We start from the raw sequence: 57671 nt of genomic DNA on the forward strand, positions 1-57671 counted from the left end.
TTATTCGACAAAAAAAAGAAAAGTCCTTTTTGCTTAAGGACTTTTCCCAAATATTTTTTCACTTTTTCAGTGGCCTCGCATTTGCCTGATTTTTTTAGTGGCGATGATTTTTATTTTTTCCCCAGAGATTCCCTTAAGGCACCTCTGATTGTTTCATAAAGCTCTGGGGGACAGAAAAGATAAATCTTATCTGCAGAAGAAGCCTTTACAACTATTAGATTTCTGCTGTTATTGTATTGGATATCCTTGACTTTATCCCAAGGAATATTTTTGCTATCATTGAAGGTTGATAAGAGTCCAGCTCCCGACACCGTGGGACTCTTTGAAAATATCCCTGTAAGGAATGTAAGAATTCCGACAGTATTCGCCTTCTTCTTATGTTTATCATCTGATTCCATCCTGATGCCATTTTCATCGATAACATAGTTTACAGAGTACTTGCCCCCATAGACTACGTATACGAAGATATAACCAAGAATAAGGGTCGCAGCCACTAGAAGGACTCCGTACCATGCCTTTATAATAATGAGGAAGACAAGCAATAGACCAAAGGGGATTCCAATGGAAATTCCCAGCTGCTTTAGTATGGTCTTGTCATTGAATATTGAGATTTCTGAATTCCAGCTTATAGGTAACATATTATGCACCTCCATCTTAATTTTCTCACAACTTATGGTTTTATGCAATACTATGGAAAATTGTGTTGTTTTAGACTACAGCTTTGTTAATGCCAACAATTGTAATTTAATTGTAATCAAATAAATTGAATTTTCGGTATAATGGAGTTAGAAAAGGATAAACCGATATTTTTAAATTAGCAATCTATGTTTGAGATAGTTAGCTATAAAGTCATAATTTCATGATGGAGAGGATAATGAAAAATAATTATAAGAGAATACTAATTTTGATAGCTTCATTATTTATTATTTCTTTTGTACTTATAGAAGGTATCATTCTTTTAGAAGGAAGAGAAGCAGATGCACCCCAGGTTGACTATGTAATAGTTCTTGGAGCAAGGCTCTATGGAGATGTACCATCACCAGCGCTAGCAGAAAGGCTTAAGGCGGCTGAGGATTATCTTATTGAAAATGAGAGCACAAAAGTTGTTGTTACAGGTGGGCAGGGAACGGATGAGACAATACCTGAAGCCCAAGCAATGAGAAAGTACCTTGTTGAAAATGGAATTGATGAAAATAGAATCATAGTTGAAGACAGAGCTACATCTACATATGAGAACATGAAATACTCGAAGGAATTAATTGAGGAAGAAACAGATGAACCAGTCACAGTTCTGGTTATAACCAATGAACATCATATATTCAGGGCAAAATTCTTGGCTAAAAGGCAGGGGATGGAGGCCTATGGGTTACCTGCAAAAATTCCGCCTTCAATTTTATTGCAATCATATATACGGGAGTACTTTGCTGTTGTTAAATCACTAATATTTGATCACTAAGGAGTGAATTGAAATGAAAAGGAAGTTGTTATTGATATTTACAGTCATACTGGGAATTGTTGGTTCGGGATGCAGCCAAGAAGTTAAAGAGGAGTTTGTTGGAACCATAACTGAGATAAATGGCTTGACAGCAATTGTACTCGCTGATGAAGGCGAGGATATCAGAAGATCCGGGGATCTGGTGGAAGTAAGCCTATCAGTTAGTGATAATTTTGAATTTATGGTTGGAGACCGGGTAAGAGTTACTCATAAGGGACCAGTGGCGGAGAAGTATCCCCTTGGTATAGAGACAATATCCGTAGATCTGCTTGAACGAGATGAAAATCCTCAAGAAGAGCAAGAAGAGCAAGAAGAAGAGGAAGAGGAAGATAATTCAGCATATAATATGATAAGGGAGTATTTGAAAGAGGAAAGCATAAAAACTTTTTCACCTTACTATGAACTGCTGGAATTTAGAATTTCAGACTACCACGAAGAAATGGTTGATGGAAATGTAGAAGCTGAGTTTCTTTACACAATTGTAAGCAAGAACTATGATAGGGATCCTGACACAGCTGGCTACATAAAAGAAGCCAAGGAAAGCGGAAACGAGAATTATCAGCTGATGTATGATGAATACCTTCAGCCAAGTGATATGAATTTTGATTTCAAGGTAGTCATTGATGAACAGGACAACATGACTCTATATTCAAATATCTCTCCCAATAGCGTGGAATGGGAAGAGGCTAAGATGGATGACTATATTCTGAGAGAGGAAAGTTCTGGCATTGTTGGAGTCGGGTATGATCTTGATTACAAGGACAAAATATTTCCAGGAATGTCAGATGATGAAGTCAGTAAGGTTATTGGAAAGATAGTCAAGGCTGCAAGAGAAGAAGCAAGTAATGGCAAAAAATACGAGATTACAGAGGAATCACTCAATGAGCTTGGAATTAAAGGCCTTGATCCGAATTACCTGCATATGATTCAGATTTCCGCAGAGCAGATTTAGAACTACAAGTTGACAAGAATTAATAGCTATGTATGGTGGAGGTTAATGATGAAATTGATCGTGAAGCGATTTGAAGAATTATCAATTGATGAATTATACGAAATACTGCAAGTTAGATTTGCAGTATTTATTGTCGAACAGAATTGCATTTATCCTGAGGTGGATGGTAGAGATCAAGAATCTTACCATGTGTATCTGAAGGATGATACAGGGATCAAGGCCTACCTAAGAGTGGTTGACAAAGGTGTATCCCATGAAGAGGTATCAATTGGGCGTGTCTTGACCACGGAGAGAGGAATTGGACTAGGAAAGAGGATCCTTTCGGAGGGCATTAAGGTTGCAAAAGAGAGGATGAATGCGGACAAGATTGTTATAGAGGCTCAATCCTATGCAAAAGAATACTATGAAAAAGCCGGATTTATGCAGGTGTCAGAAGAGTTTATGGAAGACGGAATTCCTCATATCAAAATGGTCCTGGAAGTATGAAGGCGTATATAGCAGTTAAATACCATAAAGACCGTAGAAACAAGGATATTGTTGATAGTTTGGAAGCGATTATTGAGAGAAAGGGCTTTGAAACGGTTAGTATTGTAGGAAATGACTACAGAGGAACGAACGAATTTGCTAATTCATATGATTTAATGAAGGTGACATTTGGGAAAATTGATGAATGTGATCTGTTGATAATCGACCTGTCTGAAAAGGGCGTTGGACTTGGAATTGAAGCGGGATATGCCTATGCAAAGGATATACCTGTAATTACAATAGCCAAGCAAGGCTCGGATATATCCGAAACAATGGAGGGTATATCAAGAAAGACCATTTTCTATAACAGAATAGAAGATTTAGAGTATAAATTACAAGATATTTTAAAGGTGGGAAGACCATGAGAATTATTTCCGTAAGGGAAAACCCGGATTACACAAGGAAGGCAATTGAGTACTTTCAGAAGATATGGGCATCATCATCCAGTAGCATGAAAGTATACGAAGACAGTATTGAACACTGTATTGATGCGACCAATCCACTACCCCAGTGGTACCTTTTGATGGAGGATGATACAATAATTGGTTGTGCCGGCCTTATTACAAATGATTTCATAAGTCGAATGGACTTATATCCTTGGATATGTGCAATATACATTGAGGGAGAATATAGGGGAAATCACTACGGTTCTCTACTTATGGATAAAGCTAAAGAAGATGCAAAGGAAGGTGGATTTTCTAATCTATATCTGTGCACAGATCATGTTGGGTATTATGAAAAATATGGATTTGAACATATTGGCACAGGTTATCATCCATGGGGAGATAGTTCACGGATATATTCAATTAAGCTATAACGAGATGCTTAATTGATATGAATAGAAATTTGGAGGTTGTCAGGGAGGTTTTATGAAAAAAAGATCAGTTTTAGCATTTTTAATAACACTTATAGCAGCAATTACAGTTTTTTATCCAAGAAATCTAATTGCAATTATTGGTGAAGAACCAGTTGTGGATGAAAATGTAAATCTCAGTATAATCTTTAGAAATACATTCGAAGAAAGTGGCGAGAGAATGGAATCTCAGAATCAGCACCACTCAGAAGAGATTATGGAATTCCTCAATTCTTACAAATATAGGAGATCAAATAAAAGCTATGACAAGCTTGATGATTTAAAAAGTTATAGCATAACTATTAAGGACACTAAAGATGAACAACTGTTAAGAGCTACAATTAGAGGGGATGAGTACATATCTATTATGGATAAGAGGGATAACTATTCATTATATAAGGTTTGGGGTAGTGAATTCGATGAAGAATTCCTGGCAAATTTTTATAATTCTTTAAATGATATGTAATCAGAATCAGCAAGGAGGTGTGAAATGGAAAAGCTAATTTTGGGAAGCAGACAAGATTAGATAGATACATAGATTTAACTAGTTTCATAGTTCACAGGTGATTGTTACAGTTAGGAAATTATGGGGGGAAATATGTACAGTTATAAGTTATCAGTAATGAATGAAGAAAATGCCAAAGAGATATGCACTTGGGAGTACGAAGGAGAGTACGCTGTATACAATCTATCTGATTGGGATAGAGTAGTAGAGAATAATTGGGAGTTAGCTGTAAAGGAAGAAAGAGAAGCTAGTTTTCTATCAGTTACTCAGGACAATCAATTAGTGGCTTATGGGGTAATAACAATTAAAAATGGAATTGTACTTCTAGGAATTGGATTAAAACCTTCATTGTGTGGAAAAGGACTAGGGGCAGATATAATGAAGTTATTGATAGAGGAGAGCGAAAATAGGTTCCCAGGCAGATCCATAGCATTGGAAGTAAGGAGTTTTAACAGAAGAGCAATTAGGTGTTATGAAAATATTGGCTTTGAAATCAAAGATAAATATCTCAGGGATACACTTACTACAAAGAATGCAGAGTTTTATTATATGGAATATGAAGATAGTTCTAAAGATAATCATTAAACGTATTTTGTCGATGCGAGGATTGGCGAAAGAAAGCGTAAATTCAATTGAAAAGTGCCCATGGGGATCGACCCCCTGGGCACTTTTGCATCTAGACTCAGCTTTGCTTATTCTTCGATCAGCATTTCTATTTCGCTGTCTTCCATGAGTTTATTCACGTATTCCATCTGCTTTTCCTGAGTTTTTTGCTGCATCAATTGATTATAAATATCTTCCTGGACTTCTTCGAAAAAGGGAGGTGCCATCATTGCGATCTGTTCCTGAGTCAACTCCTGGCCATCAGCTCTAAGAGCATCCAATTGCTGCTGAGCCTCTTGAACGATCTCCAGGTAATAATCCTCTACTTCTTCTTCAGTGACTGAAACATCTGCTACAACCTCGTCAAAAAGTGTCTTAACGCTGATATCCTCAAAGATAATCTTTCTGAATTCTTCCTCTGTAAAAAGATTCTCAGAAAGAGCATTATTATATTCTTCATCTGAGCCGTACTGTCCCTTGAAAGAGTCTAGCTCAGCCTGAACTTCCGAGTCGGTTGGAGTAAATCCAAGGTTTTGGGCTTCTTGGGTCAATACTTCAATCTGAATCATCTGGTCAAGGATTTGTTTATGGACTCGTTCCTTAACTGTTTCTCCATTTTCACCATCCAGTGTTATCCCTTGCTGTTGATAGCCTAGGAGTATTCTTTCCACAGCTCTTTCATAGGGCCCTTCGTGCAGTGTGACACCGTTTACTGAGGCAATTGGATCACCCAGTTCAAATTCAGAATTTCCACCCTCATTTCCACCTGAACAGGCGGCAAGTATAAGCACAAAAGACAAGATTATTATCAACTTACTAAATTTTTTAGTCATAATCAGACTCCTTTCATTATTGTTGCACTTAGTGATAATCCTATCATAGAGAAGAGCCTAAAACAATAATTGATTAGTATATAACAAGGCGAGAGATGTGATATCTCTCGCCTTGCTATATACTTTCTCTGAAGTTTAGTATGGTCTTTCTCTATAGATTCTAATTTCTTCTGTAAGGAGTGGAAGTATTTCCAGAGCATCTCCCACAAGTCCGATATTTGCAACACTGAAAATTGCTGCACCTGGATCCTTGTTTATGGCGATGATGAAGTCGGATTTCTCCATTCCTGCAAGGTGTTGAACTGCTCCTGATATCCCACAGGCTATATATACCTTTGGCCTAACGGTTTTGCCAGTTTGACCTACCTGATGGTCCTTGCCGATAAATCCTTTGTCTACAGCTCCCCTTGAAGCACCAACCTCAGCTCCAATCATCTTTGCACATTCTTCAAGTACGTGGAAGTTATCACCGACTCCTCTACCACCTGAAAGGATAATATCAGCCTTGGTGATATCTACAGCCATATTGTCCTTTTTAAGGACTTCGATCAGCTTAACCTTATCTTCTATTTTATCGATATCCACTTCTCTTTTGTCCATTTCGAACTTTCTGGAAGTATCCTTGTGTATTGGTTCCATTACCCCTGGTCTGATTGTGGTCATCTGGGGTCTTTTGGTTTCATTGATTATTGTTCCAAAAAGGTTTCCTCCAAATGCAGGTCTTGTAACATATAGAAGTGGAGATTCTTCGTTTTCAGGATCAAAATCTAGTTTTGTAGCATCCGCAGTTAGTCCTGTGTCACACCTTGCTGCAATCCTTGGTGCAAGGTCCCTTCCCAGTACTGTTGCAGGTATAAGGATTATATCCGGTTTGTCATTTCTTATTATATCCATGAAAAGTTCAGTATATATTTCTGTGCTGTAGTGTTTTAATTTTTCGTTATGCAGAAAGATTATCTTGTCTGCACCGTAGTATCCAGCGATCTCAGCCAGCTCATCTGAATGATTTCCGATTACTACACCAACCACTTTGTAATTAAGTGAAGGCCTGTCATTTACAAGTCTTACTGCCTCTCCGAGAAGTTCGAGGGATGAATCGTGTATCTTGTTTTCCCGCTCTTCACAGAAGACATATATATCTTTGTATTCAGCTATATTCATATTCAATCCCTCCTTATTTCCCAATAAAGTTCATATCCATAAGTATTTCAGCGACCTTTCTTGCAGAAGCCTTGCCATCCAGAGTTAATATGTCCGAATTAGAGTGAACTTCCCTTGTAAAGGTCTTTTTAACCTTTGTGGGCGAACCCTTAAGCCCTATTATTGCTGGATCAATATCCAGATCATCAAATCCCTTTACAGGTACGTCCTTTTCAAAAGCATGGGAGATTCCTCTTACATGCATATATCTCGGCTTTGCAATTGTACTTAACGTAGTTATTACACAAGGTAATGAGCACTCAAGTACCTCATAGTTGTTTTCAAGTGCTTTCTTGACAACGATTTTATCCTTGGAAAACTCCATTACTTCATCAACATATGATATCTGTGGTAGACCAAGCTTTTCAGCAGTCTGTGGACCAACCTGAGCTGTATCTCCGTCAATTGCCTGTCTTCCTGCAATTATCAGGTCATAATCCACTGTCTTGATGTATGCAGCAAGAGTATTTGATGTAGCCCATGTATCTGCACCAGAAAATTTTCTGTCGCTTAAGAGAACAGCTTCATCAGCCCCCATTGCATAGAGCTCCCTAAGCATGTTCTCAGCCTGTGGTGGTCCCATAGTAATTGCAGTTACATTTGCTCCGTATTTGTCCTTCAGCTGAAGCGCAACTTCCATACCCGCAAGGTCATCGGGATTTGTTATTGTAGGAACGCCTTCTCTAATAAGGGTACCCTTTTCCTTGTCTATTTTCATTTCCGTAGTGTCCGGAACTTGTTTTAACAATACCAGTATATTCATAACACACCTCCATTATCTTAAGATTTTGCTTGCAATAACCATTTTTTGAACTTCAGATGTACCCTCGTAGATTTCGGTAATCTTGGCATCTCTGAACATTCTCTCAACAGGGTAATCCCTTGTATATCCATAGCCACCGTGAAGCTGGATTGATTTTGTAGTTACTTCCATGGCAACCTCTGATGCAAATAACTTGGCCATTGCAGCCTCGGAGCTGTAGTTTCTGTTCATATCCTTAGTATATGCAGCCCTGTATACAAGAAGTCTTGCTGCATCTATTTTTGTTTGAAGATCGGCTATGGTAAATTGGGTGTTCTGGAATGCGGAGATTGGTTTTCCAAACTGCTTTCTCTCTTTTGTATATTTTACTGCCTGGTCCAGGGATCCCTGTGCTATTCCAAGAGCTTGTGCAGCTATACCAATTCTTCCACCATCGAGGGTTGACATTGCAATCATAAATCCCTTGCCCTTGGGTCCAAGAAGATTTTCCTTTGGAACCATTACATCCTTAAAAATCAATTCAGTTGTTGAGCTTCCCTTGATTCCAAGCTTGTGCTCAGTTTTTCCGATTGAAAATCCTTCCATGTCCGTATCCATGATAAAAGCTGAAATGCCTTTATTTCCCTTGGATTTGTCGGTCATTGCCAAAACTACATAGGTGTGTGCGTAACCACCGTTTGTAATAAATATCTTTGTACCGTTGACTCTGTAGAAATCTCCTTCTTCCACAGCTACAGTCTGCTGCATGGCTGCGTCCGTACCTGCATTAGGCTCAGTAAGACCGAATGCCCCAAGTCTTTTTCCACTGGCCAGAGGGATAAGATACTTTTGTTTTTGCTCTTCCGTGCCATATGTATATATGGGATTACATGCCAAAGAGGTATGAGCTGAAAGGATAACTCCAGTTGTACCACAAACCTTTGACAACTCCTCCACAGCAAGTATGTATGATAGATTATCTCCATCAGAGCCACCGTACTTGCTTTCAAAAGGTATTCCCATCATTCCGATTTCGCTCATCTTTCTTACGGTTTCTTCTGGGAATCGTTCCTCCTCGTCAATATCAGCTGCTATTGGTTCAACCTCTTTTTCTGCAAATTCTCTGAAAAGTTTTTGCATCATCGCCTGCTTTGGGCTAAGATCAAAATTCATTCCTTTGTTCAAATAAATCCACTCCCTTCTTATTGCGTTAAATAATTAACATAAATCTTCAAAAAAATATCGCCACTAATTTGCTACCTACAGATTCTATTATAGACCAACGTAAATATAAATCAAGGTTTTCGATAAAAATTGATAAAAATTTCTCAAATAGTTTATTTTTGAGTATTATTCTGAAAAGGTTATAAGTTTGACTTTCCTTCGGATTAGGGTGCGAGGACTAGATTCACCTGTGGGATTAACATTTTGGATAGAGGGTAAAAATTGGCTAAACAAAATACTATACAAGAATAAAAAACGAGGTGTGAGTAATGAGAAAGCCACAGAGTATAGGATTAGTGATATTTGTAGTATTGGCTATTGGGATAATGCTGCCCGGGTGCACTGCTGTAGAGGAAAAACCCGAGCCTAGTGAGATACCTGTTGAGACTGTTGAGGAGCCAGATGAGGCTCCATCTGAATTTGTTGAGGAGGCATCGGAGGAAGCCAAGGAGCTATGCAATATTGATAACAGCGAAAAGGCACTAATGAAGCAGCTGGCGTTTATACATGAGGGTAATACAATAACCCTTGGTGATATAGTAGATGAGGATAAAATGGAGCTTCTATTTGGAGTAGCAACTGATACTAAAACCCATACCTATTCCAAGGATGATGGAAGAAATATGGATCAGCTTATTGGACTTACAGAAAAAGAATACTCATATGAGGGTCTTGTTATAAAGACTATCGAGGCAAAGGACAGTGTAGAGCCTTTTATTTTCAGTGTGGAAATAACCGATTCAAGATATCAGGCATTAAGAAAGGTCAAGGTTGGAGACAGCTATGAGGTCCTCAGGGAATCATATCCTGAGGGAGTACTTCTAGGAGGAGAGCTTACTGATCAGGAGGATGACTACAGATACGAGCCCTTTGATTATGTTAATGTTATGACCTTCCACATTAAGAATAGGATGGTTGAAAGCATCACAATGAATAGACTCTTGGATTAAGAGACAACAGGTGCCTTTGTTTGATGAATTGTAAATTGACAAGCTTCCATATTAATGATATAGTTTTCTCGAACTTAATATTAAATCTTCAGGGCAGGGCGAAATTCCCTACCGGCGGTAAAGCCCGCGAGCCGTAAGGCTGATTCGGTTAAATTCCGAAGCCGACAGTAAAGTCTGGATGAAAGAAGATAGTTAATTATTCAAAGTATATTGTGGATACTACAAGCCCTGATTTTTTAATCAGGGCATTTTTGTGTTCAAGGAGGTCTTATGGACGAGAAATATATGGAATATGCATTGGAACTGGCAGAAAAGGGATCAGGTTTTACAAATCCAAACCCTCTTGTGGGAGCGGTTATTGTAAAAGATGGAAGGATAGTTGGAGAAGGGTACCATCAATACTACGGTGGACCCCATGCAGAAGTAAATGCATTCCACAATGCAAGAGAAGATGTTAAAGGGGCAACAATGTATGTTACCTTGGAACCATGCTCCCATTATGGAAAGACTCCTCCATGTGTGGATGCAATAATAAAAAGAGGCATCAAGAAAGTAGTAATCGGTATGGAAGACCCAAACCCATTAGTATCAGGCAGGGGAGTTAAGATCCTTCAGAAAAATGGAATTGAGGTCATCACCGGACTGCTCGAGGATAAATGTAGAGTACAAAATGAAATCTTCATAAAATATATAACCACAAAAAAGCCATTTTGCATATTCAAGTCTGCAATGACCTTGGATGGCAAAATTTCAACCCGAACGGGAGATTCCAGATGGGTGAGCGGTGAAGAGTCAAGGAAGCATGTACACAGGTTAAGGCAAAGGGTAGCTGGAATTTTAGTAGGAGTAGGTACTGCAATTGCAGATGACCCCATGCTAACCACTAGACTTGAGGGGCAGGAGACTAAAAATCCCATCCGAATTATAGTTGACTCAAAGGGAAAATTGCCCATAAACTCAAAAATTGTGGAGACATCTGGAGAGGTCAGGACAATACTTGTCACTACGGACCTTTCACCTAAGGATAAGCTTGAAGCACTTGCTGACAAGGGATTGGAAATAATGAAGTCTCCAGTCAAGGAAGGAAGGGTCGATATACCTCTCACATTGTCAAGATTAGGTGAAATGGGAATAGACAGCATATTGGTGGAAGGTGGAAGCACAATTGGATATTCATTCCTGGAGGAAGGGATGATAGATAAGGTTCTTTTCTTTATCGCTCCCAAGCTCATAGGGGGAGATGAGTCTAAAACCCCTCTTGGAGGCAAGGGCATAAACCTGATGAAGGATGCAATAAACCTTGAGAATATTGAAATACGAATGTTTGGTGAAGATATACTGGTAACAGGTTATCCCGTAGGGAGGTGATTGAAATTGTTCACAGGAATAATTGAGGAAATAGGTACGATAAAGGCCATAACAAAAAGTGAAAAGGCAGCAAGAATCAGCATTGATGCGACAAAGGTACTGGAAGATGTAAAGCTTGGAGACAGTATCTCAACAAATGGTGTATGTCTAACGGTTACGGATTTTTCAAAGAGTAATTTTACTGTGGATGTGATGGCGGAAACCATAAGAAGAAGTAATCTTGGACACTTGTCACCTGGAATGGAGGTAAATCTGGAAAGGGCTCTAAAGGCAAGCGACAGGCTGGGAGGTCACATTGTAAGCGGACATATTGACGGGACCGGAAGAATTGTTGACCTGAAGAAGGAGGACAATGCAGTCTGGATAACTGTCTCAGCGGAAAGAGAGCTGCTTAAGTATATCATCTCCAAGGGTTCCATAGCCATTGACGGTATAAGTCTAACAGTGGCTTATGTGGATGAAAGTGTGTTCAAGGTATCCATCATTCCTCACACCAAGGAGTACACAACACTTCTCTACAAGAAGGTTGGTGATGTGGTCAATCTTGAGTGTGATCTTGTAGGAAAATATATTGAGAAGCTTATGTCTTATGGAAGGACAGAAGACACTGGCAGTAAAATAGACATGGCTTTTCTGCAGAAAAATGGATTTGTGTAAAGGAGAAGATAATATGGCAAATTTCAATACAATAGAAGAAGCAATAGAGGATATAAGAGAAGGGAAAATGATAGTAGTTGTAGATGACGAAGATAGAGAAAATGAGGGAGACCTTCTGATGGGGGCAGAAAAGGTTACTCCAGAGGCAATAAACTTCATGACCAAGTACGGTCGCGGACTGATCTGCATGCCCGTCACAGGAGAAAGACTCGAAGAGCTAAGCATAGCATATATGGTAGACAGAAATACAGATTCACATCAGACTGCTTTTACAGTATCAATAGACGCTTTGGAAACTACAACTGGAATATCTGCGTATGAAAGAGCATTGACAATAAAGAAGGTTCTGGAGAAAAATTCAACAGCCATTGACTTCAAGCGACCTGGTCATATTTTCCCATTGAGGTATCAGGAAGGCGGGGTACTAAGAAGGGCAGGACACACTGAAGCAGCGGTTGACTTTGCAAAACTTGCTGGTTTGTACCCTGCAGGAGTTATTTGCGAAATAATGAGTGATGACGGAACAATGGCCAGAGTCCCTGAATTGATGGAGTATGCCAAGGAACACGACTTGAAGATTGTCACAATAGCAGATCTTATCTCTTACAGAAGACACAAGGAAGTTCTCATCAAAAGAGCGGCAGAGGCGGAACTTCCCACCAAATACGGTGAGTTTAGATTGATAGGGTACGAGAATGTCTTAAATGGAGAGCATCATGTTGCCCTTGTAAAAGGAGATGTGACAGATGGGGAACCGGTCCTTGTAAGGGTTCATTCAGAGTGCCTCACAGGAGACGCATTTGGTTCCTTAAGATGTGACTGTGGAGAACAATATGCAGATGCAATGAAGAAAATTGAAAAAGAGGGAAGGGGAGTTCTTCTATATATGCGTCAGGAAGGAAGAGGAATCGGTCTGATTAATAAAATCAAGGCATACTCTCTTCAGGATCAGGGAATGGATACAGTTGAAGCCAATCTAGCCCTAGGATTCAGCGAGGACCTTAGGGAATACGGAATTGGAGCACAGATACTTGCAGACCTTGGTATAAAAAAAGTTAAGCTTCTGACTAATAATCCAAAAAAAATACGGGGACTTTCAGGTTATGGCATTGAGATAGTGGACAGGGTGGAAATTGAGATGAATCACAATGAAAGAAACAAGTACTATCTTAAAACAAAGAAAGACAAGATGGGTCACATATTAAAATTCAAGGAGGACAAGTAAATGAAAATCTATGAGGGAAATCTTATTGGAGAAGGCTTGAAATTTGGAATAGTTGTTGGAAGGTTCAATGAATTTATTGGATCAAAACTCCTGGGAGGAGCAATCGATGCATTGAAAAGACACGGTGTTGAGGAAGAAGACATTGAGGTTGCATGGGTTCCGGGGGCGTTTGAGATTCCTTTGGCGGCAAAGAAAATGGGCAATTCAGAGAAATATGATGGGGTAATTACCCTTGGAGCGGTCATAAGAGGTTCCACTCCACACTTTGACTATGTATCCAGTGAGGTTACCAAAGGGGTTGCTCATGTTTCACTTGAATCAAATGTACCGGTCATTTTTGGCGTTCTAACCACCGATACAATTGAACAGGCCATAGAAAGAGCAGGAACAAAGGCTGGAAACAAAGGTTATGATGCCGCAATGACGGCAATTGAAATGGCAAATCTGTTGAAGCAGATCTAGAGGAGGATACTATGCCTTTGAGAATGGAGAATGTTAGGACCATATTTCTCGACTATGACGGAACTTTGCATAATAGCATGACAATATATGCACCTGCCTTTAAGAGGGCCTACGAGAATCTTGTTGACAAAGGCCATGCTGAACCAAAATCTTGGTCAGATGAAGAAATATCAAAATGGATAGGTTTCAATCCCAAAGAGATGTGGGAAAAGTTTATGCCTGATCTAAGCAAGGAATCAAGGGATTTTAGCAGTGACCTGATTGGCAGAGAGATGAATGAGTTGATCAGGAGAGGATACCCTGAATTGTACGAAAATGCCATTGATACCCTGGAGTACCTTAAGAACAAGGGATACATCCTTGTATTTTTAAGCAACTGCAGGAAAGAATACATGGAGAACCACAGGGAGCTTTTCAGTCTGGAGAGATATTTTGACAATATGATCTGCTCGGAAGAATATGGCTTCATGCAGAAGGAGGACATATTGAAAAAAGTAGTAGATAATTACCCCTGGGACATGGTAATGGTCGGTGACAGGAAAAAAGACCTGGATGCAGGCAAGGCCAGTGGAATTTTTACAATCGGTTGCAAATACGGATTTGGAACAGAAGAGGAGCTTACCGGTGCGGATACATTGATAGATGACATCTCAGAACTGAAGAATATATTCTAGCATAGGTTAAAGACATTAATATGGATTAGGAGGGTTCCTTTTGTAACAAGTGTTACGGAACTATATCTGATTAGGTGCTATGATATAACCATACAATATTAACTTTTGGAGGTATAGAGATGATAGAGCAGGTATTCAATTATTCAACGACGGATGATTTTGCAGTGGAAAAGCTTATATTCGACGACAACATCAACTACATTCATATGGTGTTTAACAAGGATGAAGGACTACCAGAGCATTTTTCAAACTCAAACGTATACATGACAGTACTAAGGGGAACACTTTCGATAGCACTCGGTGACCAGGAGGTACACAGGTATCCAAAGGGAAGCATATTGAAGATTCCAGTGGATATTAAGATGAATGTAAAGAACAGAGATGAAGAGACACTGGAGCTTATTGTTGTGAAGGCACCGGCACCAGTCAAGTAAGTCATAATACCACTTCGAAGAAATTACGGAGTGGTATTGCTTTGTCCAAAAGTTAACTATAGACTTTTCTTAACAATTGTTGCATTAAGGACAGTTTAAAAATAAAATAGACAAATATGTCTAAAAGTAAAAATACTTATACACAGGGAGATGATCATGGGAAAGATACAGGATTACGTAGGAAAGTATATGATAAAGTGGCTATTTGTAGCCACACTGGTTGGAATAGGAGGAGGAATTTTTGCATCCATCCTTAAGAAATCAATAGGATTTGTATCAGAATACGGAGATATTTTCCCCGTCTATCTGGCACCAGCAATTGGAGGGATGATCCTTATATTTATATACAAATGGGATAAGATGGCTGCAGGATTTGGAACAGACCACTACATATGTGAGGTAAACCAAAAGGAAGACTACATGAAATGCAAGAACCTATTCAGTAAGCTTTTGGCAACATCAGTTACCCTTGGCTTCAAGGGAAGTGGTGGGGTTGAGGGACCGATGCTTGTGATGGGTGGAGGAATTGCTGAAATAATTTCAAAAATTCCTTTTCTATCAAAGTTCTTTGATGCTCATGATAAGAGAATCCTTACAATATGCGGTGCTGCGGGAGCAATCGGTGCCATTTTCAGGTCACCTCTTGGGGGTGGAATTTTTGTTGTGGAGATACTTTACCATTCATCCCTGCACTACGGAGACCTTTTTCCAGCGATGCTGTCTTCAACGATGGGCTTTATTGTCTACAGCATGATTTCAAAATCAACGCCCTTGTTTGAGATGCCCGATTATATACCGGATGTTTACAATATTCCATGGTTCATAATAACTGCGATTCTAGCAGGAATAGTATCTATTGTCTTTATGAAGATATTTACAAAAATCAAGAACACTTTTGATGTAATGCCACTTAAGACTTTTCACCCAGTAATAGGCGGTGCCCTGACTGGTGTGGTAATTATTTTCTTTCCGGAAGTATCAGGTCTTGGTAATGAAATGATTCAGAGTCTAATTGATATAAACTTTCCAATAACATATCTTATATTGCTGCTTTTGGCAAAGATACTTGCAGCGTCATTTACAATAGGCTCTGGAGGAAGTGCAGGTCTTGTTATTCCAGCATTGTTCATTGGAGCCATTTCAGGAAATCTAGTGACAAGTGTAATTTCAGGTGGAGGAGATTTGGCTTTGGGCTCCTCTCTTGTAATTACTGGGATGGCAGCCAGCCTTGCCAGTATTGCCAATGTTCCGGTGGCAGCTGCAGTAATGCTTATGGAGATGGTCGGACTTAGACTTGGAGTACCTGCCACAATTGGAAGCATAATAGGCTATGCAATTGGTCATTCTCAGGTAATCTACGGAATCACCTGTCCCAATGAATGGCAGTATTCTGAGCTTTCGAAGCTTAAAAGGTTTGACGCAAATACAGAGAGTCATTAATATATGGGAATCTGATGGGAATCAGGTTCCTTTTTTAGTGTATGCATGTTATTATTATGTCATGGAGGGGTGAAAACATGACCAACAAGATATCAAAAAAAATATTCAGTTTTATCCTAGTGGTAATACTAATTATATTGGGAAGCTACCTTATGGGGTTTAGGTTATCAGAAGAACCAACGGACTCAAACGTGGCATCACATTTTATATTTGACTACTATACGGGTAGCATAGGAGGAAGGGTTGATGGTTCTGACAAGCTGGATAAGCTAAGCAGCCTAATGGATAAAGATACTTTTAAAGATGCAGCTGATGAGGGTCTAATATCAAAGGAAGGAATTGCAGGAAATGGATTTCTGGAGGAAATAGATACAAACCAAGTTATGTTATCACCTGTATCTGATGAGGATATGGAAAAGACATTCAAGTACCAGGCAAATACAAGGTTGAAACTTGGGGAGGATTCCATCCATACAGTTAGATTCAACGGTGAGATCACTGTCGGAGACCAGAGTGGAAGTTGGTTTGTAACAGGCTTTAATCCTGACTTTGAGAATATAGAGGTAATGACAACCTACGGAAGGTCCTATATAAGAATTGCTAATAGAAGCCATGAATCCATGGAAGAGGCTAAGGTTACATTTAATGGGATTGATCAGACCTTGCACCTGATGGGAGATGAAAGGGTCATTCAAATACAAATGCCATCAAACAGAGAGCAAATTTTTTCTGTTGAAGTGGTCCTTGAGGATGGGCTTACAGTCACAAACCAGTTTGATGGGGATTTTTCTGATGGGAAGAATGTTGACCTTGTAGTTCAAGAGAATGAAAAAGATCAGCTGGAAATAACTCATGCCTCTGTTCTTACTGGTATTACAGATGAGCTTAGGGAGATGGATTACTTACCTGACAGGCAGCTTGTGGAATATGAAGTCAGCAAGCTTTTGGGAGGGCGACCAATCCTAAAGACGGAAGCGGATGACAATGATAGCAGAAGCGCAATAATCAGAGCGCTGGCTGATCATTCTTTAAGATACAAAACTGTGGAAGAAGTCGATTTGAATGAGCTGGAAGAATATTATCGCATAGATGAGTACAGTACACTTAGTGGAGAGCCTAGATATTACGGTATTTTCATGGAGAATGACAAATATATACTCCAACGTGGTGATGGAGCTGCTTCGGAGATATCAGGTGAATCATACAAGGGGATAGTGGAGTTGTTAAATTGATTCCATGTTTATCGCTAGGTACAGATAGGAGAGGTCCAGATGAAATTTAGATTGAACAAGATATTATTATTATTCTTGCTTGTATTTGGGATAATGACATTGACCGGTTGCAGCACTGAGCTAGAGGGACCAATGGAAAAGGCGGAAGCATTCCTAAATCAATATTACACCGTCCAGGAATCGGAATTGGCTAACTTCTTCTATGAGGAGGTTGCCTTACCCTACGATCCTAAAATGGAAGCTATGGAATCCTTTGAGGAGTATGGGAAAATGGTGGAGGAAAAGTATAGCCCCTGGATGACGGAAAGAGGGTACCAGGATGCCTTGGCAAATAGATTCATTCCTGGTGTTGAAATGTTTGTGAAGAGGACCTACAATAAGATGGCGGCACAATCTGTTACCCTTTCCGGTGAACAGGACTATCAGGATGGCAGGATGTACTACTCCTATGCTGTGGATGTTCAAATCCAGCTGGAGGATGGGGAAACTGAAAACATACCCGTTGCAGGAGAACTTGTGATGGAGAAGGTTCAAGAGGAATGGAAGGTTGATGTGTTCATACCGAAGGCAGAGGGCTTGCAGGAACTTATGACCTACGGAGTATCCAACCTTAGGATAACCAACTGGGATGTTGAGGACAAGATCGGTTACGTGGAGGTCTCCTGGGAGGGTGGTTCAGGTGGAGCTATCAACGCAGATGAAACCGCAATGGGTCTTGGGGAAACATTTTCCTTCAGAATGCCCAGTGAGAAATATCTCCTCTTTAATGTAAAACTGTTTGATACTGAGGATAGGGCATTGGTTGAGTATGGATTTGAAACAAACTTCTCCTCCGGGAGAAATTTTCAACTATATATAATGTGGGATGAAACAAGGGAGAATGTTGTGTTGTCCGAGTCCTATGACAGTGCAATAATTGGCGGTGCTGAGGGTCCCACAGAGATTGTTGTTGTTGAGGAGGAAGGGGAATTTCAAAGGTCCGTAAAAATGACCCTGCAAAAGGTTGTAGATGGTCAGGTGGAAAGAACGGTTGAGATTGCTGACAGTTGCTCGGAGGATATGGTAACTGAAGTTGTTATGGACCATATGCTAAGATCAGCTGCCTGGGAGGGCATTGATGTAAGGGAACTAGATGAATACTACATACTGATGGATCATCTGTTTGAAGAGGGAGAAACCAAGGAAAACTACATCTATATTGACCAGGGTGAAATATTCTACCAGGCAGGTCTTGATGGAAGGAGATCAAATATAACCCAGGAAAGTTATGAGAAGGTAAAAAGCTTTTTTAAATATTAAAATAACGCAGAAAGAACCGGAACCGATGCAATAAAATTAAAAGGCATCGGTTCTATTATTTTTTTGTGTCATACAACATATAGTTGTTTTTTACAATAATTTTACTCAAATATACAATTTATTGATTTAAAACTTATGACAAATATAGTATAATAGAAATAGGAAGTTTAATACGGTAACTAAATAAAACGGAGGTCGGCCCATGAAAAAAACCTATGTGCTTGACACAAATGTTATCATCCAAACACCTGCTGCATTGTATTCCTTTGAAGACAACAGAGTTATTCTGCCGGTTGCTGTACTTGAGGAGCTGGACAAGCACAAGAATGACGATGCTGAAAGAGGAGCTAACTGCAGACAGGCCATAAGGTTTCTTGAAAGTTTAAGGACAAAGGGCAGTCTATATGAAGGAGTTATGCTGGATACAGGAGGGATGCTTAAGATAGAGACAAACTACACATCGGTGGATATCCCGGAAGGGTTCCACGGAGACACCTGTGACAACAGGATTCTTAAGGTTTGCAAGGGTCTGATGGAAAAGGGAGATAATGTAATCCTTGTAACAAAGGATATTATCGTAAGACTGAAAGCTCAGATGATGGGTGTCCCTGCTGAGGACTTCACAACTGAACAATCACCTAATTTTGAAGCACAATACACTGGAAGAATGGATGCATATATAAGCGACAAAGCCATGGGCGAATTTAAGAAGAAGGGATTAAGTCCTGAGAATGCATTTGTAATGGATGGTCTGGATAGAGTCAATGTTGACCCGGTTCCAAACCAGTTCTTTATTCTTCATTCGGAAACAAATGAAAAAAGCACACTTCTTGGAAGATTTGACGGAAACAAGATAGTTCCATTATGGAGTATAAACGAAGAACCATTTGGAGTGAAGCCAAGAAATGTAGGGCAGAGATTTCTTCAGGAGGCACTGATGCAGGATCCGGAAACGGCTCCGCTTGTAATAGTAAAGGGAACAGCAGGTACTGCAAAGACATTCTATTCGCTTGCAGTTGGATTGCAGCATACATATGAACCTGCAAGCAGAAGATACAGAAAGATTCTTATCACAAGACCAAATGTCCAGTTCGACGAGGATATTGGTTTTCTTCCTGGAACAGAACAGGAAAAGATTGCACCTTACTTAAGACCAATAATTGATAATCTGGAAATACTTGTAGACAGAAATGAAAATGAAAGATATAAAAATGAAAAACAACTAAAGGATAAGATAGACGAACTTTTCTACAGGGGAGTAATTGTGGCAGAGGCGATGAACTTCATTAGAGGTAGATCAATAACAAATACTTTCCTGATAATTGATGAAGCACAGAACCTTACTCCTAAACAGGTAAAGGGAATAGTCACAAGGGTAGGAAGAGGAACAAAAGTCGTACTTCTTGGAGATCCCCAACAGATTGACCATCCACTTCTTGATGAAAGGACAAATGGTCTAAGCTACGCATCCGAGAAGATGAAGGGAAGTCATCTTTGCTTCCAGATAACAATGAGGACTGATGAATGCTTGAGATCCATCTTGGCTCAGGATGCATCAACCAGAATGTAGATAGTAGATTGACTCAATATTGACCGGTACCGATGAAATAAGTTTCATCAGTGCCGGTTTTTGGTATATATTTGGAATAGAGTATTTATTAACCGGTGCAGGCAGATTGGAGATGACAACCATGACAACTGAAATATATATGATATTTGGATTGATTATTCTGATGCTCATTTTCTTCATCTGGGGAAAATGGAGGTATGATATTGTATCCCTGGTAACTCTGCTTGTGGCAAGTCTTACAGGTCTAGTTCCCATGGATGCGGTGTTTGAGGGATTTGGTCATCCTGCTGTCATTACCGTTGCAGCGGTACTAGTTGTAAGCAAGGGACTTATGAATGCAGGAGTGGTAGACTTTATGGCCAGGCATCTACTAAGGCTTGGAGATAATATCATGGTCCAGATGACATCTCTTGTTCTTGCAGTTACAGTAAGCTCAGCATTTATGAACAATATTGGTGCATTGGCTCTAATGATGCCTGTTGCGATAAAGATGGCCAGAAAGAACAATAAATCTCCATCAATTTTCCTGATGCCCCTTGCTTTCGGATCGCTTTTAGGAGGAATGACAACTCTTGTGGGAACACCTCCAAACATTATAATTTCAACTTTTAGGGCAGATTACACTGGAGAAGCTTTTAAAATGTTCGACTTCCTTCCTGTTGGAGGAGCAGTGGCGCTGGCGGGAGTTTTATTTATGCTTCTTATTGGCTGGAGACTTATTCCAAAGAGAACCGGCAGTAAATCCGAGGAGGATTTATTTGAAATAAAGGATTACATAACAGAATTGAAGGTACCCGAAGAATCAAAATACGCAGGAAAAACAGTTTATGAGCTTGAAGAAACAGTTGAAGGAGAGTTGAAGATAGTTTCAGTGATAAGAAATGACAAGAATTACGCTGCCCCTTCATTGAAACTAGCACTTGAAGAAGGGGATTCATTGATAGTTGAGGCAACAGCAGGAGAAATTCAGGAGATTCTGAATGCAACAGATTTGAAACTTGCAGATACTGATAAATTGTCACAGGAGGATATTAAAACAGATGAAGTAGAGATAATGGAAGCAGTGGTAATGACAAACTCCTTTATTATAGGCAGAACTGCAAAAGCAATGAGAATCAGAAGCAGGTATGGAATAAATATTCTTGGTGTAGCCAGGGAAGGAGTGAGAATTAATAAATCTCCAGACTCCGTTAAATTTATTGTGGGGGATATTCTTCTTTTGCAGGGTCATCCTGACACTTTGTCTGAAATGATCACACAGTGGGGTTGTTTACCTCTTGCTGGTAGAGGAATAAGCCTTGGGAAACCCAGAAGACTTGTTTCTGGTGTCCTGGTTTTTACGGCTGCCCTCGTTTTGACAGCCATTGGTCTTATTCCTGTACAGGTTTCATTTATGGCAGCTGCTGTGGTAATGGTTCTTGGAAACTTTATTTCACTTAAGGAAATGTATGAAAGCATTGACTGGTCAATAATTGTACTTTTGGGATCGATTATACCTGTTAGTAGAGCCCTTGAGACCACTGGCGGAGCCCAGCTTATAGCAAACAGTGTTCTGGGTCTTGCAGACAGGGTGCCTCTTTGGGCAATGGTAATGGCAGTACTGGTAATTTCAATGACATTGTCGGATATCGTCAATAATGCTGCAGCAGTCCTTATTATGGCACCCATAGCCATTGAGATTGCAGGCGGACTTTCAGCCTCTCCAGATGCATTCCTTATGAGTGTTGCAATCGGTGCATCTTGCTCATTCCTTACTCCAATAGGGCATCAGTCAAATACATTGGTTATGAGCCCAGGAGGATATAAGTTTGGAGATTATTGGAAGATGGGCTTGCCACTGGAAATAATAGTCGTTGCGGTAGCTGTACCACTGATTATGATTGTATGGATATAGGTACACTTGTATCTAATGAATGTTACTATTGACAAGTAAATATGATAGGATATATAATGTTGGAGGTCAAACAGTTAGGCATACAACATTATATTTTTTTACGGAGGAAACCATGAAAAGGAAAACAGTAGGAATGGAATTACGTTCACTTAACAATCTCTTAAAGAGATATATTGAGAATTCACAGCATTTCCAATATGCAAAGAAAATAACCGGAACAAATGGCTGGATAATAGCTTATCTTTTTGAGAATGAAGGAACTGACGTCTTTCAGCGGGATCTGGAAGAACGATTTACCATAACCCGCTCAACGATATCAAAGGTTCTAAAGCTTATGGAGCATAAAGGGCTTATCGAGAGATTAAGCGTGGAAGAGGATGCACGATTGAAGAAGATTGTTCTTACAGACAAGGCAAGGGAAATTCACCAGGCTGTAAAAAGCGATCTGATGGAGATTGAAACCAGGCTGATGAAGGACTTTTCACATGAGGAAAAGGAGCAGCTGCTCGTTTTTATAGACAGAATGAAAAGCAACATGGAGAGTCCATCTGAGAAGTCAGTGGATGAATAATAACAAAATCAATAATCAACATCGGAGGAAATAATATGATAAGAACATTGGCAAAAAGTATAAGGGAATACAAAAAGAATTCAATACTCACACCAATTTTTGTAATGCTTGAAGTTCTATTTGAGGTTATGATTCCCTTTATAATGGCAAGACTTATTGACCAGGGAATCGACGCAGGTAATATGGGCGTAATATATAGACTGGGCTTGCTTCTTCTAGCAGCAGCAGTGGTTGCCTTGACATTCGGCGCATTGTCCGGAAGAAGTGCCGCCATAGCATCAGCAGGATTTGCAAAGAACTTGAGACAGGATATGTTCTATAATGTGCAAGGTTTCTCCTTCTCAAACATAGACAAGTTTTCCACTTCAAGTATTATCACCAGGTTGACAACAGATGTTACAAATGTTCAGAATTCCTATCAGATGCTGCTTAGGATGGCATCAAGAAGTCCAGTCATGCTTACATTTTCATTGTTTGCTGCATTCAGCATCAACAGGCGTCTTTCCATGATTTTTCTTGGAGCAATGCCAATACTTGGTATAGGATTATTCTTTATTATAAAGAATGCTCATCCGATTTTCAGGCAGGTCTTTAAGACCTATGACAAGCTTAACAACATCGTCCAGGAAAACGTAAGAGGAATAAGGGTTGTAAAGGCATTTGTTAGAGAAGATCATGAAAGAAAGAAGTTTGAGGATATATCCAAGGAAATTTATGATAAGTTCACAAAAGCTGAAAAATTATTGGCCTTTAACATGCCTTTGATTCAGTTTTGCATGTTTGGGTCAATGCTTCTACTATCATGGTTTGGAGCCAGGGCGATTGTTACATCCGGAAACAATCCTGCTATAGGACTCAGTACAGGTCAACTGATGAGTCTTATGACCTATACAATGCAGATTTTGATAAGTCTGATGATGCTTTCCTTTGTATTCGTTATGATAACCATATCAAGGGCATCTGCTGAAAGAATTGTGGAGATTCTGGATGAGGAAACTGATCTAAAAAACAACGATAGCCCTGTGTATAGAGTGGATAATGGGAGCATAGAGTTCCAGAATGTTAGCTTCTGCTATTCAGACAAGGCAGACAAGATGGCATTAAGGGATATCAACCTTAAGATCAATGCAGGGGAAACCATAGGAATAATCGGTGGAACCGGTTCATCCAAGACAAGTCTTATTCAGCTTATACCAAGGCTATACGATGCTTCAAAAGGAACTGTAAAGGTTGGAGGTATAGATGTAAGAGAGTACGATTTAAAGACATTAAGGGACCAGGTTGCGGTTGTCCTTCAGAAAAACGTCTTATTTTCAGGAACCATTAATGAGAATCTTAGATGGGGAGACGAGAATGCCAGCGACAATGAAGTGGAGCGCATGGCAACCCTTGCACAAGCCGATGAGTTTATTCGTGAATTGCCAGATAAATATAATGCACATATTGAACAGGGAGGAAGCAATATTTCAGGAGGCCAGAAGCAAAGGCTTACAATTGCCAGGGCCTTGCTTAAAAAGCCCAGGATATTGATTCTGGACGACTCAACAAGTGCAGTGGATACAAAGACGGATGCTTTGATTAAAAGGGCATTCTTGGAAGAAATTCCATATACAACAAAGATCATAATAGCTCAGAGAGTATCCTCAGTGCAGGATGCCGACCGGATAATAGTGATGGATGATGGTGAAATAAAAGCAATTGGAACACATACAGAACTTTTGAAAGACAGCGACATTTATAGGGAAGTATATGATTCGCAGGTGAAGGGGGGTATGGCAAGTGCCTAGACCGATGGGAAAAGGTCCCCATGGAATGGGATCAGGAAGTATCAAAGATGTAAACAAAGGCACCGTAAAAAGACTCCTATCCTATGTAGGGAAATATAGAATCAGACTGATATTTGTTGTTGTTTCAATAATAATCAGTGCATTTACAGGAGCAATAGCTTCACTTTTCTTAAGGACACTTATTGATGACTATATAACTCCAATGCTGGTTCAGGCTGTACCTGACTTCTCTGGATTGTTCAGGGTAATTCTGATGATGGGTGGAATATACATTATTGGTGTACTTGCATCACTCTTTTACACAAGAACAATGGTGTCAATATCACAGGGAGTATTAAAGCGAATAAGGGACGAGCTGTTCTCTAAAATGCAAAGTCTTCCAATCAGATACTTTGATTCACACAGCCATGGTGATTTGATGAGTCACTACACAAATGACATAGACACTCTGCGCCAGATGATATCTCAAAGTCTTCCACAGATGTTTTCATCAGTGGTTACAATAGTGGCTGTGTTGTCGGCAATGCTATATCTCAGCCTTTGGATGACCGCAGTTGTAATCGTGTTTGTATTCATAGTTTTGAACATAGTAAAAATAATTGCCGGACGTAGCGGGAAATATTTTGTGGAGCAACAGAAATCCCTTGGCGATCTGAATGGATATATCGAGGAAATGATAAATGGTCTCAAGGTTGTAAAGGTATTCAATCATGAAGAAGTCGTTAAGAAGGATTTTGATGAGAGAAATGAGATTCTTAGGGATAATGCCACTAAGGCGAACAAATACGCCAATATCCTGATGCCAATAATGATGAACCTTGGATATGTGCTCTATGTTCTACTTGCAATAGTTGGTGGTATACTGGCAGTTGGGGGAATACAGAACTTTAGCATCACTGGAGCAGATGTTGTGACACTTGGTATGATTGCATCATTTCTTCAGTTATCCAGAAACTTTATCCAGCCTATTGCACAGGTGTCTCAGCAGCTGAATGCAGTTGTCATGGCAATCGCAGGTGCAGAGAGGATATTCAATCTGATGGATCAGGAACCGGAAACGGATGAGGGATATGTAACCCTGGTCAATGCGAAATACGAGAATGGTGAAATCAAAGAAGCTGACCACAGAACAGAAATGTGGGCATGGAAGCATCCACACGGAGATGGAACCACTACCTATACTCTCTTGAGAGGTGAAGTAAGGTTTTATGATGTGGATTTTGGTTATACCGAAGACGAAGTTGTCCTGCATGATATCACACTTTATGCAGAACCGGGTCAGAAGGTTGCTTTTGTTGGCGCAACAGGTGCAGGAAAGACTACCATAACAAACCTTATCAACAGGTTCTATGATATTGTAGATGGCAAGATCAGATATGATGGAATCAACATCAAGAAGATAAAGAAGGCAGATCTAAGAAGATCTCTTGGAATAGTTCTTCAGGATGTAAATCTCTTTACAGGAACAGTAATTGATAATATTAGATACGGCAGACTTGATGCAACCGATGAGGAATGTGTGGAGGCTGCAAAGCTGGCCAATGCAGATGGGTTTATCAGGATGTTACCGGAAGGTTATGAGACAGTTCTGACTGGAGACGGCGGGGGACTATCTCAAGGGCAGAGACAACTATTGTCAATTGCTAGGGCAGCCGTAGCAGACCCTCCAGTAATGATTCTGGATGAAGCCACATCTTCAATAGATACGAGAACAGAGTCCATTGTCCAGAAGGGGATGGATGCCCTGATGAAGGGAAGAACTGTATTTGTAATTGCCCACAGGTTATCAACGGTTCAGAATTCCGATGTGATTATGGTTCTTGAAAAAGGAAAGATCATTGAAAGAGGAAGTCATGATGAGCTGGTTGATGAAAAAGGGAAGTATTATCAGCTTTATACCGGTGCTTTTGAATTGGATTAAACTGAAAAACCGCTGCTGCCAATAAATGGTAGGTAGCGGTTTTAATAAAATGGAAAATATTTCTTTATTTTCAATAAAAACGTTTGCATAACAATATTTAACATGGTAGAATATGAATTAATATTAGTAAACATATTTTTCAATTATGGCGCTTGTAGCGTAGATGGAATAAATCTAAGCTGGAGCGGATAAATTATGACAATGTTTGTTAATTAATTAACTAGCGAAGGAGGGCAAAGAATGATTAAGAGAGAAAATGAAATGAAAGTGGCTGTGCATAAAGAGTTTTTAGGTGGAAAAGGAACTTTGACAAATATTCATTTCCTAGATATTGAAGATGCTGCGGGAAGTGGTAGATTGTTTGTAAGGAGTATTCTTGAACCTGGTAGTTCAATAGGCAACCATACACACAAAGGTGATTTTGAAGTTTACTATATACTGAAGGGAAAAGCTTTGGTGGATGACAATGGTATAAAAGTAGAACTTAATCCTGGTGATTCAATTCATACAAAGAATGGATCATTTCACTCCATTGAAAACATAGGAGAAGAAAATCTAGAGTACATTGCACTTATTCTATTCGATCAAGAAGCTTAATAATCCATAAAAATTTAAGAGACAATTTCTACAATTTGACCTTAAAGCATAAATCAGATTTTAAGAACCTATTCTGTGATGGGTTTCTTATATAAAGCTATCAAAAGACCAAAGGAGGTGAGATTACGAGTAATTCTTGTAAAAGCATAGATATAGATATGCTTGATTGTAATTTTACAAAATAAACACTACATTTAAGGAGGACGAGTTCATGGAAGCAGGCTTTGGTTCACTGATAGTTATGATTCTAAGTATAGTATTATTGGTATTTTCAATTATGAAGTTAAAGATACATCCCGTTTTTGCATTAATTATGGTAGCAGTACTGGCAGCTTTTGGTTTTGGTTTCCCTATTCAGGAAGTATTTCCAACAGTTACTGGTGGATTTGGAGGAACAATTGGAAATATTGGTATAGTAATTATTTTAGGTTGTTCCATAGGAGTAATTTTGGAAGAAACAGGTGGAGCAATGGTATTGGCAAATACCATATTAAAATGGGTAGGCAGAAAAAATGGAAAGTTAGCAATGGCGCTGACTGGATACTTGGTATCCATTCCTGTATTTTCTGACTCTGCAATTGTAATTATGTCGCCGGTAGCAAGAGCGCTTTCCGCTCGAGGAGCAATTCCTCTTGTAGCATTGCTTGGAGCTCTTAATGCTGGTATAATGGCTACTCACACCATGGTCCCACCAACACCTGGACCTATAGCTGCAGCAGGAACACTTGGAGCTGACTTGGGATTCATGATAGCCCTTGGACTTATTACTTCAGCAGCATATACATTTGTTGCAAGTGCTTGGTGTAGTAGTAAATATATGCTAAACAAGTATCCAGAACCAGCGGTTATGGAAAATGTAGATGTTGCAAGCGATGAGGATTTTGAATTAAAAAATCCTGATGGTAGACCATTACCAAATGCAGGAATGGCTTTTGCAAGCATCATAGTACCGGTATTATTAATCTGTTTTAATTCTTTTGGATCATTGCTGTTGGATGCTGAATCTACATTTAAACCAATTTTAGGTTTTATTGGACATCCAATATTTGCATTGTTTGTTGGAGTAGTTATAGCGCTTTTCATGGACAAGGAAAGTATAAGCTTAACAATTTGGCATAAATGGTTGAATGAATCTGTTGAGAAATCAGGATTTATAATTCTTGCAACAGGTGCAGCCGGAGCTTTCGGTGCTGTATTAAGAGCATCCGGAGTGGGTACATATCTAGGAGATATGATCGCCACAACTCCACTTCCGGCAGTATTTATACCATTCCTGGTATCTTTGCTGTTGTCAGTTGCAAATGGTTCAGCAACTGTTTCCTTGTTGACAGGATCAGCAATTATTCTACCCTTGATGCCTTCGTTGGGTCTATCACCAGTAATTGCTACTCTTTCAATAGCAGCTGGATCCTCCTTCTTCTATCATGCAAATGCGAGTCATTTCTGGGTTGTTCTTAAAGCAAATGGTGATTTACCAATGAGAGAAGGGTTCGATGTTGTTTCTATCCCAACTGCATTAGGTAGTTTAGCGGCAATGGGAGTTGTATTTGTAATGTCTTTCTTTTTCTAGAAAATATTGTATTTAAAAACTTGATACATAATAAAATATTAGCACCTTTGAAGTGTAGTATGGACTTCAAGGTGCTTTTTCCATCCAACAACATTTGTATATACTTGAGTAACCAGGGTATAAAGTAAGGGAAGATATTGAATTTACATACAGGAGATGAAATAATATGGATAGAAAAAACAGGCCAGCAGGCAGAAAAAAGAGAGTTGGAACTGGTAGTTCAAAAGTTCAGAAACGAGGAAGCGGAATAGGAAGAAAGTCATCCGGTCCGACGGGGGGTACAGGAGGATTCTTTGGAAGACAGTCCTCGTCATCATCCAGCAATCAATCATTCGGACAAAACTCCTATCCTTCCACAGGTGGAAGGAGTTCAGGAGGATTTAGCAAGTATATTATTATATTTATAATTCTGATGGCAATATCCTTCTTCATATCTAGACTTGGCGGAGGGAGCGGTGAAGCACCAATAACAAATCCAGGAACAGGAACAAATAACTTCGCTTCAGAGTCAGGTAGTCCAACATACGACAGTGGAGCTTATTCTGTAGACAGGACCGTTTCCGATATGGCAAGACCAAAAAGGACGACACTTCTTGGTGGAGGAAGGGATCAGGCTACAGTTATGGTTTATCTTCTTGGAACAGACCTTGAGTCAAGAAGTGGAATGGCTACAATGGACCTTCAGGAGATGCTGGAAGCTGATCTGTCAGACAATGTAAATATTGTTATTGAAACAGGTGGGACGGCTCAGTGGAAAAATGATGTAATGGATAGTGGAACAAACCAGAGATACCTAATAAGCTCAGAGGGTCTTAGCAGACTTGAGGCTAATCTTGGGAGAAAATCCATGGTTGATCCAAATACACTGACCGATTTTATTAGGTATTCTGAGCAGAACTTCCCTGCAGATAGATACTTCTTGATTTTTTGGGATCACGGAGGAGGATCTGTAACAGGATATGGATATGATGAGTATTTCAAGGGAGATACAATGACCCTGGATGAAATTGAACGTGCTCTTTTCAACTCAGGAGTTGAGTTCGACATGGTAGGTTTTGATGCTTGTTTAATGGCAACACTCGAGACAGCATTTGTAGTTGAACCATATTCTGACTATCTGATTGCATCGGAAGAACTTGAACCGGGAATAGGTTGGTATTACACTGGATGGCTTAATGAACTTTCAAAGAATCCATCAATTGAAACAATTGATCTTGGCAAGAGACTAGTTGATGATTATGTGCAAGAGGTAAAGCGACAAACTCCCAAATCCCAGGCAACACTTTCACTGATTGATCTGGCAGAGTTGAGTGCGACTGTTCCTCCAACATTCAGTGAATTCTCGCAATCAACTGGAGAACTGATCGATACTGAAGAATTCAAGCGAGTATCGGATTCAAGGGCGGGAACAAAAGAGTTTGCATCCTCCTCGAAGATAAATCAGATTGATCTTATTGACTTTGCAAATAGGCTCGGAACACCCGAAGCGGAGAACTTTGCACAGGCTCTTGGTGATGCAGTTAAATACAACAGGATGTCTGACAACATAACTAATGCAAATGGAGTTTCAATTTTCTTTCCATACGGTAAACTAAGTGATGTTTCCTCAATGCTTCAGACATATGAAGAAATTGGTATGGATGAAAATTATACAAGAGCCATAAAAAGCTTTGCAAATGTAAATGCAGGTGGACAGATGGCATCCCCAGGAGGGGGACTAATGGAAACTCTTCTTGGAGGAGGCCAATCAGGTGGAACTCAGGGAATTGCAACTGATTTGATCGGTTCACTCATAGGTAACTTTCTTTCTCAGGGGGACTTTTCTTCCATTACCGGAGGAGCCCAGCAGCAACCTGATTGGGTTGATACAAATCAAATAACCCAGTCCACTGAATACTACAGTGAAAACATGCTGGACCCTGCATCAATTGTCATAACCCAAAAAGGCGGGCAAAGGGTTCTTGAGCTTTCAGAAGAAGAATGGGATCTTGTTCACAATTTGGAACTCAGCGTATTCATAGATGACGGGGAAGGTTTCATAGACCTTGGAAGAGACAATGTAATCGAATACAATCAGGACGGAGAACTGATTCTTGAGTTTGACGGAACTTGGATGGCAATAAACGATAGAATAGTAAGCTACTTCATGACAAGCTACGATTACCAGGGAGATGACTACAAGATAATGGGTAGGGTTCCTGCAATGCTTAATGATCAATTGGTGGATATTATTGTTTCCTTTGATCAGGACAACCCATACGGAGATGTTTTGGGGGCTAGGATAATCTATGACAAGGAAGAGGAGACACCAAATCTTCCAAAAGGTCTAATTGATATATTGCCTGATGACAGAATTGATTACCTTACTGACTACTATACCTACCAGGGTGATTTTGATGACACATACTATCTTGGAGAACCCTACTATGCAACTGGAGAATGGTATATTGAGAATCTTGCCATCTCAAATCTTGACTATATGATGACCTATAAAATTACTGATATATACGGAAACAGTTATTGGACACCAGTTATAACTGATTAAGAACAAATTCCCGGGAAAGAAATTATCCCGGGAATTATTTTTAGGTAATAATGACAATATCATTATGCTATAGTATATGTATTAGACAATATATCTGACAGGAGGGAATAAATATGATTAGATTTGAAAGTGATTATTCCGAAGGTGCTCACCAGAGGATTCTGGATATGCTGGTGGAGACAAATATGGAGCAGACAGCAGGTTATGGAGTGGATTACCATTGCGATAATGCAAGAAAATACATCAAAGACTATTGTAAGGATGATAAACTGGATGTTCACTTCCTGGTCGGAGGAACTCAGGCCAACACAACTGTTATTGCGTCGATTCTTAAGCCCTATCAGGGAGTTGTTTCAGCAAATACAGGACACATAAACGTGCATGAAACAGGAGCAATTGAAGCGACGGGACATAGAGTTATTTCTGTTGACAGTGAGGATGGAAAACTGACAGCTGTCCAGATAAGTGAAGTTTATGACAACCACTGGAATGATGCGACTCATGAGCATATGGTTCAGCCAGGAATGGTATATATTTCGCATCCAACTGAAAATGGAACAATCTATTCAAAAAAGGATCTTGAAGAGATAAGCCAGGTCTGCAATGAACTGGGACTCCCACTATTTATGGATGGCGCAAGAATGGGGTATGGACTCATGGCAGACGGAAATGACCTTTCACTTCCTGAAATAGCCAGGTTGTGTGATGTCTTTTACATAGGTGGGACAAAGGTAGGGGCTCTTTTTGGAGAAGCTGTTGTCATAAGAACCGAAGCTCTTAAGAAGGATTTCAGATATAATATCAAGCAGCGTGGCGGTATGCTTGCTAAAGGAAGATTACTTGGAATACAATTCGAAGCTTTGTTTCAAGATGGTCTATATTTTGAAATATCAAAGAATGCAATCCAGATGGCAATGAAGATTAGAGACGCCTTCAGGGAAAAGGGATGTGAATTTCTTTATGATTCTCCAACAAACCAGCAATTTCCAATATTGACCCATAATCAGATTGAAAAATTGGCACAGAACTATTCATTTCAGCATTGGACAAAGGTAGATGGAAATAAGGATGCCGTAAGATTTTGTACCAGTTGGGTAACTGAAGAAACTAACGTTGACAAGCTTGTAGATGACATTAAAAAATTATAGAAATATTTGATGCGGCTGGTTGAGTTTTGTATTAAAATGGCTTAAATTAAAGGATTAAGGCGATAAGGGAGATATCATGTTCCATTTTTTTGGACCTGTAATATCTTCCTTCATTATGGTATAATAACTGATGTGTGTTTAGAAGAAATTTAAAATATAAAGGAGCAGATGTATGAGAAAAATTGGATTTGACCCTCAGAAGTATATAGAAGAGCAATCGAAGTTTATTCTTGAGAGAGTGAATAACTTTGACAAGCTATATCTGGAGTTTGGTGGAAAGCTAATAGGGGATCTACATGCTCAAAGAGTCCTGCCTGGCTTTGATGCCGATGCAAAGATAAAACTCCTTCATAAACTGAAGGACAAAGCCGAGATCATTATCTGCGTCTATGCTGGAGATATTGAGAGAAACAAGATCAGGGGAGACTATGGTATATCCTATGATATGGATGTTCTAAAGCAGATAGATGAATTGAGAGAGTATCAGCTTCAAGTAAACAGTGTTGTCATTACAAGATACAATGGCCAGCCAACTGCTAAACAGTTTATAACAAAGCTGGAGAGAAGAGACATCAAGGTATACACACACTCGGCTATACCGGGCTATCCTTCAGATGTGGATATGATTGTAAGCGAAGAAGGTTATGGCAGGAATTCATATATCGAGACCACAAAACCAATTGTTGTAGTAACTGCTCCAGGTCCTGGAAGCGGCAAGCTTGCAACGTGTTTGAATCAGCTTTATCATGAACACAAGATGGATAAGGTTGCTGGTTATTCAAAGTTTGAGACCTTCCCAGTTTGGAACGTTCCTTTGAAGCACCCATTAAACATTGCTTATGAAGCTGCAACAGTGGATCTTAAAGATGTCAATATGATGGATTACTTCCATTTTGAAAAATACAATGAGGTTGCGGTTAACTATAACAGAGATCTGGAGATGTTTCCTGTCATCAAGAGAATCATTGAAAAGATTACCGGCAAGGAATCAACTTATTACTCACCTACTGATATGGGAGTAAATAGAATTGGATTTGGAATAATAGATGATCAGGTAATTAGAGATGCTTCCAAACAAGAGATAATAAGAAGAGGATTTGCGACTGAATGCGATTACAAAAAGGGACTTGCAGATGAAGAGGTCCTTAACAGAATGAGAATTATAATGGAAGAACTTGAGTTGAAGAGAGAGGACAGGGCTGCTGTCGTTCCTGCCAGAAAATACTCAGAAAGCCTGAAAGAAAAGGGTGAAAAAAGTGACATGCCTCCTGTTATAGCAATTGAGCTTAATGACGGAAGAATTATCACTGGAAGAGGTTCTCAGCTTCTGGATGCAACATCGGCTGCAATTCTGAACTCAATCAAGACACTTGCAAATATCGGTGATGAAATACTGCTACTTTCACCACTTATAATTGATACAATACAGAACCTTAAAATGGAAAGCCTTAAGGGCAAGGTGGGAACACTTGATGCTAACGAAGCCTTGATTGCACTAAGCATCGGTGCGGTCACAAACCCTACCGCTCAGCTGGCAATGAGCAAGCTTCAGGACCTCAAGGGAGCTCAAGCCCATTCAACGGTGATGCTCAACGACAATGATGAACAGATACTAAGAAAGCTTGGTGTGGATGTTACCTGTGATCCGGTATATCCATCAGAAAACTTATATTACGTGTAAACATATCAGCAGGCAAATGATGCCTGCTGATTTTTCATGAATAACGATCCTATTATGGGTATAAAATAAAGATAAGAGCTAAACATTAATGATGTTAACGCTAATTCGGAGGTGCAGTATGTTTAAGGACAAGGTTGTAGTAATCACAGGCGGTGCCAATGGAATAGGAAAAACCATTGCAAATAGCTTTATTGATAAGGGAGCAAAAATTTGTATTATTGACAAGGAACCGAACGATTACTTTGTTGGAGACATTTCAGACGAATCTACTCTAAGGGATTTTGCCACCAGGGTGATAAGTGAACATGGTAAGATTGACTTCTTGATAAACAATGCCTGCCTTTCCAGAGGCGGGATATTTACATGTGACTACGAGGATTTCAATTATGTACTTAGAACAGGAGTTACAGCTCCATTTATGCTTGCCAAATTGTTTTTGGATTATTTCACTGAAGATGGTTCTATCGTTAATATATCCTCCACACGGGACAGGATGAGCCAAAGTGACACTGAAAGCTACACAGCAGCTAAGGGTGGAATATCTGCATTGACCCATGCATTGGCAGTGAGCTTATCTGGAAGGGTCAGGGTTAATTCCATAAGTCCAGGCTGGATTGATACAGAGGAGAACGAATTCTCAGGAGCTAACAACACCCAGCATCCAGCTGGTAGAGTTGGAAGACCTGAAGATATTGCAAATATGGTCCTTTATCTTTGCAGCAAGGATGCTGGATTTATTACCGGTGAAAATATCACAATTGATGGTGGAATGACAAGGCTGATGATTTATAATGATGATCAGGGCTGGAATTACAAAGGGTGATGTGGCAATGGATTGGCATATTTGAAACTAAATTGTAATAGTAATTGTAGATATTTCGGGTATATTAATATCGGAAGAGGAAATAAATCCGGAGCTTGGAGTGCAGGGTAAAAATGGACGCCTAATCCCTGCAGGAGCCAGTAGCGTAACCGACCGTAGCCGGTCGGTTTTTTGTATGAAAGGGGAGAGTGAGTATGAAATCAAGGACAATGGTAGCTGTAATCCTTAGCATTTTAATGATCGCAGTTCCTGCCATGGGTGCAATGGAGCAGCCAATGAACCAGAATCAGGTTCAGGATCGGGATCGAGTTCAAACCAATATCAATGAAGTTGAACAGGAACAGATCAGACTGGAAATCAACAATAGACTTAGAATAGACGGTTCAGCCCTGGAGCAAATGAAGCTACGTGAACAGGAGCAGACCCAGAACCGGTTTATGGATCTTGAGAATCATTGGTCAAGAGACGAGGTTGGACAATCCTATAACTGGGGCTTTGTAAATGGATATCCAGACGGAAGCTTTAGACCTGAGGGGATAATCTCAGGTACGGAGGGAATCCTTATGCTGACCAGAATGATGAATGCAGTGGCTACAGGTATGCCTGGTGAACCGGATCCTGAAGATGTGGACTGGGATAGGGTTCCTGAATGGGCAAGGGATCAACTTCGCGAAGGTATTGCTTTAACAATTGCAACCCAGAGCCATCTATATGGAGAAAGCCAGTTGAATAGGCTTCAGTTTGCAGTTATGATGGCAAAGGCAATGGGGATTGAAGCTGGAATGCCGCCTGTAGACACAGTGGTGTTTCTTGATGATGAAGGTATTCCACCTGCAGAGCTTGGGTATATTTACAGACTGAGGGCTTTAGGGATTATCCAGGGGAATGAGGGTAACTTCATGCCTCAGAAGAGATTGACAAGGGCTGAGGCGGCAGCAATGATGAACAGGGTAATGATGATGCTTAAGATAGCCCCAACAGAGTATTCTTATGAGCCAGATATGCTAACTGTAGTTCTACATGAAAATCCTACAACCGGCTATGGTTGGGTTGTGGAGTTTGAAGAGGGGGATATTCTAAAGATAGAATCCGACGAATTTGTTCCATTTGCAGTATCAGCTGATGTTGTGGGCTCGGGTGGAGAAAGGACCTGGATATTTACCCCGGAAAAATCCGGAACTGAGGAGATAACCTTCATCTACTACAGAAGTTGGGAAAGCAAGGATATGGCAATTGAAACAAGAGCATTGACCGTTGAAGTCGATGATAATCTTGAAATAATTGATGTCAGATAAAACTTGAAATTCACTTAAGATGTTCTCCAAGTGGGGATATCTTTTTCTTTGCACAAAAATAACATACGAAGAGGAATACAAACACTATTTTAATATTTTCTGCTATAAGATTTAGATGAGAGGAGGTCTTATCAGTGGAAATATTAGCCGTTGCTTCAATTGTTATTTTAATGATTTTAGGATATTTTCTAATGGATAGAATAGATATGTTTTTTGTGAATAATAAAGTATCCAGAGAAGAAACAATAGTAGATAAAAGATCAACTCTGATTTTCACAGATTCGGACTCTGAGGAAAATCTTTGCAAGGTTTTTGAGGATCTTAAATTTTCTTATTACTTAATAGATAATGCAGTTGTACCGGATAATTTGGAATTTGCTACATTCTTTGCATTGTCTTCAGATGACAGTGAAAACTTGTTTCTTAGCAGATTGGTCAGAAGGAAGAAAAAAAATGCCTGGATAATCGCTAAGGTTAATGACTATGTTTATGCAGATCTTTACAGAAAGATTGGAGTGAACAAGGTAATTACAGAAGAAATAACAGCTGACATAATAGTGAAGTCACTGGAGGGGGTGTCTGCTTATGAATAAGTTTCCGAGATTGGGAGCAAAACAGACACTGGCTGTAGGATTCGTAGTGATAATTCTCACTGGAGCTCTTTTGCTCATGTTGCCCATATCGAACAAGAGCGGAGAATTTTTGCCTTTTCTTGATGCTTTGTTTACATCTACATCCGCTACATGTGTTACTGGACTTGTTGTATATGACACATGGTCACAATTCACCATTTTTGGACAAGTGGTGATACTGTTACTGATTCAGATAGGTGGGTTGGGTTTTATGACAATAGCAATCCTGTTTTCAATGGTTCTTAGAAAAAGGATTGGACTAAGGGAAAGATCATTCGCAATGGAAGCAGTTAGTTCATTGCAAATCAGTGGAGTAATCAGGCTTGTTAGACACATATTGATAGGGACCTTAATATTCGAGCTTATAGGAGCTGCAATACTCGCAACTAGGTTTTACAGTGTATTTGGCGATTCAAGAGCCATCTGGTTTGGTATTTTTCACTCTGTTTCAGCATTTTGCAATGCTGGATTTGACCTGATGGGTAGCTTGGGACAATACTCAAGTCTTACCGGATTCTCATCAGATTTGGCTGTAAACATTACAGTTATGGTATTGATAGTTACAGGTGGTATTGGATTTGTAATATGGGAAGATCTTTTTATCAATAGATTTAAATTTTCAAAGTATAATCTCCATACAAAAATTGTTCTTGTATCGACTCTTGCTATGATTCTTATTTCTACAATGCTGTTTCTGGTTATTGAAAAAGATGCTACACTAAGTGGGATGGAGACTGGGGAGCGAATTCTTGCAGCGTTCTTTCATTCAGTAACGCCAAGGACCGCTGGTTTCAATACAACGGATACAGCAGCCTTAAGCGAGGCAGGGTCAATGCTCACCATGATACTTATGTTTATTGGAGCAAGTCCCGGTTCAACTGCAGGAGGCATAAAAATAACTACATTTGTAGTAATCGTCCTCTCAGTTGTAACGTATTTCAGGAAGTCAGAGGACGTTAATATTTTCAATAGAAGACTGGATGCCAAGATAGTGAAGAGAGCATATTTTAGCGTTACTTACTACACTCTTCTTGTACTTGCCGGTTGTTTTATAATAGTTGCAAATCAGGGAATTCCAATAAAGGAAGCTTTGTTTGAAACTCTTTCGGCAATAGGTACAGTTGGTTTGTCCTTGGGTGTAACAAGGGACCTGTCAACGTTGTCAAAGATTGTTGTTGTTAGTTTGATGTACATCGGAAGACTTGGAAGTCTTACAGTGTTTATGGCTGTGACGGAAAAAAGAAATTACCGGAAAGTAAGAAACCCAATGGAAAAGATAATTATCGGATAGGAGTGTTAATATGAAGTCGATGATGGTGATAGGTTTAGGAAGATTTGGTACTCATCTTGCCATAAAGCTTGCTGAGTTGGGAAATGAAGTAATGGTAGTGGATACTGATGAGGAGTCTGTTGACAAGATAGCCCATCTGGTTACAAAGGCTCAGATTGGAGATTGTAAGGATGAAGATGTGCTAAGGACTCTTGGTGTTAGCAACTTCGATATATGTTTTGTTTGTATCAGTGAAAATTTCCAATCGTCACTGGAAATAACATCCTTGCTTAAGGACCTTGGGGCACCATATGTAATTTCAAAGACAGACAGGGATATCCACGCCAAGTTCCTGCTAAAAATCGGTGCAGATGATGTTGTTTACCCAGAAAGGGACATGGCGCAAAGAACAGCAGTGAAATACAGTTCCAGTCTTGCATTGGATTACATTGAACTTACAGAGGAATATGCCATCTCTGAGATCCTTGTTCCCGATAGTTGGAAGGAAAAGACCATAACAGAGCTTAATGTTCGTTCAGTATACAATATAAATGTAATTGGATTCAAAATCAACAGTCATGTAACGCCAATGATAAATGCCGGATACACATTTTCAGGAGATGAACATATTCTTATTGCAGGGAGCAAAAAAGATATTATAAGATTGATGGAAAAGAAATAGATGAATGGTATACTGTAATTAAGGAGCTGGTATTATGGTATTGCCAAGCAATTCTAAAAGACAGGGAAACTGGTTGAAGACAACAATAATAATCGGAATATCAATCATGGGCTCTCTCGGGATAAGTTACCTTGGAGTTGCCAAGGAAAGTATCATTATGTTGTTTTTACTTGGTGTAATCTTTTCAACAATTGTTACAAGCAGTTCCATGTGGGGAATTATTACATCTGTGGTAAGCATGATGGCAATGAATTTCCTTTTTACAGAGCCAAGATATACTTTTGTTATATATGATAGCGGAGATCTTGTACTGCTCTTGTTTTTCCTGATAACAGCAGTTGTATCTGGAACCATTACATCAAGACTTCAGAAGCAGATAGAAATTGCAGAGAAAAATGAAAGGACAACCCAGGTTTTATATAAAATCGCATCAGGTTTCATAGCCATAAGTGGAGAAAAAGATATTATTAGCAGAGCAAAATATTTTGTTGATAATTATACGGGATTAAAAAATGAGATAATTATTTATGACACTGATAAGGATCTGAAGATTGACTCTAGCAATTATAATGAATATTCCATAATAGGATCAGACGGGGTAATTGGAGAAATCAGAGTATTTATGGATGAGGAAGATACTGTTAGGCAAAACGAAATAATCATTCAATCCATAGCGACTCAACTGGGAATAGCTCTTGAAGGAAACAAGCTATATGCTGAAAGAGAGCAGATTAGAGTTGCCATGGAAAAAGAGAGATTAAGGGCTAATTTGCTAAGATCAGTATCACATGATCTCAGAACTCCTCTTACAGCACTATCCGGTGCAGGAAATCTTCTTGCAGAGAATTTTGATGTATTGAAGGATGATGAAAAGAAGAAGCTTGCAACAGATATCAGTGAGGAAATAGGTTGGCTGACAAATTTAGTGGAAAACATACTGAATATGACCAGAATAAGCAACGAGCAATTGATTCTTAATAAGGATGAGGAAGTAATTGATGATGTTGTCAGTGAAGCCGTTTCAAGAACAAAGAGGATACTTAACGACAGGAGCTTCGCTGTGACGCTGCCTGAGGAGGTAGTTTCAGTACCGATGGATGGAAAGCTGATTGTCCAGGTTCTCGTTAATCTTCTTGAAAATGCAGTAAGACATACATCGAGGGACAGTTCTGTCAGGCTGGATGTAAAAATAAAGGGAAAATGTGTAGAATTCATAGTGAGTGATACAGGGGGAGGCATCGACGAAAGCATTAAGGACAGTCTCTTCGATAGATTTGTAACATTGGACAAAGGCGTAACTGACGGCAAGCGAGGAATTGGCCTTGGCCTCACAATATGCAAGGCCATAGTGGAAGCTCATGGCGGGAAAATATTCTCAGAGCATAATCATCCTAAAGGATCAAAGTTTATCTTTACACTACCTGTAGAGGAGGAACTAGAATGAAAAACTCAAGAATATTGATAATTGAAGACGATAGGTACATATCCAATTTTATTGAGGTTTCGCTTAACAAGGACGATTATGATGTTATTACTGCAAGCTCGGCAACCGATGGACTATTCAAGTTCACTTCTTATAATCCTGAAATCATAATACTTGATTTGGGCTTGCCGGACAGAGATGGTTTGGAAATCATTAAGGAATTGAGAGAATTTAGCAATATCCCCATAATTGTAGTTTCTGCTAGAGGACTTGAAAAAGACAAAATCGAGGCATTGGATTTAGGTGCCAGTGATTACGTAACAAAGCCTTTTTTCATGGGAGAGCTGATGGCTAGAATCCGAGTAGTTGAGAGATCAATGTCAAATTTGGGACTGGATAATCCAAAGATATTCGAGTGTGGATATCTGACTGTGGATTATGAGAAGAGAAAGGTCCAGATTGATGGAGAAGATGTCCATCTAACACCTTTGGAATACAAGTTGTTAAGACTCTTAATCGACAACAGAGGTAAGGTCTTAACGCATAATTATATTATCAAGCACGTATGGGGCTACTCAGGAGAAAGTGATACAAAGAGTCTAAGGGTAATTATGGCAAATTTACGAAGAAAAATTGAAAAAGACAACACCAGCCACAGATTTATTGTAACAGAGGTTGGCGTTGGATATAGATTTACTGATGAATAGACTACCACACAGAAAATGTATGGCAGTCTATTACTTTTATTGGATAAAATAATTGAACATATTACAAAAAATATAGCTCCTACTGGTTGATATGAGTCTTTTTTGAGTATATATGGATTATACAGAAATTGGGAGGAGAGAAAGAATGTCAAAGAAAAAAGGGTTACTGATAATTGCAGCTGTTATCGGAATAGGAGCAATGATATATTTTTTTGTTATTAACAGATCCACAGAGATAGAAGTAAACTCAATGGAAGTCACGGAAGGTTCAATTGAACAAAGACTGGATATAACCGGGAAAGTCATTTCAGAGGATATCCAGGAAATTGTTGTGCCTGCAGGCACAGAAGTCCTCCAGGTAATGATCGAAGAAGGGGAAGATGTAATCAAAGGAGATGTATTGGCTGTATTGGATCCATCCCAACTGGAGACAAGTCTTGCCAAACAAGAAATTAATCTGGAGCAGGTTGAAGCAGATCTGAGAGTAGCTGGAGGATCAGCAGATAGACAAATCCTTCAGAACAATCTACAAAAAGCGCAAGAATCTTTGAGTACTTTACAAAGAGATTATGAGGTGTCAAAGGGGAAATTGGAGGACATAAAAATCCTTTACGAAAATGGAGCTATAAGCCTGACAGAGTATGAGAATCAGGAGAATGCACTTAAGAGTTTAGAGTCAAGTGTCAAGACAGCAGCATTGAATGTTGAAGACGCAAAACTTAGGTACTCCGACCTGGGTTCGAGTACATCCAGTACAACGGGTAGTCTGGAAAGACAAAGAAGATCAATCTTATTGGATATTGAACAATTGAAAGAACAAATAGCAGACACTAAAATAATAGCAGATCTTGATGGAACTGTTGTTTCATTGGAAATCAAGGCAAATAGAACAGTTGGTACAGATTCAAAGATTGTGGTTCAGGATACGGAAAAGTTTCTATTTGAAGCTTTTGTTACGCAGGAAGATGCTGTGAGTATTGAGAGGAGCCAAAACGCAAGCATAAAGGTGACTGGAATAGAAGGTGAATACAGTGGTACAGTTGCAGAAATAGGAAGCAAGGCAGAAACAGACCCTTCCAGTGGAAGCAGCAGTCCAAAGGTTAAAATAACAATCCAATTATCTGCGGTGGATGAAAGAATTGTATCCGGATATGATGCTGATGCGGAAGTGATTACTGGAAGCGTAGACAATGTGTTATTGGTAAATAATGAGGCAATCAGAGAAGATGGTGAAGCAGGTGCATATGTTTATATAATTGAAAATGGTATAGCAGTTAAAACATCAGTTCAAAGGGGAATTACCGACAGATACTTGACTGAGATTGTAGATGGCTTGGAGTTGGGAGATATTGTGGTTCTAAATCCTCCTGAGGAACTTCAGGATGGCTCAGCTGTAATCACTGTGGAATAGGAGGAAAGACATGGATAAATTTTACAATGAATTTATGGAGCTTTTTTCTCTGAACAGAATGGATGACTGTGTGGTTTCAGCCATGGAAGAGGTTCAAAGCGGAAGGATAACAATACCGGTTCTCTATGAGAAAATACTTGTCCCTGCTCTTTATAGCATTGATGATTGTCCTGAGAGTGACCCTGGATGCATCTGGGATGAGCATGTTAAAACGTCCATAATAAGAACCATAATTGAAGTTCTTTATCCTATTGTAATTGATCTTGGAGGGAAAGCGGAGAAAACAGGAGATAAAATTGTACTGACCTGTCCTGAAAAGGAGTATCACGAAGTTGGTCTCAGGATGATGTCGGATTTTTTTCAGATAAATGGTTATCAGGTGATTTATATTGGAAGCAATACACCAAGAGATCAGGTTTGGCAAGCAATAAGAACAGAGAAACCAAATTATGTCGGAATCAGCGTTACTGATTATTATTTGCTTTTTGAAGCAAAAAGGATTGTTGAGAAAATAAAAACTGAATGCGTCAAAGACATCAAGATTATTCTTGGGGGACAAGCATTCAGGAATAATCCTCACACCATTGAAGAAATAGGAGGAGACATCTATATTCAAGACTATAATGATGTTCTTGCCCTGCGAGAGGGGGAGAACCAATGAGGCTTGCGCTAAAGATTGCTCTCAGATTTCTTAAGTCAGGTCGTGGACAAACCATTCTTATTGTACTAGGTATTTCCATTGGTGTTTCTGTTCAATTATTTATTGGATCCCTGATTCAGGGTCTTCAGATCAATCTTATCGATACAACAATCGGTAGCTCATCACAGGTTACAATAACATCGACAACTGATGATAAACTGATTGATAATTGGGATAGAACAGTATATGAAGCTAAAATGTTTGAACCTGAGGTTACAAATGTTTCAGTTTCAGCTGATGGACCAGCTACTCTGGATTATGAGGCGGACACTGCTCCGGTTCTTATCAGAGGATTCGATATCGAGGATTCAAATAAAATATACAATATTGAAGAAGGCTTGTATGAGGGAAGATTACCTGGACGAAAGGATGAAGTCCTGATAGGGAGAGAACTGGCACAAATTGCCGACGTTAGCTCAGGAGATAGAATACTTGTCCTAAATCCCGGTGGAGGATCCGCCAGATTTGATGTGACAGGACTCTATGACCTTCAAGTATCTTCCATTAATGAGTCATGGATAATAACGAACTTGCAGACTGCACAGGATTTTTTGGGAATGGGCAATAAGGTTTCTTCCATTGAAATGCAGGTTAGTCAGGTATTTGATGCAGATGCTATCGGCAACAGAATTGGTTATGCAGTATCTGATCCCAACCTAAGGGTAGATAACTGGAAGGATCAGAATCAAAGTCTATTAAGCGGACTTAACGGGCAAAGTGTTTCTAGTTATATGATTCAAATATTTGTACTTGTAGCAGTGCTGCTTGGAATATCGAGTGTTCTTGCAATTTCTGTTGTTCAAAGATCAAAACAGCTGGGTATTCTGAAGGCAATGGGTATAAAAGATAGAGAAGCAAGTTTGATATTTGTTTTCCAGGGACTTATGCTGGGAATACTTGGAGCTATAATGGGCATAGCATTTGGATTTGGATTACTGTATTCCTTTACAAAATTCGCAGTGAATCCTGATGGGACCCCAGTAGTTCCAATATATATAAACTATGGTTTTATTGCATTATCAGGAGTGTTTGCAATAGTATCTGCCATGATAGCATCACTCATACCAGCAAGAATTTCTTCTAGACTTAATCCGATTGAGGTGATCAAGAATGGCTGATATAGTAAGATTGGAAAACATTGATAAGTTTTACGGAGACAAGATTAGAACTCAGGTGTTGTTTGACATTAATCTCAGTTTTGAGGAAAATAGTTTCAATTCCATAATTGGACAATCTGGAAGTGGAAAAAGTACACTTCTTAATTTAGTTGGAACTCTTGACAAGCCAACTGATGGAAGAGTCTTTATTAATGACCAGAGAACTGATACCATGAATGGCATTCAATTGGCAGAACTCCGGAATAGAACAATGGGGTTCATTTTCCAGTTTCATTACCTTTTACCAGAGTTTACTGCCAAAGAGAACGTTCTGATGCCAAGCAGAATCATGAACTATCAATTGACACCTGAAGTAGACCAGTGGGCAGATGAACTTCTTGAGCTTACAGGGCTAACCAAGGTCAAGAACAATATGGCCAATGCAATGTCCGGAGGTCAGCAACAAAGAACTGCAATAGCCAGGGCACTTATAAACAAACCTTCTATTATACTGGCAGATGAACCAACCGGAAATCTTGATTCTGATACTTCAGAGAGCATATATAAGTTGCTGCGAGATATCAACAAGGAGTATGGTACTACTTTTATAATAATAACACACGATCAAAGAATTGCTGAAAAGACAGATCGCATAATTGAGCTAAAGGATGGAAAAGTAAATATGGATGTAAGAAGGTAGTTGTTAGCTTGGAAAGCAGGGAGTGAGACAGATGTTTACGCAAAAAAGACTGGATGAGGCATTTGAAAACGCCAGAGTTGAGTACTTTGACAACACCTCAAAATTTGTTTTTATGAGTGACCATCACAGAGGTGATGGCAGTCATAGCGATGAATTCACAAAGAATCAGAATTTATTTATGTTTGCTATGGATCATTATTATAAGAATGATTTTGTATATGTAGAGGTGGGAGATGGGGACGAACTCTGGGAACAGAGAAAGTTTAAATATATCAAGAATGCTCATTATGATGTTTTTGAAACCCTGAAGAAGTTTTTTTATCATGACAGACTTATCATGCTATACGGAAACCATAATATTTACCTAAAGGACCCTGAGTATGTTGAGAAAAACTATACATCGTACTACAATGAATACAGAGAGCAAAAATTTGACTTTTTAAAAGGACTTGAACCTGTTGAATCCCTTGTTTTAAAGCATAGAAAAACTGGTCAGGAGATATTTGTAGTGCACGGTCATCAAGGAGATCTTGCAAATGACTACTTGTGGTATCCTACCATGCTGTCAGTAAAGTATTTTTGGAGATTTATGCACTCATTTGGGATTAAAAACCCTGCAAGTCCCACAAAGAACGTTTATAAAAGACATAAGATAGAAAGAAATTTCAACAAGTGGATATTAAAGAACAGGAAAATGCTGATTTGTGGGCATACACATAGGTTTAAATTTCCACGAACAGATGAATTGCCTTATTTCAATACCGGAAGCTGCATATACCCTACTTCAATCACTGCAATAGAAATTGAAGAAGATCGAGTCCAAATCGTAACATGGAAGATGAGAGTGAATCAGGAAGGCATACTTCAGGCAAGAAGAGAAGTTATAAGGGGTTCGGAACTGGTAGGGAAGTACGATATCAGGGAATAGACGAGGGGGATTAAGGATGGATAATGGAGTTATGCTTCAAGGTTTTGAATGGTATCTGCCTCAAGATGGCAGCTATTATAAAATGATGACAGAAAGAGTTGAAGAACTAAAAAATGTTGGATTCACAAGTGTGTGGATTCCACCGGTTTTTAAGAGTACAGGAACCAATGATGTCGGATATGGAATATATGATATGTTTGATTTGGGTGAATTTGATCAGAAGGGCACAGTAAGAACAAAATATGGAGTAAAGTCAGAGCTTCTTCAGATGATTAATGTATTTCACGAACATGGACTACATATATATGCAGATATTGTTATGAACCACAAGGCAGGTGGTGATAGGCAGGAGAAATTTATTGCTGTGGAAGTGGATATGCAAGACCGTAACAAGGAAATCGGAGAACCCAGAGATATAAGCGGTTGGACCGGATTTGATTTTCCTGGAAGAGGAGGAAAGTATTCCGGGTTCAAGTGGAATTTCAATCATTTCAATGGAGTTGATTACGATGACCTTACAGGAAGTAAAGGAATATTTAGGATCATTGGCGAGAATAAGGGTTGGAACCTTGGTGTTTCCTATGAAAGAGGAAATTACGATTACTTGATGTTTGCAGACATAGACCACGCACACCCGGAAGTAAAATCGGAATTCATGAACTGGGCACAATGGTTTATTAAGGAGACGGGAGTGGATGGATTTAGACTGGATGCCGTAAAGCATATCGATGTGGCATTCTTAAAAGAGTTCTTCGAAAGTGTAAGAAAGACAGCCGGAGATGAGTTTTACATCCTAGGGGAATACTGGACAAACAACATGAACTGGATAGAAGAATTTCTGAATAATACTTCATTCAAGGTAGATTTATTTGATGTGCCTCTTCATTTCAATCTTCATAAGGCATCATTGGAGGGAGATAGATACGATTTAAGGAAAATATTTGATAACACTCTTGTATCAAGGTATCCTAATGAGGCAGTGACTTTTGTGGACAATCATGACTCTCAGCCTGGTCAGGGATTACAATCATGGGTGGAACCTTGGTTCAAGGAAGTCGCATATTCTCTGATACTCCTTAGGAGTAAAGGATACCCCTGTGTGTTCTACGGTGATTACTACGGGACAGGTGAAGAGCATCAATATGACGGTATTAAGGATAGAATTGACTTGCTTATCCATATAAGGCAGAACTACTGCTTTGGGGAAGAGGATGATTATTTCCAGGAGTCCAATGTGATAGGATGGGTAAGAAAAGGAACAGAAGATAATCCAATAAAAGCAGCAGTGGTCATTTCCAATAGGGTTGGTGGAAAAATCAGGATGTATATCGGCAAAGAATTTAACGGAAGAGAATTTATCGATAAATTAGAGAACAAGAATAAACCGGTAGTAATCCAAGAAGATGGATTCGGTGAGTTTTATACTCCATCAGCAGGTGTAAGTGTTTGGGTACCTAAAGATTAAAAACGGCTCTTTTGAGCCGTTTTTTCATTTCAGCTTTCCTCTGCAGTCAATTTGAATCTCTTCCAGAACATCTTCTCCGGATACAAGATAAAGGCTATCGTATAGATTTACAACCGGGCAGATGTGGTTAGGAATGATTTCAACCTTATCCCCTATCTGGACTTGCTTACTAAAATCTTTATTATATATCAGAGCATGTTCATCATACATTGAGTTTATTACAACATCGTCAAAACCTACAATCTTTCCAAGACCCTCTGTAGCAGTAATTCCTTTCGATCTCTTTTGCATTGTCAAGCCCTTTGCACCTACATCGAGAACTACCCTCTCATCTGTAGGTTTGCTTATTATTGTTGCAAGCACAGTTGTAGCATTCATGTGGAAATCTCCTACAACATTTGCCTGAGAAGCATCCATAAAAATATAAGTTCCAGGTCTGATCTCCGTGACTCCTTCCATTATTGGGAAGTCTTGAATGAGGGATGGAGTTGACCCAATACTTACAACTTCAAGATTGAGACCAGCTTCCATTGCAAGAGTTGCAAAATGAAGTGTCCTCTTCTGACTTTCATCGTGGATTTTTCTTAAATCATCAAGATTGCTGGCACTGTAGGAATGTCCATCATGAGAAAATATCCCTTTGAAATGGATGCTATCAGAAGACTTGATATAGTCTAGAAGTCTTATAAAATCCATATCTTCAATTATACCCGACCTGTTTTCGCCTACTTCAATTTCAATCAAAACATTGGCTTTTTTGTTTGTAAACACTTTTTCTATCATCCTGGCTTGAGGTATGGAATCCAATCCGAAGGATACATTTATCGTTTCCTGGAGATTTTTTATTCTCTGGAGCTTAATCTCCCCTACAATCTCATTTGCAATAAAAATATCCTTGACTCCAGCTGCAGCCATGATTTCTGCTTCACCCACCTTTGCAACAGTAATACCTTTTGCGCCATTTTCCTGCTGCAGCAGTGCCAGGTGAGATGTTTTATGGGTTTTGGTGTGTGGTCTTAGGGCAACCTTGTTTCTATTGGCATAATCCTGCATGAAGTGAATGTTATCAAGCAAAATATTTTTCCTTACTATGAGAGATGGTGTATCAAGTTCATGTATTTTCATCTTGACCTCCTTGAATGTAACATGCTAGAAATTATATACCCAATTAGATCCAATTGCCACTCAATTAGGAGTTAGTGTAGTGTTTTCAGGGTAAATTATGTCTAAGTACAGCGAGGAGGAATGAAAATGAAAGTGGCAAGGATTATATCATGGATAGGAGTATTGGCAATGTCAGCAGCTCTCTATTATGGTTTCACGGAAGGAAACTTTTTTGTTGATGGAGGCATGATACTTGACAATCCATGGGGGATTGTATCCATGGTCGACTTATATGTTGGCTTTATCCTGTTTTCAATGTGGATATTTTTCAGGGAGAAAAACATACTTTCTTCCATAATATGGACAATAGCTATGATGGTATTTGGATTCCTGACTGGAAGCCTGTATGTAGCTATTCATCTTGGCAAGAGCAATGGAGATTGGGATAAATTTTTCCTGGGAACGAGAAGTGATAGGTAGCCTACAGATTAATATTGGGAGAGGTCAAAATGAAAAATATCTTGTATGAAATAACGGATGAGGTGAAAAGCGTTATAGGAGGGAAGACGATTGGAGCAATAGTCCCCCCAATTGTTTTTGTAATTGCAAACAATCTTTTTGGACTCCTCTGGGGAATCCTGGCTGCTGTTTTAACTGCTGTGATTATTGGAATACAAAGGTATTTGATGGGAGAAACAATAAAATATGCGGCTGGAGGACTTGTGGGGGTACTGTTAGCATCTGCGTTTTCATTTTATGCAGGCAATGCAGCTGATTACTTTCTTCCAAGAATTATTTCAAGTGGGTTTTTATTTCTTGTTTCCATTGTAACCATTGTTGTTGGAAAGCCAATAGCAGCTCTTGCCAGTCATATTTCAAGAGGTTGGGAAATGGGATGGTTTATGAGGAAAGATGTTAAGCCTGCCTACAGGGAAGTATCAATTGTATGGGCAATGCTATTCTTGTTGAGAATGTACCTTCAAGTTCTGCTATACAGGGGAGGAGACTTGTTTATAATGGCATGGGCAAATACACTATTGGGATTTCCTGCTACATTAACGGTCCTTATATTAAGTTATGTGTATGGTACATGGAGATTAAGGAACCTTGGTGGTCCTGGTATAGATGAGTACAGGGAAGACAAAACTCCACCATGGAAAGGACAGACAAGAGGTTTTTAAGAAGGTGATCTAGTGAATAATTTTGGAAGGAATCTACCGGTTGTATTTACAGTGTTTACTGCTGTTCTAATCACAATGGAAGCCTTGGGAATTGATGGGGATGTTATTAGCTACAGCAGATATGCAGTGATGTTGATTCTTTGCATTTCAGTTTATGTTGGAAGAGGGTCCTCTCTGGAACAAAGAAGACTATTTTGGGCATTTCCATTTATGGTAGTAGGGGATTTCTTTCTTGTATACTCATACACATTGGATGGCTTCCCTCAAATTATGAGATATTTTGGATTTATACCGTTTTCAATCGCTTATATTATTATAACAAGAGTATACTTGGAAGGATTTAAGTGGAACATAAATAGTATTTTAGTAGCCATTATTTATGGATTGTCTATATTAGGATTAGGTAGTAAGATTTATCCGCTGATTAATGGTATTGAGATTGTTTTAGGAACAATTGTAGCCTTGACAGTCACTATTATGGCATGGGCAGGGGCATCAGCATTATGGAATGGAGTTTATAATAGAAGAGTAGCTGCCATGATGGCAATCTCAGGGATGCTAATGGTTGTATGTGACTATGGCGTAGCCTTAGATCTGTTCTACCCGGAGTTTTATCAAATAAGAGAAGAGTTGGTACTGAATCTGGTTTGGCTTACATATATTCCTGGTTGGGTCATCCTTGCTCTTGTTGTTGTGGATAGAGATATTAAGGGTCGTGTTTATGGTTGATAAAAACAGGTATATACTATATAAGAGAATAAATAGAGATAATGTTGAATTTACTTGTGTTTTCAAAAGGGGGAGTAATAATGGAACATAAAATTGAACCAGGCTTGGTAAAGGATTACAGAAAGATAACAGGACCAGCAGATGGCACTGATTTGCCCGGATCACTGGAACTTTCTTATCTTGTTTCTACACCAGCAGTTGTAAACATGGTAATTGAAGCATCCACTGAGATGCTGGACGCCCTTCTTCCTTCAGACTATACTACAGTAGGTACACATATAGAACTATCACATGAAAATCCTACTCTGGTAGGGGAGCCAATCGATATAAGACTTAAGGTATCAGAAGTTGAGCATAATAAAGTGTTTATAGATGTTGAGGGGTTCGATAGCCAGGGGAGATTCCTTAAAGGGAAATATGAAAGACACATTGTAAACAAGAGTAGATTAATGCAGCATGCCTATGGAAGGTTTCCTGACTCCTCAAGTGGATATTAAGGATTTCAACCAGCCAGGATATTTGTTCAACAAGCATCCTGGCTGGTTCTATGTAGATATGGAGTGCATTATATTGAAATATATATATCAAACACCTTGACTGCTTTAACATAGAAAAACGTCGATGTGTAATGATCTTCAGATAGTCTTTGAAAATTACAAATAGCTAAAAATGGGACTTAAGTCGTAAAAAACAGTTAATATACATACATACAAATGTTTAAATGAAAAAAGTCTTGTGGAAAAAAGATGTATCTGCTATAATCATAGATGTTAAATAAATATCAAACAATACATAAAATGGAGGGTTAAGAATGAAGAAATTATTATTGTTACTGTTAGTGTTCGCACTAAGTTTTAGCATGCTTGCAGGATGTACACCGGCTGAAGAACCAGCTGAAGAACCAGCTGCAGAAGAGCCTGCTGTAGAAGAGCCAGCAGAAGAGCCTGCAGAGGAACCAGCTGCAGAAGGGAAGATTGCTAAGTTAGGTTTAGGACAGGTAATTTCAACTTCTAAATCAAAAGCAAAAGCTGACGATGCAACTGCACAAGCACAGGCAGACGTAACAATAGCTGCTGTAGGATTTGATGCAGACGGTAAAGTCGCAAGTGTAACTGTTGATGTTGCTCAAACAAGAGTAGCTTTTGATGAGAACATGGTTGTTACATCAGACAAAGAAGAATTAGTTCAGAGCAAGAAGGAACGTGGAGAAGACTATGGAATGCTAAAAGCTTCAGGTATTGGCAAAGAGTGGTTTGAACAAATGGAAGCTTTTGAAAACTGGATGATTGGTAAGACAGTTGATGAAATAAAAGCACTACCAGTAAAAGTTGTTGATGATGCACATCAAAACGTGCCAGATGTACCAGAGCTTACTTCATCAGTAACTATAACTGTAGAATCATATATTGCTGCAGTTGAAGAAGCTTGGAACAAATCTGTTGATGCAACAGGAGCAGAAACTGTAGGTCTTGGAATAGAGACTCACATAAACAAATCAAAAGATGCAACTGCAGATGCTGGAGCACGTGCACAAGTTGATACGTATATGGCTGCAACAGCATTTGATGCTGACGGAAACGTAGTAGCTACAATTATTGACAATGCACAGGTAAGAGTGGATTACGAGCTTGACGGAACTCTTGCAACTGACACTTCAGTTGAAGGTAAGACCAAGCACGAGCTGAAAGAAGACTATGGAATGCTTAAAGCATCAGCCATAGGTAAAGAATGGTACGAGCAAATGGAAGCTTTCCAAGAGTGGATGGTAGGAAAAGACATCGATGAAATCAAAGGACTACAAGTTAAAGTTGTTGATGACTCACATCAAAACGTTCCAGACGTACCAGAGCTTACTTCTTCTGTTACAATAACTGTTGAAAGTTACATTGCAGTTGTTGAAGAAGCAGCTGAAATGGCTAGATAATTAAATATGACTAAGTTGAGCCTGGGAAACCAGGCTCTTTTTTAATCTACAGATAAGTGTGATTATTCATTTCAGGGGTATGATAATGTTGTAGGGCATTATATCAAAATTTACCAAGGAGGATATGTGATGAAATTTTGCTGGACGACATTAACTGTTAATGATATGGGAAAATCACTAGAGTTTTATACAGAAATTTTAGGATTGAAGGTGGATAGGCATTTCAATGCTGGACCTGATACAGAGATCTGTTTTCTAGGAGATGGAGAAACAAAAATTGAGTTGATATGTGATACTGATATCAGACCGGACTGTCTGGGGGAAGGTATGTCCATGGGATTTGAAGTGGAGTCCTTGGAGAGTTTAAAAGAGCTGTTAAATAACAAAGGAATTGATATACATAGCGGTCCCTTCCAACCTAATCCAGATATCAGATTTATGTATGTGAAGGATCCAGATGGATTCAAAGTACAATTTGTTGAAAACCTTTAGTTAATAAAACGACCAGCTTTAAAGTTAAAGCTGGTCGTTACTTATTATTTATTGAAGTTCATCTTCCTTTGGATAAGAAGTGAAGTTTTGAGTAATTCTGGAGTAAATATCAACTGCATTTACCAGATCCACAATCTTTATATGCTCATCCTCAGTATGAGCCAGTGATAGATCTCCGGGTCCAAATACAACTGTAGGGATTTTGGCATAGGTCTTTAGCAGGGCCGCATCAGACCAACCTATTCCGCGTGTAATATTTGGCTCGTAATTCATTACCTCTTTTATTCCTTCCCTGACTGCCGTGACGATTGATTCGTTAAAGGAAGTAATAAGTGGAGGATGGTACAATGCCAACAAACTTTCAGGAGTGATTTCAATTTTTGCATTGAATTTAGGATCTTCATCCTTTAACTTGTTTATAATATCTTGATATTCTGCCATTACAGTATCCTTGTCTTCTCCAGGAATGTATCTCCTGTCAATTCTCAGGATGCATTTGTCTGCAACTGTGCTTTGTTCCGTACCTCCGGTTATTGTTCCGAAGTTCATAACTGAACCGCCCATATATTCATCATATTTTTCCCTTAAAATAGGGTAAAGGTCTTCTTTAACCCTGCTGATAAATGTCATGGCTTGCTCAATTGCATTTACTCCATTCTCAGGTCTTCCACTATGAGATGCCTTTCCGTAGAATGTGACATCAAACCATTCCAAACCTCTATGGCCAATCGCATACTCGTAGTCTGATGGTTTGCCTACAATAGCTCCATCGGCAGTGATATCGGATTTAACAATATACTCCGTACCTTCACTCTTGCCTTCCTCGCCGATAACTGCAGTGAATATAACATCCCCTTCAGGTATATATCCGCTTCTTTTCATGGCGACCATGGAAATTATAAAAGATGCCAATGATCCCTTCATATCCACAGAACCTCTCCCATAGATCTTCCCATCAGAAATATTTGCAGCAAATGGATCGACCGTCATATTATATGGAAGCACAGTATCTGTGTGTCCATTAAACATAAGGGATTTACCAGTACCAGTACCTTTTATTATTGCCACTACGTTTGGTCTTCCATCCACAACTGGATGAAGTTCTGATTGTATTCCATTTTGAACTAAATAATCATGAATATAGTTAGCCACATCATGCTCAAAACCAGGTGTGTCCTTGTGACTTGGTATTCTTATTAGATTCTGTGTCAGTTCAACAAGTTCTTTCTCGGTAAAATATATCTTTGGATCGAATTTCTTCGTTGTCAAATTATCACTTCCCTTTCTAGTTTTTAATTCCAATTAACTTGCCAATTTTATTCAGGTAATATGGAATAAATCCCATATGTCTCTTAAGTTGCCCATCAAGCTTAATAAAGTATGACTCCATTGACTTGATATCATCTATTTCAGGTGAATAAGTTCCGTATTTGGTTTTGACAAAAAGGTTGGTTGCCTGTCTAAATCCGAACCTATCATAATCATGAAACTTGTGAGATATTCGATTTGAATATTCGAAATGAGTTTCACCAGGTTTAATATCATATCCAAGACTTATAATAGTCAAAAGAATTTTTTCGTATAAGAACAATAGCTTGTCTCTACTGCTATAGTTGGAATATATTTTCTTTTTATTTATAAATTGGTATGTTCCTTTAAAAAGTTTCCACGCCAATATTAAGGTTATCACAATCATTACCCACAATGCAAATAATGGTACTATGTTTAATGAATTTTGTCCACCAAAGTTATCACCGTCGGGCCCGTCATCAGTACCTGAACCACCATTTTCATCCCTTCCCTCAGCAGATTCAGGATCTCTACTGAAACCTTGTGAATCTGCGCTTTCAATATCCTCCTCAGAGGTTGGGTTATAGTCAATCAATCTAGCCTGGAGGGGATATGCAGGGGTAGGCTCGAAAATCATCCAACCTACAGGTTCAATAAAAGCCTCTACCCATGTATGAGCATTGCTGTTCAGAACCTCCTGTATGTCATCATCTGATGCTGGTCCAACAATGAATCCCTCAACATATCGTGCAGGTATTCCTTCAATTCTTAACATAACAGTCAGTGCAGAGGCAAAGTAGGTGCAATATCCCTGTTCTTCATCAAACAGGAAATGGTCCACAAAATCACTGCCCTCAGGAGGATGAAGTACATTAAGATTATAACTGTAATTGTTCCGTAGGAATTCTTCAATGGCAATTGCTTTATCCAAAGGTGTAGCTTCTTCTCCTGTAATATCATTTGTTAGTTGAATAGTCCTGTTGGTTATTGTCTCTGGCAATCCAAGATAAGTCTCCAGGTCAACCAAATCATCCAAACTACTATCTGCTCCTCTTTCAACTTGAATACCGTGAGCTCTTGGAGTATATGCTCTAATAAAGTATGACTCACCAGTATAAATGCCTCCAGGGTATATTATTGAATGATCATTATTTACAAGGGCATATGCATCTTGCTCAATATTGTAGGAAGATGGAACTAGTGGACTGAATATTGTTGTAGATGAAAAATTATCATTTGTAATAGAGAAGTTGACCTCTCTATACAAGGATTCTTTTTCTTCAGCTGTAAGACCGGAAAAATCCAAGTTGTTTTCGACTGTTCCATATGAGGATTGGTCGGACTCCCAGCTGTTTCCAGTATAGTAGTGTCTAATATTTCCTCTCAGGTAATTTACCCTGTCACCTCTAATAGTCATAACGACTGTGTCATCAATTATTACTGGTCCACCAAGTTGTGATGGATTAGTCTGAAAACCTGTGGTTGAAAAATCAAAGGATGGGGCGATGCCAGAAACTCTACGACTTGATTCTCCGGAACGAAGATCTTGAATCGCGGGAAAAGCTGAGGTTACTTTCTGGTTCAACCATGACCATCTGATATAGTCCGTGGAACCAGGTAAAATGGCAGCCAGAATTGCGATGATAATACTGTATGAGATTACGACACTCATCCACTTAGGGTACAGTATCGTAGAACTAGTATCGTTGCCATGATTTTCTTCAGGCTTTGATTTTAGAAGTGAGTCATAACCCAAAAGAGTTAGATATGAAAATATGAATAATACCATAAGATTGAAAGCTTGATCATAGAAACTGTACCAATAAATCAGAAAAATAGGTATATACAATACTGGTATCAATAGTCTGTTCCTGCTTTTAAATATAACCAGTCCAGTAAAAAGAGAGATCGTTGAAAGTAGTATTACCCATAGAGGAAGTCTGTTATCGAGACTTATATTCTCAACACCTGAAATATTGTTTATTATATTGTTAACTAGGCTAAATAGTCTGTCTCTGAAAAAAACATAAAAGTCAGGCGAAAAATATCCAATTATAATTGCTGAAATTATAAAGAGTACCATCAAAGCGCAAAAATAAAAGGGATTGATCACAAGAAAGCGAATAACTATTGCAATTGCTATAACTATACCAATCTGAATCCATATACTTGTTTGGAGGCTCATACCAACAGCAAACATTCTAACGAGTGAAAAAATCATAAATAGGTATGCAGTATTTACTGCAATTTTTGTAGGATCTCTTTGAAATTTAGTCATGGTACACCTCCAGAACATCACTGACTCTTTGCTTATTGTCAATTACGAAAACCGGAATATTATCATCTCTTAATTTGCCAGGAAGAAATCCATCAGCTAAACCTGCACCAGAAAGTCTGCTGGTAATTGAAATCACAATGGGATTAAGACCCTTATAGGCAAGATCTATTGCAACTGCACCAGTAGTTGAATTCAACGAAGGAGTTACGAGTATGGTACTGGTGCCTTTACGTATCTTTACAGATTGACTGTCTACCAAATCGGCAATACTGTGAAAACCATTACCAGAATACCTAGCAAGGTTCTCAAGAAAGGCCTTTAGCTGGTCATACTCTCTTCCTTCAATTCTAAAATATTCGTTGTTGTTCTCATAATTTATAGCGACTGAGATATTGTTGGAAAGACAATAATGTGCAATGCTTAAGGCTGATTCAACTACTTTGTCCTCCATATTCCTATCAAAATCATTCTTGTAGTTTCTTTTTAAACTGTCTAGAAAAATTTCCACATATGAGTCGCTTCGAGTTTCGAATTCCTTGACTACAGGTATTTCGCTTTTTGAGGAAGCTTTCCAATGGATGGACCTTGTAGAATCACCATCCCTGTATTCACGCAGGGTGGATATTCTGCTTTTATCCTTGTAGGAATTATCTGCTACCAGAAGCTCACCGGATTGCATGCCTGATGGAACTCTAAAAGAGCTAAGACGGATGATTTCTGGATATATTAAAATAGATATATCAGACTTGATGTACTTGTTTATACTGTAAAGTCCAAAGACATCATTAATTGTAAGATGAAATCCACCAACCTTATAATATCCTCTACGGTTAAGAGTGGATTTCTCAGATTTTGAAAAACTTTCATTGCCTTTAAGGGAAAATGGAATCTGAGCTACTGTCTTTCCACCGATATCCTTCGAAAAATCTGGAGAGAAGATCAAAATTGGATAGAGAAAAAAAGAATTATTCTGAACAAGATACTTAATTTCGACTACCTCTCCTGTAAAAAATTCACCTGAGTCAACATCTACGGAGCCTGAAAGAGAATACAAGCCAATTGCAATGTGTGCTAATGGCAGAAAAAGAAAGAGAAGCAGGACATGAAAAATAAGGTAGGGGACCTTACCACCTACCAGCAAGACAGAAATAATTGTGAAGAATAGAAGAATAAGTGCTGATCTAAGATTTTTACTCATTGCTTAACACCGGAACTGTAACCCGCTTTAATACTCCCTTTAGTATGGATTCCATATTCTTACGTTCGATTCTGGCTTCAGGAGATAGAATCAGGCGATGTCCAAGCACAGGTACAACCATCTCCTTTACATCATCTGGTATCACATAATCCCTACCCCTTATAAAGGCGCACGCCTTGGATGCTTTCAGTAGATCTATGGATGCTCTCGGGCTTGCACCAAGCCTAAGGTCTTCATATGATCTGGATACTTCTGAAATTCTAACAATGTATGAAAGAATGTCATCATGAACTTTCAGAGATGCAACATTGTTTTGCATCTCAATTATTTCATTTTGTGAAACAACTGGACTAATATCTTTTAGACTACGGATTCCCTGGTAGTT

At 39.1% G+C, this 57671-nt stretch carries 56 protein-coding genes and 1 riboswitch (1 of these 57 running past the window's edge); of the genes, 46 read left to right on the forward strand and 10 right to left on the reverse strand.

Going from position 1 to position 57671, the window contains the following annotated elements; genetic code table 11:
- Window positions 1-110: 110 nt before the first annotated feature.
- The gene (locus tag ACOEN1_RS05180; protein WP_422485430.1) at window positions 111-638 is read right to left on the reverse strand and encodes a hypothetical protein; all 528 of its coding nucleotides are present in this window, start codon (window positions 636-638) and stop codon (window positions 111-113) included.
- Between the two features lie 236 nt (window positions 639-874).
- Between ACOEN1_RS05180 and ACOEN1_RS05185 the strand changes: the two genes are divergently transcribed.
- The 7 genes from ACOEN1_RS05185 to ACOEN1_RS05215 all read left to right on the forward strand — a co-directional run bounded on the left by ACOEN1_RS05185 (window position 875) and on the right by ACOEN1_RS05215 (window position 4915).
- Entirely contained in the window at window positions 875-1456 is a 582-nt protein-coding gene (locus ACOEN1_RS05185) for a YdcF family protein (protein ID WP_422485431.1), read from the forward strand.
- A gap of 13 nt (window positions 1457-1469) precedes the next feature.
- Window positions 1470-2447, forward strand: a complete 978-nt coding sequence (locus tag ACOEN1_RS05190; protein WP_422485432.1) for a hypothetical protein — start codon at window positions 1470-1472, stop codon at window positions 2445-2447.
- 48 nt (window positions 2448-2495) lie between these two features.
- The gene (locus ACOEN1_RS05195) at window positions 2496-2933 is read left to right on the forward strand and encodes a GNAT family N-acetyltransferase (RefSeq protein ID WP_422485433.1); all 438 of its coding nucleotides are present in this window, start codon (window positions 2496-2498) and stop codon (window positions 2931-2933) included.
- Entirely contained in the window at window positions 2930-3337 is a 408-nt protein-coding gene (locus tag ACOEN1_RS05200) for a nucleoside 2-deoxyribosyltransferase (RefSeq protein ID WP_422485434.1), read from the forward strand. Before ACOEN1_RS05195 ends, ACOEN1_RS05200 begins: the two co-directional genes overlap by 4 nt.
- Window positions 3334-3789 (forward strand): GNAT family N-acetyltransferase, encoded by a 456-nt coding sequence (locus ACOEN1_RS05205; RefSeq protein WP_422485436.1) that lies wholly within the window; start codon window positions 3334-3336, stop codon window positions 3787-3789. Before ACOEN1_RS05200 ends, ACOEN1_RS05205 begins: the two co-directional genes overlap by 4 nt.
- A 52-nt stretch (window positions 3790-3841) precedes the next feature.
- Window positions 3842-4291 carry a hypothetical protein gene (locus tag ACOEN1_RS05210; RefSeq protein WP_422485438.1) on the forward strand — a complete coding sequence of 150 codons (450 nt, stop codon included), beginning with the start codon at window positions 3842-3844 and terminating at the stop codon, window positions 4289-4291.
- 156 nt (window positions 4292-4447) lie between these two features.
- Window positions 4448-4915, forward strand: coding sequence for a GNAT family N-acetyltransferase (locus ACOEN1_RS05215; RefSeq protein WP_422485439.1), 468 nt, complete (start codon window positions 4448-4450; stop codon window positions 4913-4915).
- A gap of 107 nt (window positions 4916-5022) precedes the next feature.
- On the opposite strand, the gene ACOEN1_RS05220 is transcribed toward ACOEN1_RS05215, so the two are convergent.
- From ACOEN1_RS05220 to ACOEN1_RS05235, 4 genes are all read right to left on the reverse strand, one after another.
- Window positions 5023-5805 (reverse strand): SurA N-terminal domain-containing protein, encoded by a 783-nt coding sequence (locus ACOEN1_RS05220; RefSeq protein ID WP_422485513.1) that lies wholly within the window; start codon window positions 5803-5805, stop codon window positions 5023-5025.
- 96 nt (window positions 5806-5901) lie between these two features.
- Window positions 5902-6927, reverse strand: a complete 1026-nt coding sequence (locus ACOEN1_RS05225) for an electron transfer flavoprotein subunit alpha/FixB family protein (RefSeq protein ID WP_422485440.1) — start codon at window positions 6925-6927, stop codon at window positions 5902-5904.
- 13 nt (window positions 6928-6940) lie between these two features.
- Complete coding sequence (locus ACOEN1_RS05230; RefSeq protein ID WP_422485441.1) at window positions 6941-7729, reverse strand: electron transfer flavoprotein subunit beta; 789 nt, start codon at window positions 7727-7729, stop codon at window positions 6941-6943.
- A 12-nt stretch (window positions 7730-7741) separates the two neighbouring features.
- On the reverse strand, window positions 7742-8881 hold the full coding sequence (locus tag ACOEN1_RS05235; protein WP_422485514.1) for an acyl-CoA dehydrogenase: 1140 nt from the start codon (window positions 8879-8881) through the stop codon (window positions 7742-7744).
- Window positions 8882-9201: 320 nt separating this feature from the next.
- Between ACOEN1_RS05235 and ACOEN1_RS05240 the strand changes: the two genes are divergently transcribed.
- From ACOEN1_RS05240 to ACOEN1_RS05400, 33 genes are all read left to right on the forward strand, one after another.
- Window positions 9202-9882: a hypothetical protein gene (locus ACOEN1_RS05240; RefSeq protein WP_422485442.1), complete on the forward strand. Its 681-nt coding sequence runs from the start codon at window positions 9202-9204 to the stop codon at window positions 9880-9882.
- Window positions 9883-9962: 80 nt separating this feature from the next.
- A riboswitch (FMN riboswitch) is annotated at window positions 9963-10076 on the forward strand.
- Window positions 10077-10152: 76 nt separating this feature from the next.
- Complete coding sequence (gene ribD, locus ACOEN1_RS05245; protein WP_422485443.1) at window positions 10153-11250, forward strand: bifunctional diaminohydroxyphosphoribosylaminopyrimidine deaminase/5-amino-6-(5-phosphoribosylamino)uracil reductase RibD; 1098 nt, start codon at window positions 10153-10155, stop codon at window positions 11248-11250.
- A 6-nt stretch (window positions 11251-11256) separates the two neighbouring features.
- Complete coding sequence (locus ACOEN1_RS05250; protein ID WP_422485444.1) at window positions 11257-11907, forward strand: riboflavin synthase; 651 nt, start codon at window positions 11257-11259, stop codon at window positions 11905-11907.
- Window positions 11908-11920: 13 nt separating this feature from the next.
- The gene (locus ACOEN1_RS05255; protein WP_422485446.1) at window positions 11921-13132 is read left to right on the forward strand and encodes a bifunctional 3,4-dihydroxy-2-butanone-4-phosphate synthase/GTP cyclohydrolase II; all 1212 of its coding nucleotides are present in this window, start codon (window positions 11921-11923) and stop codon (window positions 13130-13132) included.
- Complete coding sequence (ribE, locus tag ACOEN1_RS05260; RefSeq protein ID WP_422485447.1) at window positions 13133-13594, forward strand: 6,7-dimethyl-8-ribityllumazine synthase; 462 nt, start codon at window positions 13133-13135, stop codon at window positions 13592-13594.
- 23 nt (window positions 13595-13617) lie between these two features.
- Window positions 13618-14268, forward strand: a complete 651-nt coding sequence (locus ACOEN1_RS05265) for an HAD family hydrolase (protein ID WP_422485448.1) — start codon at window positions 13618-13620, stop codon at window positions 14266-14268.
- A gap of 119 nt (window positions 14269-14387) precedes the next feature.
- Window positions 14388-14702 carry a cupin domain-containing protein gene (locus ACOEN1_RS05270; RefSeq protein WP_422485449.1) on the forward strand — a complete coding sequence of 105 codons (315 nt, stop codon included), beginning with the start codon at window positions 14388-14390 and terminating at the stop codon, window positions 14700-14702.
- A gap of 156 nt (window positions 14703-14858) precedes the next feature.
- Entirely contained in the window at window positions 14859-16142 is a 1284-nt protein-coding gene (locus ACOEN1_RS05275) for a chloride channel protein (protein ID WP_422485450.1), read from the forward strand.
- Between the two features lie 77 nt (window positions 16143-16219).
- Window positions 16220-17374 (forward strand): hypothetical protein, encoded by a 1155-nt coding sequence (locus ACOEN1_RS05280; RefSeq protein WP_422485451.1) that lies wholly within the window; start codon window positions 16220-16222, stop codon window positions 17372-17374.
- Between the two features lie 39 nt (window positions 17375-17413).
- Window positions 17414-18673 carry a hypothetical protein gene (locus ACOEN1_RS05285; protein WP_422485452.1) on the forward strand — a complete coding sequence of 420 codons (1260 nt, stop codon included), beginning with the start codon at window positions 17414-17416 and terminating at the stop codon, window positions 18671-18673.
- A gap of 202 nt (window positions 18674-18875) precedes the next feature.
- Complete coding sequence (locus ACOEN1_RS05290) at window positions 18876-20243, forward strand: PhoH family protein (protein ID WP_422485454.1); 1368 nt, start codon at window positions 18876-18878, stop codon at window positions 20241-20243.
- 121 nt (window positions 20244-20364) lie between these two features.
- Entirely contained in the window at window positions 20365-22137 is a 1773-nt protein-coding gene (locus tag ACOEN1_RS05295; protein WP_422485455.1) for an SLC13 family permease, read from the forward strand.
- A 112-nt stretch (window positions 22138-22249) separates the two neighbouring features.
- Entirely contained in the window at window positions 22250-22708 is a 459-nt protein-coding gene (locus ACOEN1_RS05300) for a MarR family winged helix-turn-helix transcriptional regulator (protein ID WP_422485456.1), read from the forward strand.
- A gap of 35 nt (window positions 22709-22743) precedes the next feature.
- Window positions 22744-24495, forward strand: a complete 1752-nt coding sequence (locus ACOEN1_RS05305; RefSeq protein ID WP_422485457.1) for an ABC transporter ATP-binding protein — start codon at window positions 22744-22746, stop codon at window positions 24493-24495.
- A complete protein-coding gene (locus ACOEN1_RS05310; RefSeq protein WP_422485458.1) occupies window positions 24488-26416 on the forward strand; it encodes an ABC transporter ATP-binding protein in 1929 nt (642 codons plus the stop codon). The genes ACOEN1_RS05305 and ACOEN1_RS05310 overlap by 8 nt, the downstream gene beginning before the upstream one ends.
- A gap of 240 nt (window positions 26417-26656) precedes the next feature.
- Window positions 26657-27013, forward strand: coding sequence for a cupin domain-containing protein (locus tag ACOEN1_RS05315; protein ID WP_422485459.1), 357 nt, complete (start codon window positions 26657-26659; stop codon window positions 27011-27013).
- 211 nt (window positions 27014-27224) lie between these two features.
- Complete coding sequence (locus tag ACOEN1_RS05320) at window positions 27225-28583, forward strand: GntP family permease (protein ID WP_422485460.1); 1359 nt, start codon at window positions 27225-27227, stop codon at window positions 28581-28583.
- Between the two features lie 166 nt (window positions 28584-28749).
- Entirely contained in the window at window positions 28750-31128 is a 2379-nt protein-coding gene (locus tag ACOEN1_RS05325; RefSeq protein WP_422485461.1) for a clostripain-related cysteine peptidase, read from the forward strand.
- Between the two features lie 113 nt (window positions 31129-31241).
- On the forward strand, window positions 31242-32276 hold the full coding sequence (locus tag ACOEN1_RS05330; protein ID WP_422485462.1) for a threonine aldolase family protein: 1035 nt from the start codon (window positions 31242-31244) through the stop codon (window positions 32274-32276).
- 172 nt (window positions 32277-32448) lie between these two features.
- Entirely contained in the window at window positions 32449-33957 is a 1509-nt protein-coding gene (locus ACOEN1_RS05335; RefSeq protein ID WP_422485463.1) for a DUF1846 domain-containing protein, read from the forward strand.
- A gap of 118 nt (window positions 33958-34075) precedes the next feature.
- Window positions 34076-34780: an SDR family oxidoreductase gene (locus ACOEN1_RS05340; protein WP_422485464.1), complete on the forward strand. Its 705-nt coding sequence runs from the start codon at window positions 34076-34078 to the stop codon at window positions 34778-34780.
- A 194-nt stretch (window positions 34781-34974) separates the two neighbouring features.
- On the forward strand, window positions 34975-36075 hold the full coding sequence (locus ACOEN1_RS05345; protein ID WP_422485465.1) for a protease inhibitor I42 family protein: 1101 nt from the start codon (window positions 34975-34977) through the stop codon (window positions 36073-36075).
- Window positions 36076-36209: 134 nt separating this feature from the next.
- Window positions 36210-36668: an NAD-binding protein gene (locus ACOEN1_RS05350; protein ID WP_422485466.1), complete on the forward strand. Its 459-nt coding sequence runs from the start codon at window positions 36210-36212 to the stop codon at window positions 36666-36668.
- Complete coding sequence (locus ACOEN1_RS05355) at window positions 36661-37998, forward strand: TrkH family potassium uptake protein (RefSeq protein WP_422485467.1); 1338 nt, start codon at window positions 36661-36663, stop codon at window positions 37996-37998. The genes ACOEN1_RS05350 and ACOEN1_RS05355 overlap by 8 nt, the downstream gene beginning before the upstream one ends.
- Window positions 37999-38008: 10 nt before the next feature.
- Complete coding sequence (locus tag ACOEN1_RS05360; RefSeq protein WP_422485468.1) at window positions 38009-38659, forward strand: potassium channel family protein; 651 nt, start codon at window positions 38009-38011, stop codon at window positions 38657-38659.
- A 34-nt stretch (window positions 38660-38693) separates the two neighbouring features.
- A complete protein-coding gene (locus tag ACOEN1_RS05365) occupies window positions 38694-40103 on the forward strand; it encodes a sensor histidine kinase (protein ID WP_422485469.1) in 1410 nt (469 codons plus the stop codon).
- The gene (locus ACOEN1_RS05370) at window positions 40100-40789 is read left to right on the forward strand and encodes a response regulator (protein ID WP_422485470.1); all 690 of its coding nucleotides are present in this window, start codon (window positions 40100-40102) and stop codon (window positions 40787-40789) included. The genes ACOEN1_RS05365 and ACOEN1_RS05370 overlap by 4 nt, the downstream gene beginning before the upstream one ends.
- Window positions 40790-40934: 145 nt before the next feature.
- On the forward strand, window positions 40935-42200 hold the full coding sequence (locus tag ACOEN1_RS05375; RefSeq protein WP_422485471.1) for an efflux RND transporter periplasmic adaptor subunit: 1266 nt from the start codon (window positions 40935-40937) through the stop codon (window positions 42198-42200).
- 10 nt (window positions 42201-42210) lie between these two features.
- Window positions 42211-42861, forward strand: a complete 651-nt coding sequence (locus ACOEN1_RS05380) for a cobalamin B12-binding domain-containing protein (RefSeq protein WP_422485472.1) — start codon at window positions 42211-42213, stop codon at window positions 42859-42861.
- The gene (locus ACOEN1_RS05385) at window positions 42858-44018 is read left to right on the forward strand and encodes an ABC transporter permease (RefSeq protein WP_422485473.1); all 1161 of its coding nucleotides are present in this window, start codon (window positions 42858-42860) and stop codon (window positions 44016-44018) included. Before ACOEN1_RS05380 ends, ACOEN1_RS05385 begins: the two co-directional genes overlap by 4 nt.
- Complete coding sequence (locus tag ACOEN1_RS05390) at window positions 44011-44697, forward strand: ABC transporter ATP-binding protein (RefSeq protein WP_422485475.1); 687 nt, start codon at window positions 44011-44013, stop codon at window positions 44695-44697. Before ACOEN1_RS05385 ends, ACOEN1_RS05390 begins: the two co-directional genes overlap by 8 nt.
- 31 nt (window positions 44698-44728) lie before the next feature.
- Window positions 44729-45625, forward strand: a complete 897-nt coding sequence (locus ACOEN1_RS05395; RefSeq protein ID WP_422485476.1) for a metallophosphoesterase — start codon at window positions 44729-44731, stop codon at window positions 45623-45625.
- 16 nt (window positions 45626-45641) lie between these two features.
- Window positions 45642-47090 carry an alpha-amylase gene (locus tag ACOEN1_RS05400; protein WP_422485477.1) on the forward strand — a complete coding sequence of 483 codons (1449 nt, stop codon included), beginning with the start codon at window positions 45642-45644 and terminating at the stop codon, window positions 47088-47090.
- A gap of 24 nt (window positions 47091-47114) precedes the next feature.
- Here ACOEN1_RS05400 and ACOEN1_RS05405 read toward each other — a convergent pair whose 3' ends face one another.
- On the reverse strand, window positions 47115-48215 hold the full coding sequence (locus tag ACOEN1_RS05405) for an alanine racemase (RefSeq protein WP_422485479.1): 1101 nt from the start codon (window positions 48213-48215) through the stop codon (window positions 47115-47117).
- Window positions 48216-48341: 126 nt separating this feature from the next.
- Between ACOEN1_RS05405 and ACOEN1_RS05410 the strand changes: the two genes are divergently transcribed.
- From ACOEN1_RS05410 to ACOEN1_RS05435, 6 genes are all read left to right on the forward strand, one after another.
- A complete protein-coding gene (locus ACOEN1_RS05410; RefSeq protein WP_422485480.1) occupies window positions 48342-48674 on the forward strand; it encodes a DUF1475 family protein in 333 nt (110 codons plus the stop codon).
- Window positions 48675-48703: 29 nt separating this feature from the next.
- Window positions 48704-49375, forward strand: coding sequence for a DUF3159 domain-containing protein (locus ACOEN1_RS05415; RefSeq protein ID WP_422485481.1), 672 nt, complete (start codon window positions 48704-48706; stop codon window positions 49373-49375).
- Between the two features lie 12 nt (window positions 49376-49387).
- Window positions 49388-50104: a lysoplasmalogenase family protein gene (locus tag ACOEN1_RS05420; protein WP_422485482.1), complete on the forward strand. Its 717-nt coding sequence runs from the start codon at window positions 49388-49390 to the stop codon at window positions 50102-50104.
- 80 nt (window positions 50105-50184) lie between these two features.
- Window positions 50185-50601 carry a thioesterase family protein gene (locus ACOEN1_RS05425; protein ID WP_422485484.1) on the forward strand — a complete coding sequence of 139 codons (417 nt, stop codon included), beginning with the start codon at window positions 50185-50187 and terminating at the stop codon, window positions 50599-50601.
- A gap of 314 nt (window positions 50602-50915) precedes the next feature.
- The gene (locus tag ACOEN1_RS05430) at window positions 50916-52028 is read left to right on the forward strand and encodes a hypothetical protein (protein ID WP_422485485.1); all 1113 of its coding nucleotides are present in this window, start codon (window positions 50916-50918) and stop codon (window positions 52026-52028) included.
- A 129-nt stretch (window positions 52029-52157) separates the two neighbouring features.
- On the forward strand, window positions 52158-52520 hold the full coding sequence (locus ACOEN1_RS05435; RefSeq protein ID WP_422485486.1) for a VOC family protein: 363 nt from the start codon (window positions 52158-52160) through the stop codon (window positions 52518-52520).
- Between the two features lie 48 nt (window positions 52521-52568).
- On the opposite strand, the gene ACOEN1_RS05440 is transcribed toward ACOEN1_RS05435, so the two are convergent.
- The 4 genes in view from ACOEN1_RS05440 to ACOEN1_RS05455 are tightly spaced (at most 16 nt apart) and all read right to left on the reverse strand, a layout consistent with a single transcriptional unit that may run on beyond the window.
- Complete coding sequence (locus ACOEN1_RS05440) at window positions 52569-53789, reverse strand: M20 family metallopeptidase (RefSeq protein WP_422485487.1); 1221 nt, start codon at window positions 53787-53789, stop codon at window positions 52569-52571.
- Between the two features lie 16 nt (window positions 53790-53805).
- Window positions 53806-56088, reverse strand: a complete 2283-nt coding sequence (locus ACOEN1_RS05445; protein WP_422485488.1) for a transglutaminase-like domain-containing protein — start codon at window positions 56086-56088, stop codon at window positions 53806-53808.
- The gene (locus tag ACOEN1_RS05450) at window positions 56081-57286 is read right to left on the reverse strand and encodes a DUF58 domain-containing protein (RefSeq protein ID WP_422485490.1); all 1206 of its coding nucleotides are present in this window, start codon (window positions 57284-57286) and stop codon (window positions 56081-56083) included. Before ACOEN1_RS05450 ends, ACOEN1_RS05445 begins: the two co-directional genes overlap by 8 nt.
- On the reverse strand, window positions 57279-57671 hold the final stretch of the coding sequence (locus ACOEN1_RS05455; RefSeq protein WP_422485491.1) for an AAA family ATPase. It continues 549 nt past the right edge of the window; only the last 393 of its 942 coding nucleotides appear in the window; its start codon lies off the right edge, out of view — the gene reads right to left on this strand; it ends in the stop codon at window positions 57279-57281. The genes ACOEN1_RS05450 and ACOEN1_RS05455 overlap by 8 nt, the downstream gene beginning before the upstream one ends.

It is taken from the genome of Gudongella sp. DL1XJH-153 (genome assembly GCF_049310905.1).
Classification (GTDB): Bacteria; Bacillota; Clostridia; order Tissierellales; family Tissierellaceae; genus Gudongella.

Bases quoted from the DNA above. Each gene is read 5' to 3' on its own strand.
- ACOEN1_RS05190 (WP_422485432.1), top strand. From the start codon at position 1,470: ATGAAAAGGAAGTTGTTATTGATATTTACAGTCATACTGGGAATTGTT.
- ACOEN1_RS05340 (WP_422485464.1), top strand. From the start codon at position 34,076: ATGTTTAAGGACAAGGTTGTAGTAATCACAGGCGGTGCCAATGGAATA.
- ACOEN1_RS05285 (WP_422485452.1), top strand. From the start codon at position 17,414: ATGAAATTTAGATTGAACAAGATATTATTATTATTCTTGCTTGTATTT.
- ACOEN1_RS05400 (WP_422485477.1), top strand. From the start codon at position 45,642: ATGGATAATGGAGTTATGCTTCAAGGTTTTGAATGGTATCTGCCTCAA.
- ACOEN1_RS05385 (WP_422485473.1), top strand. From the start codon at position 42,858: ATGAGGCTTGCGCTAAAGATTGCTCTCAGATTTCTTAAGTCAGGTCGT.
- ACOEN1_RS05370 (WP_422485470.1), top strand. From the start codon at position 40,100: ATGAAAAACTCAAGAATATTGATAATTGAAGACGATAGGTACATATCC.
- ACOEN1_RS05405 (WP_422485479.1), bottom strand. From the start codon at position 48,215: ATGAAAATACATGAACTTGATACACCATCTCTCATAGTAAGGAAAAAT.
- ACOEN1_RS05265 (WP_422485448.1), top strand. From the start codon at position 13,618: ATGGAGAATGTTAGGACCATATTTCTCGACTATGACGGAACTTTGCAT.
- ACOEN1_RS05360 (WP_422485468.1), top strand. From the start codon at position 38,009: ATGAAGTCGATGATGGTGATAGGTTTAGGAAGATTTGGTACTCATCTT.
- ACOEN1_RS05335 (WP_422485463.1), top strand. From the start codon at position 32,449: ATGAGAAAAATTGGATTTGACCCTCAGAAGTATATAGAAGAGCAATCG.
- ACOEN1_RS05415 (WP_422485481.1), top strand. From the start codon at position 48,704: ATGAAAAATATCTTGTATGAAATAACGGATGAGGTGAAAAGCGTTATA.
- ACOEN1_RS05255 (WP_422485446.1), top strand. From the start codon at position 11,921: ATGGCAAATTTCAATACAATAGAAGAAGCAATAGAGGATATAAGAGAA.
- ACOEN1_RS05205 (WP_422485436.1), top strand. From the start codon at position 3,334: ATGAGAATTATTTCCGTAAGGGAAAACCCGGATTACACAAGGAAGGCA.
- ACOEN1_RS05325 (WP_422485461.1), top strand. From the start codon at position 28,750: ATGGATAGAAAAAACAGGCCAGCAGGCAGAAAAAAGAGAGTTGGAACT.
- ACOEN1_RS05280 (WP_422485451.1), top strand. From the start codon at position 16,220: ATGACCAACAAGATATCAAAAAAAATATTCAGTTTTATCCTAGTGGTA.
- ACOEN1_RS05235 (WP_422485514.1), bottom strand. From the start codon at position 8,881: ATGAATTTTGATCTTAGCCCAAAGCAGGCGATGATGCAAAAACTTTTC.
- ACOEN1_RS05270 (WP_422485449.1), top strand. From the start codon at position 14,388: ATGATAGAGCAGGTATTCAATTATTCAACGACGGATGATTTTGCAGTG.
- ACOEN1_RS05380 (WP_422485472.1), top strand. From the start codon at position 42,211: ATGGATAAATTTTACAATGAATTTATGGAGCTTTTTTCTCTGAACAGA.
- ACOEN1_RS05240 (WP_422485442.1), top strand. From the start codon at position 9,202: ATGAGAAAGCCACAGAGTATAGGATTAGTGATATTTGTAGTATTGGCT.
- ACOEN1_RS05330 (WP_422485462.1), top strand. From the start codon at position 31,242: ATGATTAGATTTGAAAGTGATTATTCCGAAGGTGCTCACCAGAGGATT.
- ACOEN1_RS05185 (WP_422485431.1), top strand. From the start codon at position 875: ATGAAAAATAATTATAAGAGAATACTAATTTTGATAGCTTCATTATTT.
- ACOEN1_RS05315 (WP_422485459.1), top strand. From the start codon at position 26,657: ATGATTAAGAGAGAAAATGAAATGAAAGTGGCTGTGCATAAAGAGTTT.
- ACOEN1_RS05210 (WP_422485438.1), top strand. From the start codon at position 3,842: ATGAAAAAAAGATCAGTTTTAGCATTTTTAATAACACTTATAGCAGCA.
- ACOEN1_RS05450 (WP_422485490.1), bottom strand. From the start codon at position 57,286: ATGAGTAAAAATCTTAGATCAGCACTTATTCTTCTATTCTTCACAATT.
- ACOEN1_RS05355 (WP_422485467.1), top strand. From the start codon at position 36,661: ATGAATAAGTTTCCGAGATTGGGAGCAAAACAGACACTGGCTGTAGGA.
- ACOEN1_RS05425 (WP_422485484.1), top strand. From the start codon at position 50,185: ATGGAACATAAAATTGAACCAGGCTTGGTAAAGGATTACAGAAAGATA.
- ACOEN1_RS05345 (WP_422485465.1), top strand. From the start codon at position 34,975: ATGAAATCAAGGACAATGGTAGCTGTAATCCTTAGCATTTTAATGATC.
- ACOEN1_RS05430 (WP_422485485.1), top strand. From the start codon at position 50,916: ATGAAGAAATTATTATTGTTACTGTTAGTGTTCGCACTAAGTTTTAGC.
- ACOEN1_RS05445 (WP_422485488.1), bottom strand. From the start codon at position 56,088: ATGACTAAATTTCAAAGAGATCCTACAAAAATTGCAGTAAATACTGCA.
- ACOEN1_RS05295 (WP_422485455.1), top strand. From the start codon at position 20,365: ATGACAACTGAAATATATATGATATTTGGATTGATTATTCTGATGCTC.
- ACOEN1_RS05300 (WP_422485456.1), top strand. From the start codon at position 22,250: ATGAAAAGGAAAACAGTAGGAATGGAATTACGTTCACTTAACAATCTC.
- ACOEN1_RS05230 (WP_422485441.1), bottom strand. From the start codon at position 7,729: ATGAATATACTGGTATTGTTAAAACAAGTTCCGGACACTACGGAAATG.
- ACOEN1_RS05225 (WP_422485440.1), bottom strand. From the start codon at position 6,927: ATGAATATAGCTGAATACAAAGATATATATGTCTTCTGTGAAGAGCGG.
- ACOEN1_RS05290 (WP_422485454.1), top strand. From the start codon at position 18,876: ATGAAAAAAACCTATGTGCTTGACACAAATGTTATCATCCAAACACCT.
- ACOEN1_RS05305 (WP_422485457.1), top strand. From the start codon at position 22,744: ATGATAAGAACATTGGCAAAAAGTATAAGGGAATACAAAAAGAATTCA.
- ACOEN1_RS05215 (WP_422485439.1), top strand. From the start codon at position 4,448: ATGAATGAAGAAAATGCCAAAGAGATATGCACTTGGGAGTACGAAGGA.
- ACOEN1_RS05390 (WP_422485475.1), top strand. From the start codon at position 44,011: ATGGCTGATATAGTAAGATTGGAAAACATTGATAAGTTTTACGGAGAC.
- ACOEN1_RS05410 (WP_422485480.1), top strand. From the start codon at position 48,342: ATGAAAGTGGCAAGGATTATATCATGGATAGGAGTATTGGCAATGTCA.
- ACOEN1_RS05435 (WP_422485486.1), top strand. From the start codon at position 52,158: ATGAAATTTTGCTGGACGACATTAACTGTTAATGATATGGGAAAATCA.
- ACOEN1_RS05195 (WP_422485433.1), top strand. From the start codon at position 2,496: ATGAAATTGATCGTGAAGCGATTTGAAGAATTATCAATTGATGAATTA.
- ACOEN1_RS05200 (WP_422485434.1), top strand. From the start codon at position 2,930: ATGAAGGCGTATATAGCAGTTAAATACCATAAAGACCGTAGAAACAAG.
- ribD (WP_422485443.1), top strand. From the start codon at position 10,153: ATGGACGAGAAATATATGGAATATGCATTGGAACTGGCAGAAAAGGGA.
- ACOEN1_RS05320 (WP_422485460.1), top strand. From the start codon at position 27,225: ATGGAAGCAGGCTTTGGTTCACTGATAGTTATGATTCTAAGTATAGTA.
- ACOEN1_RS05275 (WP_422485450.1), top strand. From the start codon at position 14,859: ATGGGAAAGATACAGGATTACGTAGGAAAGTATATGATAAAGTGGCTA.
- ACOEN1_RS05180 (WP_422485430.1), bottom strand. From the start codon at position 638: ATGTTACCTATAAGCTGGAATTCAGAAATCTCAATATTCAATGACAAG.
- ACOEN1_RS05395 (WP_422485476.1), top strand. From the start codon at position 44,729: ATGTTTACGCAAAAAAGACTGGATGAGGCATTTGAAAACGCCAGAGTT.
- ACOEN1_RS05375 (WP_422485471.1), top strand. From the start codon at position 40,935: ATGTCAAAGAAAAAAGGGTTACTGATAATTGCAGCTGTTATCGGAATA.
- ACOEN1_RS05365 (WP_422485469.1), top strand. From the start codon at position 38,694: ATGGTATTGCCAAGCAATTCTAAAAGACAGGGAAACTGGTTGAAGACA.
- ribE (WP_422485447.1), top strand. From the start codon at position 13,133: ATGAAAATCTATGAGGGAAATCTTATTGGAGAAGGCTTGAAATTTGGA.